The 57,671-nt window shown below is 27.2% G+C and carries 54 protein-coding genes (1 of these 54 running past the window's edge); 20 read left to right on the top strand and 34 right to left on the bottom strand.

Translation table 11 applies throughout. The features are described 5' to 3' along the window. Positions 1-129 carry the beginning of a phosphoribosylaminoimidazolesuccinocarboxamide synthase gene (gene purC / locus MBORA_RS04635; RefSeq protein ID WP_042693994.1) on the bottom strand. Its footprint begins 603 nt before the window's first position, so the window shows 129 of its 732 coding nt (coding positions 1-129); it begins with the start codon at positions 127-129; the stop codon falls past the left edge of the window. Positions 130-496: 367 nt separating this feature from the next. After that, complete coding sequence (locus tag MBORA_RS04630) at positions 497-874, bottom strand: hypothetical protein (RefSeq protein WP_052331836.1); 378 nt, start codon at positions 872-874, stop codon at positions 497-499. Between the two features lie 103 nt (positions 875-977). Between MBORA_RS04630 and MBORA_RS04625 the strand changes: the two genes are divergently transcribed. Next, positions 978-1,172, top strand: coding sequence for a hypothetical protein (locus MBORA_RS04625; RefSeq protein WP_042693996.1), 195 nt, complete (start codon positions 978-980; stop codon positions 1,170-1,172). Positions 1,173-1,406: 234 nt separating this feature from the next. Here the strand turns inward: MBORA_RS04625 and MBORA_RS04620 are convergent, their stop codons facing one another. Next, positions 1,407-2,900: a sodium-dependent transporter gene (locus MBORA_RS04620; protein WP_063720303.1), complete on the bottom strand. Its 1,494-nt coding sequence runs from the start codon at positions 2,898-2,900 to the stop codon at positions 1,407-1,409. A gap of 269 nt (positions 2,901-3,169) precedes the next feature. Here MBORA_RS04620 and MBORA_RS04615 point away from each other — a divergent pair, with 269 nt between their 5' ends. The 6 genes from MBORA_RS04615 to MBORA_RS04590 are packed head-to-tail and all read left to right on the top strand — an operon-like array spanning position 3,170 to position 8,696. Next, the gene (locus MBORA_RS04615) at positions 3,170-3,943 is read left to right on the top strand and encodes a uroporphyrinogen-III synthase (RefSeq protein ID WP_042693997.1); all 774 of its coding nucleotides are present in this window, start codon (positions 3,170-3,172) and stop codon (positions 3,941-3,943) included. Then, positions 3,933-5,036 carry a glycosyltransferase family 2 protein gene (locus MBORA_RS04610; protein ID WP_042693998.1) on the top strand — a complete coding sequence of 368 codons (1,104 nt, stop codon included), beginning with the start codon at positions 3,933-3,935 and terminating at the stop codon, positions 5,034-5,036. The genes MBORA_RS04615 and MBORA_RS04610 overlap by 11 nt, the downstream gene beginning before the upstream one ends. Before the next feature lie 4 nt (positions 5,037-5,040). After that, positions 5,041-6,132 carry a UDP-galactopyranose mutase gene (gene glf / locus MBORA_RS04605; protein ID WP_042693999.1) on the top strand — a complete coding sequence of 364 codons (1,092 nt, stop codon included), beginning with the start codon at positions 5,041-5,043 and terminating at the stop codon, positions 6,130-6,132. A 21-nt stretch (positions 6,133-6,153) separates the two neighbouring features. Then, the gene (locus MBORA_RS04600) at positions 6,154-6,423 is read left to right on the top strand and encodes a signal recognition particle subunit SRP19/SEC65 family protein (RefSeq protein ID WP_042694000.1); all 270 of its coding nucleotides are present in this window, start codon (positions 6,154-6,156) and stop codon (positions 6,421-6,423) included. A gap of 5 nt (positions 6,424-6,428) precedes the next feature. Beyond that, positions 6,429-7,832: a single-stranded-DNA-specific exonuclease RecJ gene (gene recJ, locus MBORA_RS04595; protein ID WP_231475954.1), complete on the top strand. Its 1,404-nt coding sequence runs from the start codon at positions 6,429-6,431 to the stop codon at positions 7,830-7,832. Between the two features lie 60 nt (positions 7,833-7,892). Further along, positions 7,893-8,696, top strand: a complete 804-nt coding sequence (locus MBORA_RS04590; protein ID WP_063720314.1) for a DUF7839 domain-containing protein — start codon at positions 7,893-7,895, stop codon at positions 8,694-8,696. Between the two features lie 5 nt (positions 8,697-8,701). On the opposite strand, the gene MBORA_RS04585 is transcribed toward MBORA_RS04590, so the two are convergent. Further along, positions 8,702-9,982 (bottom strand): DEAD/DEAH box helicase, encoded by a 1,281-nt coding sequence (locus MBORA_RS04585; protein WP_063720302.1) that lies wholly within the window; start codon positions 9,980-9,982, stop codon positions 8,702-8,704. Between the two features lie 27 nt (positions 9,983-10,009). Continuing rightward, positions 10,010-10,831, bottom strand: a complete 822-nt coding sequence (locus MBORA_RS04580) for an SPL family radical SAM protein (protein ID WP_248845832.1) — start codon at positions 10,829-10,831, stop codon at positions 10,010-10,012. A 126-nt stretch (positions 10,832-10,957) separates the two neighbouring features. Between MBORA_RS04580 and MBORA_RS04575 the strand changes: the two genes are divergently transcribed. Next, positions 10,958-11,650: a CRISPR-associated protein Cas4 gene (locus tag MBORA_RS04575; RefSeq protein ID WP_042694005.1), complete on the top strand. Its 693-nt coding sequence runs from the start codon at positions 10,958-10,960 to the stop codon at positions 11,648-11,650. 15 nt (positions 11,651-11,665) lie between these two features. On the opposite strand, the gene MBORA_RS04570 is transcribed toward MBORA_RS04575, so the two are convergent. From MBORA_RS04570 to MBORA_RS10555, 6 genes are all read right to left on the bottom strand, one after another. Next, a complete protein-coding gene (locus tag MBORA_RS04570) occupies positions 11,666-12,079 on the bottom strand; it encodes an RDD family protein (protein WP_042694007.1) in 414 nt (137 codons plus the stop codon). A 9-nt stretch (positions 12,080-12,088) separates the two neighbouring features. Beyond that, positions 12,089-13,108 carry a hydrogenase expression/formation protein HypE gene (gene hypE, locus MBORA_RS04565; RefSeq protein WP_042694009.1) on the bottom strand — a complete coding sequence of 340 codons (1,020 nt, stop codon included), beginning with the start codon at positions 13,106-13,108 and terminating at the stop codon, positions 12,089-12,091. A gap of 91 nt (positions 13,109-13,199) precedes the next feature. Next, positions 13,200-13,574 (bottom strand): 30S ribosomal protein S8e, encoded by a 375-nt coding sequence (locus MBORA_RS04560; RefSeq protein ID WP_042694011.1) that lies wholly within the window; start codon positions 13,572-13,574, stop codon positions 13,200-13,202. A gap of 201 nt (positions 13,575-13,775) precedes the next feature. Beyond that, on the bottom strand, positions 13,776-14,033 hold the full coding sequence (locus MBORA_RS04555; protein WP_042694013.1) for a hypothetical protein: 258 nt from the start codon (positions 14,031-14,033) through the stop codon (positions 13,776-13,778). Positions 14,034-14,044: 11 nt separating this feature from the next. Next, positions 14,045-14,485: a hypothetical protein gene (locus MBORA_RS04550; protein WP_042694015.1), complete on the bottom strand. Its 441-nt coding sequence runs from the start codon at positions 14,483-14,485 to the stop codon at positions 14,045-14,047. 70 nt (positions 14,486-14,555) lie between these two features. Next, a complete protein-coding gene (locus MBORA_RS10555; RefSeq protein WP_063720301.1) occupies positions 14,556-14,903 on the bottom strand; it encodes a hypothetical protein in 348 nt (115 codons plus the stop codon). 215 nt (positions 14,904-15,118) lie between these two features. Here MBORA_RS10555 and MBORA_RS04540 point away from each other — a divergent pair, with 215 nt between their 5' ends. Then, positions 15,119-15,802 carry a DNA polymerase domain-containing protein gene (locus MBORA_RS04540; RefSeq protein ID WP_063720313.1) on the top strand — a complete coding sequence of 228 codons (684 nt, stop codon included), beginning with the start codon at positions 15,119-15,121 and terminating at the stop codon, positions 15,800-15,802. 44 nt (positions 15,803-15,846) lie between these two features. Then, positions 15,847-16,548 (top strand): TIGR02253 family HAD-type hydrolase, encoded by a 702-nt coding sequence (locus MBORA_RS04535; RefSeq protein WP_042694019.1) that lies wholly within the window; start codon positions 15,847-15,849, stop codon positions 16,546-16,548. Between the two features lie 11 nt (positions 16,549-16,559). On the opposite strand, the gene MBORA_RS04530 is transcribed toward MBORA_RS04535, so the two are convergent. Further along, entirely contained in the window at positions 16,560-17,333 is a 774-nt protein-coding gene (locus tag MBORA_RS04530; protein ID WP_063720300.1) for an exodeoxyribonuclease III, read from the bottom strand. After that, positions 17,333-18,877 (bottom strand): phenylalanine--tRNA ligase subunit alpha, encoded by a 1,545-nt coding sequence (gene pheS / locus MBORA_RS04525; protein ID WP_063720299.1) that lies wholly within the window; start codon positions 18,875-18,877, stop codon positions 17,333-17,335. The genes MBORA_RS04530 and pheS overlap by 1 nt, the downstream gene beginning before the upstream one ends. A gap of 345 nt (positions 18,878-19,222) precedes the next feature. On the opposite strand from pheS, the gene MBORA_RS11375 reads away from it, so the two are divergent. Then, positions 19,223-19,345 carry a DUF2085 domain-containing protein gene (locus MBORA_RS11375; RefSeq protein WP_331280281.1) on the top strand — a complete coding sequence of 41 codons (123 nt, stop codon included), beginning with the start codon at positions 19,223-19,225 and terminating at the stop codon, positions 19,343-19,345. On the opposite strand, the gene MBORA_RS04520 is transcribed toward MBORA_RS11375, so the two are convergent. The 3 genes from MBORA_RS04520 to hemB are packed head-to-tail and all read right to left on the bottom strand — an operon-like array spanning position 19,322 to position 21,955. Next, positions 19,322-20,068, bottom strand: a complete 747-nt coding sequence (locus MBORA_RS04520; RefSeq protein ID WP_042694021.1) for a tetratricopeptide repeat protein — start codon at positions 20,066-20,068, stop codon at positions 19,322-19,324. The two genes, MBORA_RS11375 and MBORA_RS04520, sit on opposite strands and share 24 nt — an antisense overlap. A 10-nt stretch (positions 20,069-20,078) precedes the next feature. After that, on the bottom strand, positions 20,079-20,954 hold the full coding sequence (locus MBORA_RS04515; RefSeq protein WP_042694023.1) for a triphosphoribosyl-dephospho-CoA synthase: 876 nt from the start codon (positions 20,952-20,954) through the stop codon (positions 20,079-20,081). Continuing rightward, positions 20,951-21,955: a porphobilinogen synthase gene (gene hemB / locus MBORA_RS04510; protein ID WP_063720298.1), complete on the bottom strand. Its 1,005-nt coding sequence runs from the start codon at positions 21,953-21,955 to the stop codon at positions 20,951-20,953. Before hemB ends, MBORA_RS04515 begins: the two co-directional genes overlap by 4 nt. 148 nt (positions 21,956-22,103) lie before the next feature. Between hemB and MBORA_RS04505 the strand changes: the two genes are divergently transcribed. Both MBORA_RS04505 and aroC read left to right on the top strand, forming a co-directional pair. After that, positions 22,104-22,310, top strand: a complete 207-nt coding sequence (locus MBORA_RS04505; RefSeq protein ID WP_042694025.1) for a hypothetical protein — start codon at positions 22,104-22,106, stop codon at positions 22,308-22,310. Positions 22,311-22,364: 54 nt separating this feature from the next. Continuing rightward, entirely contained in the window at positions 22,365-23,459 is a 1,095-nt protein-coding gene (gene aroC / locus MBORA_RS04500; protein WP_042694026.1) for a chorismate synthase, read from the top strand. Between the two features lie 3 nt (positions 23,460-23,462). Here aroC and MBORA_RS04495 read toward each other — a convergent pair whose 3' ends face one another. Continuing rightward, positions 23,463-24,383, bottom strand: a complete 921-nt coding sequence (locus MBORA_RS04495; protein WP_042694029.1) for an MBL fold metallo-hydrolase — start codon at positions 24,381-24,383, stop codon at positions 23,463-23,465. A gap of 9 nt (positions 24,384-24,392) precedes the next feature. After that, complete coding sequence (locus tag MBORA_RS04490) at positions 24,393-25,313, bottom strand: MJ0548 connectase family domain-containing protein (protein WP_042694031.1); 921 nt, start codon at positions 25,311-25,313, stop codon at positions 24,393-24,395. 243 nt (positions 25,314-25,556) lie between these two features. Between MBORA_RS04490 and acs the strand changes: the two genes are divergently transcribed. From acs to MBORA_RS04475, 3 genes are read left to right on the top strand one after another with little or no spacing between them, the layout of a single operon-like run. Beyond that, complete coding sequence (gene acs, locus MBORA_RS04485; RefSeq protein WP_042694033.1) at positions 25,557-27,653, top strand: acetate--CoA ligase alpha subunit; 2,097 nt, start codon at positions 25,557-25,559, stop codon at positions 27,651-27,653. A 52-nt stretch (positions 27,654-27,705) separates the two neighbouring features. Further along, positions 27,706-28,071, top strand: a complete 366-nt coding sequence (locus tag MBORA_RS04480; protein WP_063720297.1) for a hypothetical protein — start codon at positions 27,706-27,708, stop codon at positions 28,069-28,071. Further along, entirely contained in the window at positions 28,068-28,688 is a 621-nt protein-coding gene (locus MBORA_RS04475; protein ID WP_063720296.1) for a DUF447 domain-containing protein, read from the top strand. The genes MBORA_RS04480 and MBORA_RS04475 overlap by 4 nt, the downstream gene beginning before the upstream one ends. A gap of 6 nt (positions 28,689-28,694) precedes the next feature. Here the strand turns inward: MBORA_RS04475 and MBORA_RS04470 are convergent, their stop codons facing one another. The 3 genes from MBORA_RS04470 to MBORA_RS04460 all read right to left on the bottom strand — a co-directional run bounded on the left by MBORA_RS04470 (position 28,695) and on the right by MBORA_RS04460 (position 30,670). Next, complete coding sequence (locus MBORA_RS04470; RefSeq protein WP_063720312.1) at positions 28,695-29,639, bottom strand: ABC transporter substrate-binding protein; 945 nt, start codon at positions 29,637-29,639, stop codon at positions 28,695-28,697. A gap of 146 nt (positions 29,640-29,785) precedes the next feature. After that, positions 29,786-30,259, bottom strand: a complete 474-nt coding sequence (locus tag MBORA_RS04465; protein ID WP_106787243.1) for a hypothetical protein — start codon at positions 30,257-30,259, stop codon at positions 29,786-29,788. Between the two features lie 174 nt (positions 30,260-30,433). Further along, positions 30,434-30,670 (bottom strand): hypothetical protein, encoded by a 237-nt coding sequence (locus MBORA_RS04460; RefSeq protein WP_063720294.1) that lies wholly within the window; start codon positions 30,668-30,670, stop codon positions 30,434-30,436. Between the two features lie 531 nt (positions 30,671-31,201). Here MBORA_RS04460 and MBORA_RS04455 point away from each other — a divergent pair. After that, positions 31,202-31,528 (top strand): restriction endonuclease subunit S domain-containing protein, encoded by a 327-nt coding sequence (locus tag MBORA_RS04455; RefSeq protein WP_052331839.1) that lies wholly within the window; start codon positions 31,202-31,204, stop codon positions 31,526-31,528. Further along, positions 31,515-31,685, top strand: a complete 171-nt coding sequence (locus MBORA_RS10245) for a restriction endonuclease subunit S (protein WP_081738394.1) — start codon at positions 31,515-31,517, stop codon at positions 31,683-31,685. Before MBORA_RS04455 ends, MBORA_RS10245 begins: the two co-directional genes overlap by 14 nt. Before the next feature lie 19 nt (positions 31,686-31,704). Here MBORA_RS10245 and brxL read toward each other — a convergent pair whose 3' ends face one another. From brxL to pglX (MBORA_RS04420), 7 genes are all read right to left on the bottom strand, one after another. Next, on the bottom strand, positions 31,705-33,753 hold the full coding sequence (gene brxL / locus MBORA_RS04450; protein WP_042694041.1) for a protease Lon-related BREX system protein BrxL: 2,049 nt from the start codon (positions 33,751-33,753) through the stop codon (positions 31,705-31,707). Between the two features lie 10 nt (positions 33,754-33,763). Then, the gene (gene pglZ, locus MBORA_RS04445; protein ID WP_042694042.1) at positions 33,764-36,262 is read right to left on the bottom strand and encodes a BREX-1 system phosphatase PglZ type A; all 2,499 of its coding nucleotides are present in this window, start codon (positions 36,260-36,262) and stop codon (positions 33,764-33,766) included. A 1-nt stretch (position 36,263) separates the two neighbouring features. Next, positions 36,264-36,779 carry a DUF1802 family protein gene (locus MBORA_RS04440; RefSeq protein ID WP_042694083.1) on the bottom strand — a complete coding sequence of 172 codons (516 nt, stop codon included), beginning with the start codon at positions 36,777-36,779 and terminating at the stop codon, positions 36,264-36,266. 10 nt (positions 36,780-36,789) lie between these two features. Then, entirely contained in the window at positions 36,790-40,371 is a 3,582-nt protein-coding gene (brxC, locus tag MBORA_RS04435; protein ID WP_042694044.1) for a BREX system P-loop protein BrxC, read from the bottom strand. A 12-nt stretch (positions 40,372-40,383) separates the two neighbouring features. Continuing rightward, on the bottom strand, positions 40,384-40,965 hold the full coding sequence (locus MBORA_RS04430) for a DUF1788 domain-containing protein (protein ID WP_042694046.1): 582 nt from the start codon (positions 40,963-40,965) through the stop codon (positions 40,384-40,386). Further along, positions 40,966-41,559 carry a DUF1819 family protein gene (locus tag MBORA_RS04425; RefSeq protein ID WP_042694048.1) on the bottom strand — a complete coding sequence of 198 codons (594 nt, stop codon included), beginning with the start codon at positions 41,557-41,559 and terminating at the stop codon, positions 40,966-40,968. Between the two features lie 65 nt (positions 41,560-41,624). After that, positions 41,625-43,856: a BREX-1 system adenine-specific DNA-methyltransferase PglX gene (gene pglX, locus MBORA_RS04420; protein ID WP_063720292.1), complete on the bottom strand. Its 2,232-nt coding sequence runs from the start codon at positions 43,854-43,856 to the stop codon at positions 41,625-41,627. A gap of 117 nt (positions 43,857-43,973) precedes the next feature. On the opposite strand from pglX (MBORA_RS04420), the gene pglX (MBORA_RS04415) reads away from it, so the two are divergent. After that, positions 43,974-47,507, top strand: coding sequence for a BREX-1 system adenine-specific DNA-methyltransferase PglX (gene pglX / locus MBORA_RS04415; RefSeq protein WP_042694050.1), 3,534 nt, complete (start codon positions 43,974-43,976; stop codon positions 47,505-47,507). 10 nt (positions 47,508-47,517) lie between these two features. Here pglX (MBORA_RS04415) and pglX (MBORA_RS04410) read toward each other — a convergent pair whose 3' ends face one another. Next, positions 47,518-49,179, bottom strand: a complete 1,662-nt coding sequence (gene pglX, locus MBORA_RS04410) for a BREX-1 system adenine-specific DNA-methyltransferase PglX (protein WP_269319450.1) — start codon at positions 49,177-49,179, stop codon at positions 47,518-47,520. A gap of 1,072 nt (positions 49,180-50,251) precedes the next feature. Between pglX (MBORA_RS04410) and MBORA_RS04405 the strand changes: the two genes are divergently transcribed. After that, positions 50,252-50,527: a hypothetical protein gene (locus MBORA_RS04405; RefSeq protein WP_157944458.1), complete on the top strand. Its 276-nt coding sequence runs from the start codon at positions 50,252-50,254 to the stop codon at positions 50,525-50,527. A 1,676-nt stretch (positions 50,528-52,203) separates the two neighbouring features. On the opposite strand, the gene MBORA_RS10810 is transcribed toward MBORA_RS04405, so the two are convergent. The 5 genes from MBORA_RS10810 to MBORA_RS04385 form a co-directional block, all read right to left on the bottom strand. Continuing rightward, a complete protein-coding gene (locus MBORA_RS10810; RefSeq protein ID WP_157944464.1) occupies positions 52,204-52,374 on the bottom strand; it encodes a hypothetical protein in 171 nt (56 codons plus the stop codon). A gap of 247 nt (positions 52,375-52,621) precedes the next feature. Further along, complete coding sequence (gene pglX, locus MBORA_RS04395) at positions 52,622-54,637, bottom strand: BREX-1 system adenine-specific DNA-methyltransferase PglX (RefSeq protein ID WP_063720289.1); 2,016 nt, start codon at positions 54,635-54,637, stop codon at positions 52,622-52,624. Between the two features lie 252 nt (positions 54,638-54,889). Next, positions 54,890-55,927 (bottom strand): phage integrase SAM-like domain-containing protein, encoded by a 1,038-nt coding sequence (locus MBORA_RS04390; RefSeq protein ID WP_063720288.1) that lies wholly within the window; start codon positions 55,925-55,927, stop codon positions 54,890-54,892. 204 nt (positions 55,928-56,131) lie between these two features. Continuing rightward, positions 56,132-56,335 (bottom strand): transposase, encoded by a 204-nt coding sequence (locus MBORA_RS11120; protein ID WP_394328385.1) that lies wholly within the window; start codon positions 56,333-56,335, stop codon positions 56,132-56,134. Positions 56,336-56,817: 482 nt separating this feature from the next. Next, complete coding sequence (locus MBORA_RS04385) at positions 56,818-57,315, bottom strand: helix-turn-helix domain-containing protein (RefSeq protein ID WP_063720287.1); 498 nt, start codon at positions 57,313-57,315, stop codon at positions 56,818-56,820. Between the last annotated feature and the right edge of the window lie 356 nt (positions 57,316-57,671).

Genomic DNA, 57,671 nt, shown 5'->3' with positions numbered 1-57,671 from the left:
CATTACTTCTTTTCTTTCACCATCACCTGCAGTCATATCATCCCTAAATTCAATGATTACTTCATCTTCATTATCCCTACTGTACACGCTTTTTACTTTACCACAATTAATTAACTCTTTTTTGTTCATGATATCAACAAAATACAATTTAAATTATTTATGCTATATTTTTTATTTAAAATATTATATAAAGATATTTTAAAGAAAAAAATAATTTAAAACTTAATTAATATAACCTGAAATTCATTTTGATTTACCAAACGAAGCCCATTTAAAGAAGTATTTAGAAGCTTTGAGATTATACTTACTAGAAATCCATCATCTTGATTAATGACCATGGGTATGAATTACTTCTTTTTGAGTTTTAGCAACAATTTTATATTGATTTATGATGTAGATAAATTACCTTTAAGAAAAACCTCATTAAAAGATTCTTCTAAAAGGTAATCTGGTAAAACAACTTAATATTAAAATGTTTTAAGCCTTTAAAATCATACTATTCTAAGCTTGGAAGTTTATCTTGATCGCTTTCATAAGAAGAACCAATAAGTTTACCTGTTTCAACATCATATTGGCGGAAATTACCATCACTATATTCAACTTGGCGATAATAACCCTCACCATTTTGTTCATTGAATTTAACAAATTCTTTCACGATATTAACACCTCCATCATTTGTTGAATCGTTTGTTTTAGTATTCAGTGTAGATGATACATTATTAACTTCATCTTTAACTACATCTTTGACATCATTTAAAACAGATGAAGAATCATCAACTACATCAATATTACTTAATAAAGAGTATCCAACAACTCCACCAACGATAATTAACATAGTAATAATGCCTATTACTAATAAAATAAAGCCTTTCATAATTTCACCTCACTATTTAATAGTAAAGATTATATTATTTTATCATTGATAAAAACCTTTCGATAATAAGTATATATAAAATAAAAAAATTAAATATAGAATTATGAATAACCAAAATTTAGCTATTTTCTTAATATTATTGATATGCATTACAGGAGTTTTAATAGGGATTAGTGAAAGCCAAGACGATGTTAATTCCACTCAAAAATCAGCTAATTTAAATATTTCCGAAGATAATAGTTCTAATAACAACCAATCATCAAATATTTTAATAAATGTTAGTTTAGAATGTAAATAATGCTTGTTAATACATTAAAACATGACTTGCCAAATGCGATGGGGTGTCCAATTGCTTTGGTTGATAATTTAAAAATAGAACTCCCATAAGTAAAACAGCTACAAAGCCCCTCCCTTATTTTCACATAATACATAAGGATATCCCAAATATCTCCAAGGCCAACAAAAGAACCTATCATCGCAGAAATGATAGGTTACTCCCTTGATTTTTATCTTTTATTGGTATTTTTACACATTAAATCCTATCATCAGTTTTATACCATTCATCAGACTTAGGTGGTAAAATAGTAAATATTAATGTAGTTACAAGTAAAATAGCTGCTACGACAAATGTTAAAATCAATTGATCAGCTGCACCATTATTAATAACATCAACCATTCCACCAATCCAAATTATTGATACAAAAATCGGTAAAATGTATTTAACAATAACTAACCACCATTTGTTTAGTTTTAATGATTTACTTCTATAATTCAAGAATTTAATAAGCTTTTCAGCATTAAATATCCATGCAAATACGATACATTCAGCTACAACACCTATTAAAATAGCTATTTGATTAATGAAAGTATCAACTACCCCTAGGAAGTTAGCACCAAATGCTGTTGCATAAATCATTGAAATACAAGCTCCAATAATACATAAAATTGTCATTGTTTTATGTCTAGACATTGCAAACTTATTTTGAATTGAAAAACTTAAAGGTTCAATTGTAGATAAAATACTTGTAAGACCTGCCAGGTAAACTGTAAAAAAGAACAAAGGCCCTAATATATATGCCCAATCACCTAAAACATTAAATACAGTAGGATAGGCAACAAATACTAAACCAGTTCCTTGTGTTACAAGCTCAGAAACAGCATTTCCAGATTGCAAAGACATATAACCTAAAATTGAAAACACGCCTAATGCTGCAAAATTTTCAAAAAGACAATTAGCAAATGCTATTGAAATAGTATTTGTAACTAAATCTGTGTCTTTTTTTGCATAACTTGCATATGTAAACGCGATAGACATTCCTAAACTTAAAGAGAATATAATTTGACCAAAAGCAGCCATCCATATTTTAAAATCTCCTAAAAGTGACCAATCAGGACTAAACAATTCAGCTAGTCCAATAGAAGCTCCAGGTAATGTAAGTGAAAAAACTACAATAATAATCATTATAATAAATAATAACGGAACTAATAATTTAGAAACTCTACCTAATCCAGCCTCTAAATCTTTATGAGAAATATACCATACTATTAGCCAACCTACAAGCATTGCAATAGCTATTAGTGGAATAAAAGTTAAAAATCCAGTCATAGAATCACTAGACTGCAATAATGTAGTTGAGAAATACAAATCTGGATTAGATCCCCATCCTTTAAAAAAACTTAAAATAACATAAATTCCATCCCAACCTAAAATAGTTGAGTAATAAATTAAAATCATAAATACAGCTACAGGTAGAAACCAACCTAAATACTCGCATCTTGAGTTAATTTTTGTTAATGCTTTTGCAAAAGAAGATTTGTAATTATATCCAACACCATATTCTAAAATTAAAAATGGAACACCCATAAGTAAAATAGCTACAATATAAGGAATATAAAAAGCTCCACCACCATTAGCATATAATACATAAGGATATCTCCAAATATTTCCAAGACCAACAGCAGAACCAATCATTGCTAAGAGAAATGATAAGTTACTACCCCATTCATTTTTATCTTTATTCGACATTTTTTCCATTTCCTATAATAAATATACAACCTATATATTAGATATTAAGTTAATAAAATACTTTTTAATTATAAAAAACAATGTGTAATAATTCATTTTTAAATAATAATTAATAATAAACAATATTATTAATAAAATATTTAAGAATATAACTAAAAAAATAATCAAAGTTATAACACTATAAGATTAATATTAATTTAAAAAAATATAATAAATATAAGTCTTAAAAATAGAAAATATAATATTTATAGAACTTGAAGGTAATTATAATGAAAAGACCTATTGTTGCAATTACAAGACCTCTTGATAGGGCAAGTCAAGCCTGTAAAATAGTTGAAGAATTGGGAGGTAGCTATATACAAGCACCCACTCTTGATTTAAAACCAGTTAATACAGACTCATTGAAATATTTAATAGCAAATAAGAATTCATTAGATTGGATTATTTTTACATCACCTACAACAATAGATTCCTTAAACTCATTTTATCCTGATTTTTTGGAAAATCTTGATTGCAAAGTTGCAGTTATTGGAAATAAAACTGGAAAATTAGTCGAAAAACAAGGTATAAAAATTGACTTAATGCCAAAGGATTTTACAGCAGAGGGACTTTTAGAAGAATTTGAAAAAAGAAATATTGCAAATAAAGTTATTGGGATTCCAAGAACTACTTCTGCTAGATCTACCCTTCCTAATGGACTTAAAAAGTTAGGAAATAAAATAATCTTAGCTGAAACTTATAAATCACTATTTCCAATGGATGATAAAAAAATAAAGGAATTACTTAGAAAAATTGAAAACTCAGAAATTGATGCAATTACTTTTACAAGTCCATTAACCGTTAAAAATTTCTTTAAAATAGTTAATGATAAAGAAAAAATTGCAAAATTACTTTCTGAAAATATATTAACCGTAAGTATTGGTCCAATTACTGCAAAAGTCCTTAAAAAATATAATGTAAAACATATTTATCCAGATACTTATACTGTAGAGGATATGATGAAATTATTATTTAATGTTTGGAGAGATGAAAATGGAAGATAAAATAAGTATTATTTTACCAATCTTCAATGTTGGTAGTCATCTTAGAGGAGGAATCGATTCTCTTATTAACCAAAGTATTGGAAATGAAAATTTAGAGATTATTATGGTTGATGATTGTTCTAGTGATGGCAGTAGCGAAATAATAGATGAATATAATGAAAAATATGATTGCTGTAAAGCCATACACTTAGAAGAAAATACTGGTGCAGCTAATGGTCCTCGTAACATTGGTATTGAAAATTCCACTGGAGATTATATAATGTTTTTAGATCCAGATGATAGATACACCTTAAATGCCTGTGAAAGATTATATAAATCCGTAGTTGAACATGATGCAGATATGGCATTTGGAAGATTTAGAAGAATTTTTACCTATGGTGAAAAGGTTCAAAAATCATATTCCCCCTATTTAGATGACCTAGAACATGCTTATCCTAATGAACACTTTGAAACAGCTAATTTTTTAAATGTTTCTGATTTTTTATGGGATAATGTTTTAGAGAAAGTATTATATGGCAAAGATATTGAAGTAACCTACAAAAGAGATGAAGTAATATCCGAAATATATGTTGATAATATTGAAAAAGAACCTGATTTATTAAAAATAGCTCCTTCTGTTTGGAGTAAAATCTATAAAAGAGAATTAATTATGGATAAAAATATACGATTCCAACCATATATCTCTGGAGATGATATGGCATTTACCTTAGAAACTCTCCTTAAAGCAAAGGGAATCGTATTTTTAAATAATTTCATGACTTATGATTATTATATTCGTGATTTACCTGATGATAAATCAATTACAAATAATGTAAATGTAAAACTATTAGCTGATTTAATGGATTCATACATTTACTGTAGAAAATGCACAGAAGGATTTTCAAAAGACATTAAAAATGTATCAATAAATCCACATTTATTATATTGGATGAATACCTGGAAAAATGCATCATTTACAAAAGAAGAAAACAGAATGTTACTTGAAAAAGTAAATGAACTTAAAAAAATACACAAAACAGATGTTAAAACTAAAATCTTATTGTCTTCAATGACAACTGCATTAGAATCTGTAATATACACATCAGGAGGTTAAAATAATGGATTTTGATTATGTAATTGTTGGAGCTGGACTTTCTGGCCTTACAATAGCTGAAAGAATTGCTAATGAGTTAGATGAAAAAGTACTAATTATTGAAAAACGTGACCACATTGGTGGAAATGTTTATGACTTTTATGAAAATGACCTATTAATACAAAAATACGGACCACATATATTCCACACTAAAGAAAAGAAAGTTTATGATTACCTTTCGCAATTTACAGAATGGATTGACTATGAACATGAAGTTTTAAGTTGTGTTGATGGAAAGCTTGTTCCGATGCCAATTTGTATTGATACATTAAATGCATTATATGACCTTGATTTAGATGAAAACTCAATGAAAGAATGGATTGATAAAAATAAAGAAGACATTGATGAGATAAAATCAAGCGAAGATGTTGTTTTAAAAAATGCAGGTCGAGACATTTACAATAAATTATTTAAAACCTACACTGAAAAACAATGGGGAACATCAGCAGCTGATTTAAGTCCATCAGTAATTTCAAGAATCCCATTTAGGTTCAACCATGATACAAGATATTTTGAAGATCCTTACCAAGGAATGCCAAAAGAAGGTTTTACAAAAATGTGTGAAAAAATGATTGAAAATGATAATATTAATGTAGGACTTAAATCCGATTATAAACAATACATTGACAAGATTAACTATGAAAAACTAATTTATACTGGCCCTATTGATTACTTTTACGATTATAAATACGGAGAACTATTATATAGATGTTTAAACTTCGTATATGATATTTTAGATACAGATTCCTATCAGGAAGTAGGTGTTGTTAACTATCCAAATCATCCGTACTTTACAAGGATTACTGAATTTAAAAAACTTACAGGACAAAATATAGATGGAAAAACAGCTATTATGAAAGAATATCCTGGATTTAATGGAGAATTATGTTATCCATACCCAACAGAAGAATATTTAGAAAAATTCAAATTATATGAAAATGAAATGGAAAAGGAAGAAAATGTAATCTTTGCTGGAAGATTAGCTAAGTATAAATATTATAATATGGATTTAGTTGTTAAAGATGCATTAGAAATCTTTGAAAATGAAATAAAATAAGATTTATTAGGAGATTTAATTATGATTTGTGTTTGGCCACAATATATTGATAAAAATCTAACTTTAAGCGAAGGTCGTAAAATCGCAAAAAAATATGCAGTTAAAGAACCAAGTCTCTCAGAAATTGAACATGCCCTAAAAAAACTCAAGCTTCCATATAATATTCAAAAAGAAAAATCATATCCTGGAAAATGGTACAAACATAGTGGAAGAATACTTGTCGAAAGTGACAAAACAAAACTAGATTTGTTAAAAGAAATTAGTTTAAAAGTTAAAGAAAAAAGAAAATGATTAAAATGGAAATACCACAATTAATGAGAGAACAATTCAAACAAGCAAAAGAAATTATTGATAAATCAAAAAATATTAAAGTTTATTCACATATTGATTGTGATGGTATTTGCTCAGGTGCAATATTATCCACACTCTTAGATAGGCAAAACAAAAAGCACGATATTGAATTTGTTAATTTAGATGTCTTAGATGACTTACCCCTAGATCATGAATTAACAATTTTTTCTGATTTGGGTTCTGGACAGGCCATTGATAAATATGCAAAAAAAGGTCAAAAAATTATTGTCTTAGACCACCACCCCCCTTTAAGAAATCTTGATTATAAAAATGATAAAGATTATACCTACCTTGAAATAAATCCTATGCATCATGGTATTGATGGATCATATGATGTTTGTGGAGGAGGATTATGTTATTTTTTAGCTAAAGAATATGAATATAAAGATTTAAGCTGGATTGGAGTTTTATCAGCTATTGGAGATATGCAAAATATGCAAACTGGACATTTTGAAGGTTTAAATAAAATTATCCAAAAAGATGCTATAAATGAAGGATATCTCGAATTACACGAATCAGATATTAATCTTTATGGTAGAAGCACAAGACCACTTTTTGTAGCTCTTTCTTACTTTAGTGATATAAAATTACCAATTACAAACAATAGAAATGAATCAATGGCTGTTTTAGAAGAGATAGGCATTGATGAAAAAAACAATCGAAGAACATTATCCCAATTAACACATGAAGAAAAAGGCAGATTATATGAAAAACTAGTTGAAATGCTATCTAAAGAACTTCCTGGAAAATATGTTCAATATATTCCAAGATTAATTATTGGAGATTCGTATACCTTTTTAAAAGAAGAAAAAGGAACTTTCCTACAAGACGGTTCTGAATTTTCGACAGCTATGAATGCATGTGGAAGAAACCAAAAAGAAGAGATAGCTCTAAAAGTTTTAAAAGGTAATAGAATAGATGGATTAGATGAGTTAAAATCAGTTAGTAAAAGTCATAAATATAACCTAGCAACATCAATGCAAAAAATAGTTGATGATGAAAATAATAAGATTGTCGAGTTAGAAAATCTTCAATATTTTAACGGTGGTGACATTAAATCTGAAATTATTGGAACAATCACAGGAATGATATTAGGTTATTGTAACTGGAAAAAACCAATTATAGGATTTACCTCAACTGAAAATGGTTTAAAAGTTTCACTTAGATGCTCAAAATTATTATCATACGATGGAATACATTTTGGAAATATTATTCGTGAAGTTGCTCAAGAAGTTGGAGGAGTTGGAGGAGGACATGCCATGGCATGTGGTGCATACATACCACATGACAAAAAAGATGAATTTATTGAAAAATTTAATAAAAAATTAATTGGAAAAATAGCAAACTAATTATATAATTATATACAATATAAATAATTAAATTATAATTAAAAGAGAGGAATGAATATCATGAAAGCTTTTAAAAAACGAGGAACATTGACTCACTTTCAAATTTTAAGCGAAATTTCTAAACAAGACCCTCATCTTAAACAAAAAGATTTAGCAAAAACTTTAGGAATTACAATACAGGCTGTTTCAGAAAACATAAAGACATTGACTGAAAGAGGTTACATAACCTCAAAAGATGGTAGATCTCCTTATAAAATAACTCAAAAAGGAATCGATAAAGTAAAAAAAGACGCAATTAGCTTAAGAAAATATTCTGATTCTGTTTTAGAAACAATGAATCATTATAAAACTATTTGGCCAGCTATTGCAGGTGAAGACCTTAAAAAAAATGATGTTGTTGGACTTTTTATGGATGATGGAATATTATATGCTCATAAAAAGGAAGAAAATGCTACTGGTGTCGTATTAGAAGATGCAATAAAAGATATGGATGTGTCATTAACTAATCTTACCGGAATCATCGACATGAGCGTTGGACATGTAACTGTAATAAATTTACCTCCAATTAAAAACGGTGGATCTAAAAACAGTGATTTTGAATTAATTAGAAATGTCTACGAAAATGGAGCTCGAAATGGTGAAAAAATTGATAAAGTAGCTATCGCAGGTACTGTTGCACGTGCAGTAGCTAATAAATTAGAACTACCAATAGATATTGAATTTGCAGCTCCACAATCTACAGCTAATGCAGCTCGTAAAGGTTTAAATGTTTTAGCTTTATGTGTTGGTGAAATGAGCAAATCATTTACTCGTGAACTTGAAAATGAAAAAATAAAATTTAATATTATTGATGGCGAAAAATAATTAAATTATTTTTCTCTTATCATTTTAAATAAAGCAGCAGCTATTTCTACACTATCCATACCACTAGATTCAACTACTTTTATATATTTTTTTAAATTATCATTGTAAATACTATTTTTAACATCGTCCATAAGGAAGTTATTTTTAATATTTTCTATCTCTTTAAATGAAGGAATATTTTTCTTGGTAATTTTATAATTAGTTCTTTTTTTTATATTTGAAAAATAGTGTGCTTCTTTTGGTGAAACTAAAGTAAATGCATAACCATTATTACCTGCTCTTGCTGTTCGACCAATTCTATGAATGTAATATTCCACATTTTGGGGAACATCATAATTAATAACCAAATCAATGTTCAATACATCAATCCCACGTGCAGCTACATCTGTTGCAACCAAAATATCAATATTTCCATTTCTAAATTTATTCATTACTTTGTCTCTAATTTTCTGAGTCATATCCCCATGAAGAGAGTCAACCGAATAATCCCTACGCCTCATATGTTTTACAACAAAATCTACTCTTTTTTTAGTATTACAAAAAATTAAAGAACGTTTAGGTTCATAAACATCAAGTAAACGAAGCATATCTTCTAATTTATCTCTTTCATCTGTTTTAAAAGAGAATTGTTTGATTTTTGGAATATTTTTCTTATTTTGTGATACTTTAATAAATTTAGGATTATGCTGATGCATTTTAGCTATTCTTTTTATTTCATCGGGCATTGTAGCTGAAAAAAGTAGAGTTTGTCTTTGTTTTGGAGTGTGTCTTAAAATAAGCTCAATATCTTCTCTAAACCCCATATTAAGCATTTCATCAGCTTCATCAAGAACAACACTATCAACACCAATTAAATTAAGGGAACCTCTCTCAATATGGTCAATAACACGTCCAGGAGTTCCAACTACAATATGAACCCCTTTATTTAAGACTCTAAGTTGACGTCCTATAGGTTGACCACCATAAACCGCTAAAATCTTAAGTTTATTAATATTTGCTCCAACCTTAGCAATTTCACCAGCTACTTGCATACATAACTCTCTAGTTGGACATAAAATAATAGCTTGAGGAGATTTATCTGGAATAAAAATTCTCTCTAAGATTGGAATTGAAAAAGCAACAGTTTTACCACTTCCAGTTTGGGCTTGACCTATAATATCTTTGCCTTTTAATGCTTCTGGAATAGCTAATTTTTGAATAGTTGTTGGTTTTTCAAAACCCATATTTTTAATAGCTTTTTTTATATTTTTAGATATTTTAAAATCATTAAAACTTTCATAACTCATTATAATACTATTTAAATTACAAAGTATTTAAAATAATTTAATCTGCTTAGTTTTATCCTTATTAGAAAATTTATTAACATATTCAAATATTTCCTGGGGATTATTCATTATTCCACTAATATTTGTTCTTTTAATAAATATTTCCATTAATTTTTTATTATTCGGACTTTGTATATTATAATCTAATGCATATCTTTTAGTGTATTTCTCTTTGAGGTTTGGAAAGTTTTCATCTAATTTTTTATAAAAATATTGTCTGTTTCCATCCCTTAAAGTCAAACCCATTCCAAAACATATGATGCCTTTAACATTTGACTGTGTAGCATAATCAATAATCTCGTTAATATTTTCCTCCGTATCATTAATAAATGGTAAAATTGGACACAACCAAATGATCGTAGGGATTTTTGCATTATTTAACTTTTTTAATACATGAACTCGCCTTTTTGTTGTTGCTACATTTGGTTCTAAAATTTTGCACAAATCTTCATCACTTGTTGTTAAAGTCATTTGAACTACAACTTTTGATTTTTCATTTATTTTTTTAAGCAAATCTAAGTCTCTTAAAATTAAATCAGATTTGGTAATACATGTAAAACCAAATCCATATTTATAAATTAATTCTAAAGAATTTCTAACATATTTTAACTCCTTTTCAATTGGAATATATGGATCACTCATTGAACCTATCCCAATCATGGTCTTTTTTCTTGTTTTAAGTGCTTTTTTGAGTAATTCAAGAGAATTTGCCTTAACTTCAATATCTTCAAATTTATGATTCATATTATAAACTTTACTTCTAGAATCACAATAAATGCAGCCATGACTACAACCCCTGTATAAATTCATTCCGTTTTTAGCTGACAAAATACTTTTTGAGTTAACATAGTGCATAGAAGTATTTTAAATTTTAAAATTTATAGTCCTTACTAAAATAAATAAACTATTTAATATTCAATCTCTAAAAATCAACATATGCAAAAGAAAATAATACAAGATTTAGGGAAGGAATACGACATTAAAAAGCATCCTAACATAAAAGGTGTACAAATAATTGAAGGTAAAAATAATTTCCCAATTAGTTGGCTTAATCAACAAGGATATTGTGAATACCAACTATATCTCCAATATGTAAAAGATATAAGAACCACACCAACCAAAGCTATGAAAGTTGGCACCTCCAAACATAACAAGTCAGAAAATAAATTTAAAAAAGATGCAACACCATCAACATTTAATGAATTTGTTGAAATATCAAAAAATGAGGAGGTTATTTCCCGTGAAATCCCAGTAATAGATCCTGAAAATGGAATTCGAGGATATATAGATGAAATTTGGATGATGCCTGATAAAATAGTTATAATCGATGATAAACCTGGAACAACACCATATAGTTCTACAATCAACCAAGTAAGGGCATACTGTCTAGCAATAAAAAACATGTTAAATGACTCAAGGAAAATTCAAGGGGCTCTAAGACAAAGAGGAACTAACAATATATTTTGGAGTGAAGAATTTAATCAAAAAGAAGAAAACACCATCAAATTTTTACTAAATAGAATGGATGGATTATTTAAAGGTTTAAAACCATTCATACCTACAAAAAATCCTAACAAATGCAAATCTTGCAGATATCAAAGTTACTGCGAACACTCCAAAAGTGTTTAAAAATAAAAAAAAAAGTTATAGATTATATTTACGCTCATCAACAACAATAGTTTTAGTTATTGAGTTAAATAATCTATCTTCACGAGTAAAAATAAAACCTAATACTAAATCAAAAAGTATTGGTATCCAAAACAATTTAGTTAGATTACGTACAATTGCCTGTGCCCATGAAATCTTAGCACCATTCTTTGATCTAACCTGAATATACATTAAAGCTTTACCAACAGTAGAACCTTTAAATTTTTCCAATATTACGAAATAAAAGAATACTAAAAAAGGTACTACATATATAAAGTAAGAATAAACCTTATAAGTTTCATAAGGATTTATTATTAAGTACATCAAATAAGATACAATCCACATAATTGCTGAGACTACAAAAAAATCAGCAACATATGCAATAACTCTTCTTGAAAATATATTAGCCACAATACCACCTTAACAAACACGAGGAACAGGATCAGCTATTGGAGCTTCAAGGATTCTTTCACCACCAATTGGAGTCTTAACAATAACATATTCCCCCTCAACAACTTCTCCAATAATAGCTGCATCTTCACCATATTTCTCATTTTTAATAACTTTAAGAACATCCCGAGCCTTATCAGCTTTAACTCCCATTACAACTTTTCCCTCATTTGCTACTTCAAAAGGATCGATTCCAAGCATTTCTGAAACAGCATGAACTTCTGGCCTAATTGGAATTGCATCTTGCTCTAATACAACACCTACACCAGATTTAGAAGCCATTTCATTAATAGCATTAGCAAATCCACCACGAGTAGGATCCTTCATAGCTGTAATGCCACCAATTTCCAAAGATTCCTTAATTATATTCCACATAGGAGCAACATCAGACTTTAAATCAGTTTCAAAACCAAAACCTTCTCTAAAAGACATTAAACTCATTCCATGATCTCCTAAGCTACCAGTGATGATAATTTTATCACCTACTTCTAAAGTTGAATCACAAACAATTTCACCTTTTTTAGCTATTCCAATACCCGTGGTAACCATTACAATACCTTCAAGCTTATCATTAGGCATTACCTTTGTATCACCAGTAATTACTGCAACATCTACCTCTTCACAAGCTTCATTTAAAGATCTCATAATCCTATCCAAATCATCTATTGGAAAGCCTTCCTGCATAATAATTGCATTAGAAATAGCTAGTGGGCGAGCACCCATTACAGAAACATCATTAATTGTTCCACATGCAGATATTCTACCAATATCTCCACCAGGGAAAAATAAAGGATCGATTGTATGACCATCTGTTGTAAAAACTATCTCATAATCATCAATAGGAATAGTAGCCCCATCATCTAAGGCATCTAAACTAATACCACCATTGACACTTTTTTTAGTGATATTATCTAATACTGTACTAGCGATTAAATTAGCCATTACTTCACCACCAGCACCATGATTCATACTAATTTTATCTTCTGACATTATATCTCCTAAAAATAATAATTATGGAATATATATGTAAAAACAAGTATATTAAAAATTAAAAAAAGAGAGAATTTAAAGAAAAGTATCTTTAAATAAAAATTCCGTTAATAACACCATCTTGACCAGGTCTTGATGTTACTTTAACATTACCTTCAGCAGTTTCTACAACAGCACCTTTTGTAATGATGTTTCTTCTAACATAGTTAGGATTTGCAGAGTTTTCAACTACATTATAAATATCTAATACTTTAGTATTGCCTTCATCATCAGTTACATTAACTTTATTACCAGTAGCTAATCTAAGTTTTTCGTTTCCACCACGAGTTCTAATTTTTCTTAATTTTTTTGCATCTAATCTAGTTTCTGCAGGATCCCTACCTAATTCAGATTTCCTTTTTCCACGGTTAGCAACATTTCTTGCACCAGATGGGCTCCTAGTTGATTTTCCTTGAGAAATTGCCATTATTTCACCTAATAAATATAATTAATTAATAATCGCAGTCAATAAGTCTCTTTTCGTTAAATTGTTGGACAAGAAAAATAACAATTAAACTTTTGAGAGCAAAAAAGAGTCTTAAAGAATAATGATAATAAATTATTAATTTATCATCATATATAAATGTTTTACTTTTGGCACACGAACACTAATATAAAGTAAACATCATTAATTCTTACCAGATTTATTATTTAATATGAATTCATCAACTATTTTATCAAATTCTTCTTCAGTAATGTTTTCATCACTAGATGCATCTAAAATTTTTTGAATATCAATTTCTGAAATGTTATTTCCAAGTAATTCAACTAATAACTCCCTTAAGTCATTATCATCGATATATGCTTCCTTACTTGCATCTAAAATTGATGCTAAATTATCATCATTCATAATATAGTAGGGGATATTCATTTCATGATTAATCATGTTACACCCACTTAATCTTCATCATCTCCAGCATATTCATAATAAACAATGTCATAGGGATCATCGTCATCATAATATTCAAATGGATAATTTACATCATCATCATTATCAAATTCATAATTAGAACCATCACTATCTACTTGAACTACAATTTCAATAGGTTGACCCTCATTTAGTCCGTCAACATCGATATAATCATCCAATGGAATAACAATATCTTCATCAGCATCTTCAGGTATTTCAATGACCATTTCTGCATCATCATTTTCAACATCATTCATTAAAATATCTTTAGAATCATCCATAAGTTCGATAGAATTATTAGAAGCATCACTTTTAAGTAAATAACCCTTAGCAAATAATTCTTCAGCATCTAACCCACAAAAAGGGCAAATAAAACTACCTTTTATTAATTTGCCTCCGCAAGAAGGACAATAATCAATTTTAACCATATTATATTAACTCCAATAATAAACTGATAAATACAATATATTATTATATTTTAAAAGTATTATTTAAAGATTATACTGAATTGTCAATTATAATATTGGAATTGGATATGTTGTGAGTATTTCTAGTTTTAAAAGAATGGCTTTTTAAATCATCAATAAAAAGATTGAAATGAACAAAAAGAGCATTACAATCAATTATTATTTTTATGTTTGAATATTTAAGCTCTTCTTTTGAAGTGTTTAAAACTTCAGATGCATTTTCTATAAAAATTGAAGAAGGATATTTATTTTTATCTAAATTTAAAAAAACATTATTTGAAATGGCATAACTTAACAAATACCCTTTTGTACCTTCAATTTTACCAACAAATCTATCATTTATTTCATCATAGCTAGAAACTAATTTTTTTAATTTCATAATATCAAACCTCTAATAGTATTTTAGATTGTTTAACATATATAAATCACCCAAGAGCATTAAAAAAGTAATAAAAATTATTATTAAGATAAATAAAGTCATTCTAAAGCAATAATATTAAAATAAATTAAAAAAATTGATTTTATATCCAACAACATAAACTATATTATATTAAAAGAAAATATTTTAATTAATAGATAAAAATGGTGCCTGAATTGATTGAAGAGACAAAAGAACAATTAGAACTTGAAGCTGAAATTAAAGCACAAGCTCAAAAATTTATAAAATATCTTAACTCCACACTTCCCGAAGGTATGGAATTAGAATATGAAGGTTTCTACAGACGAGGATTTTTTGTAAGTAAGAAACGATATGCTGTAATCGAAGATGGAGAAATTATAGCTAAAGGATTAGAGTTAGTAAGAAGAGATTGGGCACCTATTGTTAAAAATACTCAAGAATCTGTTTTAATGGCTATTTTAAAAGAAGGTAATTCTGATAAAGCTATTGAAGCTGTTAAAAAAGTTTTAAAAAGAATTAGGAAAGGAGAAGTTGATAAAAAAGAGCTTATTATACACACACAAATTACTAAACAACTTGACCAATACAAACAGGTTGGACCTCATGTAGTAGCTGCAAAGAGAATCGAAGAACATGGCATTAAAATATCCCGTGGAACGATTATACAATATATAATCGTTAAAGGGAAAGGTTCTATTAGTCAACGTGCAGTTCCTTATGATTATAGTGAAGGATACGAATATGACAAGGATTACTATATTCATCATCAATTAATTCCAGCTGTTGGAAGAATTATGGGACCTCTTGGATATTCTAAAAAAGATTTGGAAGACATGGCAGTTGGAGAGGTACAACAAAGTTTAGATGCTTTTTTTTAAATTTCTTAAACTATAAATAACACAAGATTTATATTCTTATAGTGATGATAACCACTAAAAAAGATAGTGATCGTGTTGTTTTCTTTGATGTAGATGATACATTGCTTGATACTTCAGCATTTGCTGAAACTGCAAGACGAGCTGCACTAGAATTAATGGTAGATAATGGATTACCCCTTGATAAAGACGAAGCATACGGTGTTTTAAAAACAATTATCAGAGAAAGAGGTTCAAATTATGGAAAACACTTTAATGTACTAACAAAAGTTGTTTTAGGTCATGAAGATCCAATGCTTATAGCATTAGGAATGATTACTTACCATAATGTTAAAATGGCATTGTTACGTCCATTTGCACAAACTATTGATACATTAATTTATCTTAAAAGTCAAGGATATCGTTTAGCTGTTATATCTAATGGAATTACAATCAAACAATGGGAAAAATTAGTTAGACTTAACATATATCAATTTTTTGACGCCGTGATAACTTCAGAAGAAGTAGGTAAGAAAAAACCAGATAAACTAATTTACGATGTAGCTCTTAGAAAAATGCAAGGAAATCCTGATAAATCCATTATGATTGGAAATAAATTTAAAGAAGATGCATTAGGAGCCGTTAATGCTGGAATGAGTGCCATTCTTGTTAATTCAGATATTATTGAAGAAGACCGAGATTACATTAAAAAAGAGCAATTAGATATTACAATAATTGAAAATATCGGTGATGTTAATAAAATATTATAATCACTAAAAATTTAAAAATCAAGTTCTAGAGTTATTGGACAGTGGTCTGAACCAAATATATCATTTAAAATTTTAGCTGATTTTACTTTGTTTTTTATTTCTTCATTGACATAAAAATAATCTAATCTCCAACCAGCGTTTCTATCTCTTGCACGGGTTCTATAACTCCACCAAGTAAAATTATTTTCACCTTCATCAAACATCCTAAAAGTATCTACAAAACCAGCTTTTTCCATCTCATCAAGCCAAGCTCGCTCCTCTGGAAGATAACCAGATTTTCCTTCACAATTTTTAGGATTATAAACATCAATTGGATGATGAGCAATATTATAGTCTCCAGTAATAACTAAGTTTTCACCTTGATTTTTTAAATCCAAAAGCAAATCAAGTAAAGTATTACAAAATTCAACTTTAAAATCTAATCTTTTTGCATTCATTCCACTATTAGGGAAATAAATATTAAAAAGAGTAAAATTAGGATATTTTAGTCTCAAAACCCTTCCTTCACTATCGAGCTTTGAATTTCCCAATCCTTTTATAACTTCAACAGGTTTCTCTTTAGAAAAGGTTCCAACTCCACTATACCCTTTCTTATCAGCTTCATTAAAATGAGAATGAAATCCATCAACATCACTTAATTTACTTGGAATATCACTACTACTAGCCCTTATCTCTTGAAAATTAATGATATCTGCATCAGTATTATAAAACCAATCCCAAAACTCATCTTTTTTACTTACAGCCCTAATTCCATTTACATTCCAAGAAACTAGCTTTACACTCATTATAACTGAACTCCTTCATTAAGTGGTAATTCACGAAGCCATTTAATATCACTTTTATAAAGCATGCGAATGTCAGAAACATCGTATCTTATCATGGCTAATCTTTCAATGCCTAAACCAAAAGCTAGTGCAGGTTGATTGATACCTAGTGGTTTTAATACTTCTGGCCTAAACATTCCAGAACCGCCAAGTTCAATCCAACTTTGCTTATCTTCTAAGTAAACCTCACACTCTGTTGATAAGTAAGTATATGGGAAATAAGCAGGTCTGAATCTAACTTCAAATCCTAGTTGTTTATAAAATTCCTTTAAAATACCTAAAAGATTCCTGTAACTAACATCTTCACCACAAACAAGACCTTCCACCTGATGAAATTCAGGCAAATGCTTATAATCAAAAGTTTCCCTTCTAAATACTCGACCAACTGAAAACATTTTCATTGGAGGTTCGTGAGTAAACAAGTGTTTAGTTGAAATTCCAGTAGTGTGAGTTCTTAAAACACTTTGACGAGCAATATTCTCATCCCAATCATACTGCCAACCAGTAGACCCTGTATCACCACCATCTTCATGAACCTGTGAAGTTAATTCAACTACCTCACTATCAGGTAAATCGCAAGTAAGTGGATTTTTAACATAAAATGTATCTTGCATTTCACGAGCCGCATGATCCTGAGGTTGGAATAGTGAATCAAAGTTCCAAAAAGCAGATTCTAAAATATCACCATTATCTTCATCAAAGCCTAAATTAAAAAAGATTTCTCTTATCTCATCAATAATTATTCTCAAAGGATGTTTTTTACCTGGAAAAACAATTGGTGCTTCAGCTGTAATATCATAAGGACGATATTGTAAATTTTTCCATTCTCCATCTTTTAATTGCTGGTGTGTTAATTGAGTAGCTTGTTTTTGAATTGTGAAACCCTCGTTTAAAATAGCTTCACCTTTTTCTAAAATTTTAAAAGAATGTGAGGTGTTCTTTTTAATATTTAAAATATTTTTTCTATCATTTAACTTTTTAAAACCATCTAATAAATCAGCACTTAATTCATCTTTAATTTGGTTTTTCTTATCTTTAAGGTGATTTAATAACTCTTCATCATCTCCCAACTTACCTGAAAAATCACGACCAAAATCAGTTATACTAACAATGCCTTTATCGATTTTAGCCCAATTTTTACGAACTAACCAACCAATAGCTATATTTGTTTCTTTTTTATCTAAATTAGCTGCATCAGCTAGTTCTTTCATGGCCAAATGCTGTTTTTCAACCAGTACACCTAAGATTTTACGCTCAGGTAGTCCTCTATCAGCATATTTAATACCATTATCTGTTAAAGAGATTATTTCATCTACATCTTTTTTAACTTCAATAATATCTTTTGAAGCAAGCGAACCAGCCGCACTCATAACTGATTTAATGTCCATGCCTGTTTTTTTAGCTATATCTTCAGGAGTGCTATTAATATTTGATTCTAATTCTTTTAATAATCGTTTTTCATAAATATGTAATTCATTAATGGTTTTTTTAACATCCTCACTCATTTAAACACCATAATTATAATTAATAACAGTACAATATTTGTTAAAAAACATTAATAAATATAATGTAAAATGGCACTTTCAAAAACTTAATGATAGATTATTTTTAGCTTTAAATTAAGCAAAATAACATCTAATATCTGAAAAAAATTTTTTATTTTATTTTAACCCCTTCATGAATTAACCTAATAAAATTAATGTAAATAAAAAATTCATCTGAAATAATAAAAATTAAACATGATGAAAGCTTTTTAAAGACTTAAAATTAAGCATATATCCATATATTTTAAAAATATAAACATACACAATCAAATCTTGAGAAAATTATTCAATTAAAAACACAACTAAGTGACGAAAAATACTCAATACAATATTCTTAGAGAAAGTAATAATGCATTAAGATTTATAACTGGCCTACTTGGAGGTATTGGGCTTGGAATGATTTTTTTAAGAAAAATTCCCATTTTCTAAAAGGCTTGGATTAATAGCTACTGCTTGATTATAACATTTATTTGCCTCTTTTTGATTACCCATTTTTTCAAAAGTTAATCCTTTATTTAAATAAGCTTTATCATTTTTAGGATCTAAATTTATGGCAATATTAAAACAGGTGATAGCTAGTTCATATTGACCTGCTTGTTTACATGCAAATCCTTTATTAACAAATAACATTGAATTTTCACCTTCGATTTCAATAGCTTTATTATGGCATTCAATAGCTTTATCGAATTCTCTTAATCCTTCATAAAGAAATCCTTTATTAGTCCAAAGTGCTGGTTGATTAGGTTTTAGTTTTAATGCATTATCTATTGATTTTAAAGCTTCATCAACTTTACCTAATTGTGAACAGACGAATCCTTTATTTGTTAATGTAACGACATCCGTAGGATTTATTTTTAAAAGTCCATCACAGGCTTCGTTAGCTGCGTTAAAATCAAATATAAATATTGATGCACTAAATTTGTTTTGAAGTGCATTTTCATTTTCAGAATTTAATTCAATAGCTTTGTCAAAGTTTTCAATAGCTTTTTTATACTCTCCTTTTTTAGCATAAACTAATCCTTTATTGTTCCAAGCAGTAATGCAATTAGGATATTTATCTAAAACTTCTTCATAATGTTTAATTGCACTTAAATAATCACCAGTGTCTAATGCTTCATCTGCTTTTTCAAGTACTTTTTCATAATCAACCATTTTTCACACCTTAAAAATTTGATTTTAAATATGTAACAAAAATTGATGCTGCTGTTAAATCGGCAGTTGTTCCTGGATTAAACTTATTTTCATATAAATAATCATCAAATTCTTTTAATTTATCTTTAAAATCATCATCATTTTGATATTTAAGTAATTGTCTAGCTTGATTTGATATTTCACTAGCTTTTTTAGCTCCATATTTTCTTGAAATTAAAGTGTCTGGAATTTCAGACAGAATTGTTAAAAATGTTAAAATGCAGGATTTATTTAGAGAATTTTCTTTTATTAAATTATAGTATGTTGGATAACCTATTTCAAATACAACTGGCATATCTGAAGTCATCTCATTAGCTAGTCTATCCCATGGTGCAGATATTTTTAAAACATCCCACATTGTTTGCTTGTTAGCTTTTAATTCTTCTTTAGCATTTGTACTTGCTACATCATATTCATCTTGGTTGCCCATTCCACCAGCATCTGCAATATTGATTGCATCATATAAGTCACATGCATCCTCAACTGATGTTGATTTCATTAATTTAACTATATTAGGACGAATTTCATTAAAATTATTACTAATAGCTGTTGCACAAGCTATTGGAATTATCATCATTACAATTCCCAGGTTAGTGTTGTTTTTAATCCAGTTATCTGTTTCTTTAACTGCATTTAAAATGTATTTTCCCAAACACGGATTTTCAATGTTAACATTTTTTGTAGCTTCTCTTATTGTATCTCCAATAACAATCCCACTTATAATAAAATCTTCAAAAACCATATCGTCATAATTACGAGTTCTATGAACATTACCTGGTTTTGGATATCCACTAACTTCAAGTGCAGATGCAATCTGAGCTATTTTAGCTATTTCTTCTGCTTTCATATTATCAAATCATTGAAAAGTACATATGCAGCAAAATTGGTAATAATTAGGTCTGCTCCAGCTCTTTTAATTGAAAGTAATGATTCTATTATTGCTTTTTCTGTCAAATAACCATTTTCAATAGCTGCCATAATCATTGAAAACTCACCACTAACATTATATGCAACTAAGGGAAGAGTAAATTCATCTTTAACCATCCTAACCACATCCAAGTAAGGTAGTGCTGGTTTAACCATTAGAAAATCGCAACCCTCGACGACATCAAGTTCACATTCACGTATTGCTTCTACTGCATTAGCCGGATCCATTTGGTAGCTTTTCCTATCTCCTTTGTGTGGTGATGAACATGCAGCTAGCCTAAATGGTTCATAAAATGCTGATGCGTATTTAGCTGAATAAGACATTACCATTACATTATAAAATCCATTTTCATCTAAAACATTTCTAATTGCTTCAACTCTACCATCCATCATATCAGAAGGTGCAACAATATCAACGCCTGCTTGAGCATGAGATAATGCAACCTTTGCAATGTATTCAAGGGATTCATCATTTAATATTTCTATTCCATCATCACTATCTCCATTTTCTTTAATTAAACCACAATGCCCATGAGAAGTGTATTGGCATAAACAAACATCACTAATAACTACAAGATTAGTTTCTTTTTTAAGTTTTCTAATTGCTTTTTGAACAATACCTGTTTTTGAATAATCAGGAGATGCAATTTCATCTTTTTCTTCTTCAGGTGGAATTCCGAACACTATTATTGATTTTAAACCTTTAGATTCTAATTTTTTTGCAAATTTAACTCCACTTTCAAGAGAGTATCTAAATTCACCTGGAAGAGAAGATATTTCCTCTTTTTCATCTCCCATAAGAGTTTCTTTAAAATAAATTGGATATATCAAATCTTCTTTTTGAAGCTTAGTTTCACGAACAATATTGCGAATTTTAGAATTTTTTCTTAGTCTTCTCATTCTTGTTTTTGGAAAATACATATTTATCACATTTAATAGATTTAACTTAAAATTATTTAAAAATACTTATATATTCATATATAAACAAAATAATGTTATTAGTTTGTATATAAAGATATTATTAAAAAATAATAAAATTTATAATAATTAATTAAAGGAGGTTAATACTATGGTTAGTCCAATTGTTGCTGCTATTATTTCCTTTTTCTTACCAGGTATTGGTCAAATAGTCCAAGGTGAAACTAAAAAAGGAGCAATAATGTTTGTAGGTGCAATTATAATATCTTGTATATTAGTGATGCTTTTAGGAACTATAGGACAGATTATATACCTAATTTATCCATTATATACTGCTTATGATGCATACAATATGTAAACAAGTAAAGACCACGCCATTAAACACCACAATTTAAATAATAGAGGATTTACTATGTCAAACCGAATTGGAGAAAAATTTTCAATAACCACTTTTGGAAGTAGTCATGGAAAAGCACTTGGAGCTGTTGTAGATGGATGTCCTGCAAATCTTGAATTAAGTGCAGATGATATTCAAAAAGAGTTAGATAGAAGAAAACCTGGAAATAGTAATGTATCCAGTCCTAGACAAGAATCTGACAAGGTAAAAGTTTTATCTGGGATTTTTAATGGAAAAACTGATGGAACTCCAATAACTGGAGTTGTTTATAATAACAATCAAAAATCTAAAGACTATTCCTCCTTTAAAAACACTCCTCGACCATCCCATGGTGATTTTGCTTGGATGAAAAAATATGGTAACTATGATTATGCCGGTGGCGGCCGTGGAAGTGGACGTGTTACAATTGGCCATGTAATTGGTGGGGCAATAGCTAAAAAGCTCTTAAAAACAAAAAATATCGAAATAATTTCTCATGTAACTCAAATCGGCAATATTAAAACAAAAGAAAGTGATCTTAACACAATTAAAGAAAATATTGAAAAAAATCCTGTTCGCTGCGGAGATGTGAAAGCTGCAAAAAAAATGGAAGAGTTAATTTTATCTAAAAAAGCTGAAGGAGATTCTGTTGGAGGAATTGTTGAGACAATAGCTATTGGTCTTCCAGTTGGACTTGGTGAACCTATTTTTGAAAGACTTGATGGGGATTTATCAAGAATTTTAATGAATATTGCCTCTGTTAAAGGTGTTGAAATTGGTCGTGGTTTTGATGTGGCTAACCATTTTGGAAGTGAAATAAACGACGAGTTTGAAATAATCAATGGTAAAGTAGTTACTAAATCTAATAATTCCGGTGGAATAATAGGTGGAATGAGTAATGGAATGCCAATAATAACTAAAATAGCTATCAAACCTACCCCATCTATTTCTAAATGCCAAAACTCTATTGATTTAAATAATATGGAAAATAAAAAAATAGAAATTAAGGGTCGTCATGACCCCTGTATCTGCCCTAGGGTGTGTATTGTAGCTGAATCTTCAACCGCAATTGTTCTTGCAGATCATATGATTCGCTCTGGTTTTATTCATCCGACAAATTTAGATGAATAATTCTTATTTTTTACCTATTTTTAACTCATCAAATTCCCTATTATCTATTACCCCTTGAAACGTGTTTTTTCTTTCGTTTTTAAATAAAGTTTTGTTACAACTATGGGCATTTGAATTAACATCTTTAAGAGAAATCATTTTAAATTTTCTTGGATTATTATAATTAATATTTAAAGACATTCCATCAAATGCAGCTACTGTTTTAACACCAGTTTCTTTATTTACTTTTTTAGCTTCGGTTAATGGGTTAGATGCTAACATTTTAAGACCTAAATGAGTCATAATAGCTACCTTAGGTTTTACCCCCTTTACCAAATCAATGAAGTTAAATGTACTCATATGTCCGTTAATGGATTTAATGCCCGGTCTTAACACACTAGCTATTAAAATATCTGAACCTTTATGATAATCCACCAGTTCATCAAAATAGGCAGTGTCAGAAGTGTAAGATATTTTAAATCCTTTATAGTCAATTTGAAAACCAACACCTGCAAGATCACCATGAAATGTTTTAGTTCCTTTAATAGTAAACCCATCCAATTCACTTACTTCACCTGCTTTTAAAACAAGTTTATCAGACATGCTTTGATGATACTTAGAAATACAAGGACCCCATTTTTGATATCCTCCAAGAACACTAGGACTTCCAATAATTGTACCATTTCTTTTTGTCATTCCTTTAGTCATGGCTTCAATGAGAATTTCTGCATCATTATAATGGTCTGTGTGTGCATGAGAGACGAATACTCCATTAATATTTCTTGGATCTAATCCAAATTGATAAGTTCTAACTAAAGCACCCGGACCTGGATCAATGTGATAATTTTTACCTGATAAATTATCAATCCTAAATCCACCTGTCATTCTACGCTGAGAGATAGCGGAAAATCTTCCACCACCACTGCCTAAAAATGTAAGTTTCATTTAAACCTCCTACAGTGAACATAAAATTATATCACAACTTAAAGGAGATTTATTCTTTTTAAGACATAAAATTTCATTATCAATTATAACTTTATCTCCAAGTTTAATATCATCACTAGTACTAAACATTAAAACTTTTTCACCAGGAGCTGCTAATTGTTTCCAGTCCCCGTTCATGGCTTGTGTTTTATCATTAAGTTCAACTTGGATCATGTTGTCTTCTATTGAAACAACTTTTCCAATTTCACCTTTATCAATAATTTTATTAGCCATTTCAATAGCTAAATTTTGTTGAATTAATTCCTCGGTTAATTTTTGTCTAAATTTAGTTAAAACTTTGATATCGTGATCAATTGTAACATCTAGATGTTTTTGAGCTTTCATTTCATCAAAGTTTGGACTTTTAACTAGAATATCAAATTGAGACCCTATTGATGGAGTTTTTTTAGAAATTTCTTCTAGAATATTTCCAAAGATTTCACCCATATATTTTAAACTTTGAGAAGATTTCCAGTATCTATTAATTAAAGTTTCAGCTTTTTGTTTTGCAAATTTATTTCCAAATATTATAATACCACTTTTACCAGCTTGGCGTGATGATACCTCGGAACCTAATAGTTCTACAATTTGGTAACCGTTAGTAGTTCCATAAATCCTTTTTCTTTTAGTTTCAAAGGTTCCTTTTGTACTAACCTCGCCTCTTATAGTATTTTCAACAATACTAATCTTATTTGCATCATCTGTAATTTTAATAGAAATACCTAATTCTTCAGCTCTTTTTAAAAATTCATCATCATCACGAATTACTGCATTATATAATTCATTTTCTAGAATTTCCAAATTCTCTTTGTTGCCAAAATAACCAATTTTTCTTTTATCACTGGCCATTACGCAACCTTTTTTACCAATGTAAGCGATAATTAAGCTCATTCTATCCCCTAAAACATTTAAAGTTTTATTAGTTTATTAATTGTTTATATTTATGAATATCATATTTTATATAGTTTAATAAAATTAGAATATTGAATTATTAAAATAAAATAACTGAAAATAGCATAAAAACCAACAATCTTTAAATATGACTAAGGTATAATACTATTATAATAATTGTTAATTATTTATCATTATAAATTATTAATGATTTAATAATATAAATGATTAGGAGAAAAACTTATGAAAGATCTTAATAAGATGTTTAAACCTGAATCTGTGGCTATTATTGGAGCTTCAAGTACCTCAGGAAAAGTAGGACATATTATAGTTGATAATCTCATAAATGATGGTTTTAAAGGCGAAATATATCCTGTAAACCCAAAAGGTGGAGAAATTCTTGGTAAAACTGCATATGCAAGTATAAAAGACATACCAAAAACTGTGGACTTAGCAATAATCACTATTCCCTCTGTCTTTGTAAACGATACTGTACGTGACTGTGGAGAAGTAGGTGTTAAAAACATAGTAGTTATTACTGCTGGTTTTAAAGAAGTTGGCGAAGAAGGTGCTAAGTTAGAAGCAGAATTAACAAAACTTGGAGAGGAATATGGTATAAACATTATTGGACCAAATAGTTTAGGAATTACCGATTCACACACACCATTAAATGGATCATTTTCACAAATGATGACTCCAAAAGGAAATATAGCATTTATCTCCCAAAGTGGAGCTATGATGGTAGCTATTATTGACTGGAGTATTACTTCTGGAATCGGATTTAGTAAAGTAATCAGTCTTGGAAACAAGGCTGGAGTAAACGAAATTGAATTATTAAAATACTTATCTGAAGACGATGAAACTGCAGTTATAATCTGTTATTTAGAATCAATTTCTGAAGATGAAGACTTTATTAGAACCATGAGAGAAGTTGCAATCAAAAAACCAATTATCATACTTAAATCAGGTTCAAGCAGTGCAGGAGCAGAGGCAGCATCCTCACATACAGGAGCGCTTGCAGGTAGTGACTTAGCATTTGACACGGCATTTAAGCAATCAGGAATTATCCGCGTAGGAACAATGGCAGAATTATTTGACTTAGGTCTTGCATTTTCAAAAGCACCACTTCCAAAAGGTGACCATGTAGCTATTATTACTAATGCCGGTGGAGGAGGAGTTTTAACAGTAGATGCAATGGAAAAAGCAGGTTTAAAGCTTGTTCAATTTGATGATGAAACTAAAGCAAAACTAAAAGAATGCATTCCTGATGAAGGAAGTGTAAATAACCCTATTGATGTACTTGGTGATGCGCCAGTAGATAGATATAAAAAATCGTTAGATATTGTACTTAAAGATGAGCAAGTTGATAGTTTAATTATTATGGTTTGTCCAACTGCATCAGCAGACCCTGATGGAATTGCAAACGTGATTCTAGAAGAAAGACATAAATTCAGCAAACCAATTATTGTTGTAAATATGGGAGGGCCATCATTTGAAGATGCTAACAATGCTCTAAGAGCTAATGATGTGCCAACATATGTATTTCCAGAAACAGCAGTAACTGCCCTTGAGGCAATGACCAGATTTGCAAGACTAGAAGATAGAAGCTATGATGATGTTATTGAAAAAGTAAGTGATGTTGATAAAAATGCTGTGCGAGCAATATTTGACAAAGTTACCTCTGCTGGAAGAGATACATTACTTGGCAGTGAAGCATATGCAGTAGCTGAAGCATACAGAATTTCAGCAGCGCCAATCAGATTATCAAAATCTGCTGAGGAAGCTGCAGAACTTGCAGAAGAAATGGAATTCCCTGTGGTGCTTAAAATCGCATCAGATAAAATTTTACACAAATCAGATATTGGCGGTGTAAAGGTAGGAATCACCAACAGCAATGAAGCTAAAAAAGCTTACAACGAAATAATAGCTAATGCTAAGAAAGCTCACCCAGACATTATCCCAGATGGAGTAGAAGTTCAAAAAATGATGGACTCTGGTGAGGAAGTAATTGTAGGTATGATTAAGGACAAGCAATTCGGACCAATGATTGCATTTGGTATGGGTGGAATCTATGTAAACCTTATTGAGGATGTGTCCTTTAATTTAGCTCGCGGCCTTAGCTCTGAAGAAATTGAAAAGCAAATTGAAAGTACCAAAGTTTCCAAATTACTTGAAGGTTACAGAGGAGAAGCCCCTTGTGATATTGATGAAGTAAAAGAAGCTATTAAAAGAGTAGCTAGATTAACCCTAGATTTCCCTGAAATCTCTGAATTAGATATTAACCCAATATTTGTTTATGAAAAAGGTTCAAGTGCTCTTGATATTAAAATTAAACTCTAATTAATTTCTCATAAGAGAAATTAACTCTTTTTTATTATTTTTAGGTGATTTCATGTATGGTGAAATTGACTTAGAACTATACACTATATCCATGATTCGTTTAAATACTGCTTTTAAAAAACTAGATGATGGTGAAGCAGATGAGAATATATTATCCATGATTAGCGATAGTTCTACTGACTTTGAAGCTTTATTAAATGACATAGTTAATGATTTAAACCAGGAAGAAATTAACTACAATGAATATGATCCATTCTTTGAAAATATCAGTCAGCTATTTCCAAGTTATATTATAAAACTAAACGAATATTTGAAAAATGATACCTTAAAAGAAAAAATAAACATACTAATCAAAATATTTAATAAAATACTTAAAACCTCAGATGAATACTTTAAAATGCGAGGACAACTACAATGAAAGAAAAATTAAAAAAAATTGGAATCGAAGAAAACCTACAATACGAATGCATAACAACAACAATAAATAATACAGAAAAAAACGCTGGTGCCTTTGCATTTACATATCTTGGAGAAGACAAAGTATTTTGCAGAATCTTTGAAGGATCAAAAACCCTAAAAAACATTCAAGAAACAAAAAAGTACGTTGTAAACGTGACACAAGACCCAATAGTTTTTACAAAATGCACCCTTGATAAATTAAGCAATGACCATTACACTAATGATGAAAATATAGCTATTTTAAAAAATACCCCCGCATACATGATCATTGAAGTCAAATCAATAGAAGAAAATACTTTAGATGACTTTCCAATAAAAAGTGATGCAAAACTATTCATGATTACAGGAAAAATCAAAGAGCTAATAATTAAAGAAAACACACAAGCATTTAACAGATCATTTGCAGCAGTAATAGAAAGCCTAACAAATTATTCAAGATATCTAATCGTGGATGCTGAAAAAAGAAAAGAATATTTAGCTAGATTAAACGAAAACCAGCGCCTAGTCAACAAAGTCGGCAGTAGCGATGCAAAAAAAGCTATGGAAATACTAAAAAAAGAATATGAAAAAGCATAGAAAAAACTATGCTTTCCAATATATTTTGTCTTGAGGAATTACCTCTTTTAAAAGACCTAACTCTACTTCAAGACCCATAAAATCATCAACATCAGATTTAAACTTATCATCAATACCAGAAATAAATGGGAAACTTTCAATAGATTCTAACTCACTGTCCTCATCAGAAACAATGTCCTCAGGCAGCAAATCAACTACTTTATCCGGATTTTTATTTATAAAATCAGTGGCTTCTTTATGAATATCAACAATAGCCTTAGCAGTATCTGGATTTTTATTTAAAAAGTCATCGGAAGCTGCAACCACACAACAAGGATGGTTCGGTAAGATATCAGTAGAATTAGCTAAAACCTTATTATTGTCATTTTTCGCAGCAATGCTTACATAAGGTTGGAAAGTGATAATAGCATCAATCTTACCAGTGTTTAAAGCATCATTCATAGAAGGAACCTTCATAGAAGACACTTTAACATCATCCAAAGATAAACCATTTTCCTTTAAATAATATGCAAGTAAAGCATGCTGAATAGAAGCCTCACCAGGAGTAGCTATTGATTTGCCAACCAAATCCTTAGCCGAAGAAATACCAGAATCCTTAGTTACAACAATACCACTACCTTCAGTCTGCACTGCAGAAATCACCTTAACAGGAACACCCTTCTCTATAGAAGATAAAACAGGAGTAATACCTACATAACCAACATCCACATCACCACTAGCCATAGCAGTCATTAAATCTCCACCATTGTTAAACTGAACAAGTTCAGTTTTAATACCCTGTTTTTCATATAAACCTTGAGCATCAGCTACAAATAAAGCAGCATCATGATCAGAAGGCAAATAGCCAATAGTTACAGTATCACTACTGCCACCAAGACCACCAGAAGCAAATACACCAATAATTACCAACAATACAATAACTACTGCTGCAATTATACCTATTTTTTTTATATCCATTACATCACCTAAATTAAATAACGGTAAAATAAATTAAAACAGCCAAAATGCTAGGATTAATTTATAAAGTTGAATCCCATGTTACTAGATATTCACACTGCTTACATATAAATATTTATGATATGATTTTAGAGGGACTGTCAATTTGTTAGGTCTTGATTTCGGTTTTCGATCCAACCATTTTTTCTTGACATAATATAAGCAAACATACCTTCAGGAATTCTATAAATTCTTTTTGTGTCTTTATCTAATGTATTGCCCAAATAATTTTCTAATTTATTATTAGTTCCTTCTAATTTTCCTTTAAAAGGATTTTCTAAGAATCTTAGAAATTTTCTATATTCTGGGAAAAAGTTTTTATTTAAATATTCAGATAAAAGTTTAGGAAACCCTTTTATTTCATTTTTTAATAAATCGATATAACGAATTGCTTTTTTGAAAGTTTGTTGGTTAAATAATTCGTAAAATAATTCAAGATATTCTTTTATTTCTTGTTCTAAGTCTTCTTTTTTGTTTTTAATTAATTTTTTAATTTTATAATCTGAGAGTTCAGGATGTTTTATTTTTAATTCTTGCTTGTAATTTTTTACGGTTTTATTAATTTTAGATTGCATGGCTTCTAAAATATTTTTTATACTATAGTGAATCACCAAAAAATATGTAATTTTTCTAATGGATTCATAAAGATGATTATTTAATGATATATAATTCATTAAAATCGTTTTTAAGATTTCTTATATGATTTCCATCCATCTTGGAGGTAATCTTTTTGCTTTATTATTTTAGTATTATTTTGAAAAATTGCAGTATTTTTTATAATACTTAGAGAATTCTGATTGACATTTTCTTTTACAATCATGGCATTCATATCTTTTTATTTTTACCTTAACAGCTAAACCAGATTCTAAGTACAAAATTCTCCAATTAAAATCTTTCTTAATAACTTTTTTAGAACCACAATGTTTACAAAAAGGATAACGCTCTTCTATTTCACCATTTTTATTAACAAAATAATTATCATCCAATATTGATTCAATAGGATAGAATTAATTGAACATAGCATTTTTCAACAAAGCTTTTTCCATCTAAAAATCCTTTTCGAATAGGATTTTTAAAATCACCGATAAATATATATTGCTCGCCATCCAACCTAAGATATGGAAGGCTTTTGATTTTTGTTTTCATATATAATTATTTGCCTTCCACCCTATATAAACTTATATATACTTTATTTTAACAAAAATAAAATATTAACATTGAAAATTTAATTTAAGTAACAATAAGCTATTTAAAGAATAATTAAAAGGAAAAAAGGGGCTTAAAATATTTGATAAAATTCAAAAAAAATAAAAATTTGAAATAAAAAACACAAATAGTATTTAAAACTTTCGTAAAAATCAAAAATGTAAAATCAAAAAGAAGACCAAATAGACAAAATTGAAAAATTAAACACTATTTATATACAAAAGACCTAACAAATTGACAGTTCCTTAATTGTTAAAATAGTATTATTTTCAGTTTAAATTTACCTGAACATGTTTTTTTGAATGCTAAATTTGAGTTTAGTTTTAAATGATGTTGCTAAGTTCATAACTTCAAAAATTGAAATATCAAAAATTAATGGATTAAATTATATTTCTACGGAAAATATGCTTCCAAATAAAGGCCGAATTACAATTGTTAGTTCATTGCCGGATACAAAATCAGTTAGAGAATACTTGCCTAATGATATATTAATTAATAACATATGTCCTTATTTTAAAAAATATGGTATTCTGAATATGAAATGTGGATGTTCTAGTGATGTTTTTGTTTTAAGATCTAAAGAAAACTATGATTCTAAGTTTCTTTATTATGTTTTAACATCAGATGATTTTTTTTAGCTATGTAATAGCAAATGCAAAAGGAACAAAGATGCCTAGAAGAGATAAAAAAGCTATTCAAAATTATGAAGTGCCAAATTTTCCAATTGATGAGCAAAATAAAATCTCTTATTTTTTAAGCCAAATTGATAGAAAAATTGAGATTAACAAAAAGTAAATAAAAAGTTAAAAAAAGGTTATTCCAAACCAAATGCTTTCATAACAGCTTCTTCAGGACTGTTATAGGGTATTGTTGTAAATTTAGAAAATAGTTCCGGAGGCACCAATCCAATATCTGCATAGGAGCTCATTGGAATCAATACTTTTTTAGCACCACTATCCCAACAAACTTGCAGAGCATCTGCTAAGTTTTGTACTTTTTCAACTGTCCCACCTAAAGAGAAATTGCCTAATATAGCTAGTGAAGGCAATACTTGTCTATTTGTTGCAACACTACATAATGCTATAAATGTTGCCAAAGTTAATTGGTTTGTCATGCCAATACCATGCAAATCTTTGACCTGCATTACATGATCTTTGTCTTTGTGTTTAATCTGTCCACTGATTGAATTTGCATTTGACTTGAAATATTGATAAGCAATTTTAACTGAATCTGTAATTGGTTTTTTAGACCCAATTCCATTTGGTGTAAACTTGCCAGTACCTTTCATCATTTCAGTTTCAAACTTGTAAACACCTAGTTTTCCGCTTTCTGCTGATGGTCCAACAGAATATAAATGTCCTGGTTTTAAGTCGCCTTCAGGAATTAATTTGCTGCTTGCCTGTTCTTCAACACCAACAGGATAATCTCTATTTTCTTCTAAATCAATGTATGAAAAGTTGACATCATAGAATTCCATTCCGCCAATCTTTTTAAGCTGTTCCTTAACTCTTCTTCTTGATTCTAATGCTAAAGTTAATATTTCACGAATGTCTTCTTTATCAAAGTCCCCATCAGGATAAACTATCTTAACAAGCCCCGACACCATACGATTAACTGCAATTGTGTCTCTTTGATTTAAATCTCGACCTAATCTGAAGTATTCTTGGTATGCATCAGAAAAAGATCGTTTACGCATTTCACGGAAGAATTCAGATAAATAGTCTGTAATGAATCCAAAATCATCTGTAAAAAATTCTGGCCTATATTTTGGTATTTCCCAACCAGGAATATAACAATGCATCCTATCAAAGAATGCAGTGTCTGTTCCAATTTCTGAAGGAAAAGGATCAAACAAACTAGAAGTTTTCAATAATGATTCAACACTTTGATTAATATTTCCTACGAATACCATTGATGCATTTGCATTTTTCTCTTCTTTTCCTCTTGAAAAGGAACCTGATGCCATAAAGTCCTTCATGATAGCTATTCCATCTTGGTCTTTGAATTTGATTCCTGCCACTTCATCAAAAGCAACACAATCCCACATACCCACAAGACCAATTTGTCTAGTATTCATATTGTAGAATAAGTTAGCTACTGTAGTTTGACCACCTGAAACCAAAATAGAATTTGGTGAAATTTCTTTATAAATATGGGATTTACCAGTTCCTCTAGGACCAAGTTCACATAAGTTAAAGTTATTTTCAACTAAAGGAATGAGTCTAGTTATTAATAACCATTTTACACGGTCATCAAACTGTGTTGGCTCCATACCACAAGACCTTAAAATAATATCAACCCATTCTTCTTTAGTGAAATTTTTTCTATTTATTAAAATTTCATCTAAATCTATATTAGGTAGTTGTATTGGTTGTAAGTTACGTATTTTAATTGGATTTCTAGTATAATCTGCTTCATCAAATTCATATTCTAAATTAACCATACACCACAAGTTGCCGCCTAAAAGTCTTTCATATCTTTGAGGAAATTCGGGAGCAATAGGAATTTCTTTAATTCCCAAATTAGAAAATGTAGCTTCATAAATATCTTTTTTATAATTTAGGCTAACACTTACAACATCAATAATAGAATAAGAACCCAATTCCTTAACTTTAGATAGTATTTTTTGAGCTTCATCTGGACGAACATAATTATTAGCTAAGATATCTTTAACCGTCTGAACACCTTTCTCTACTAAATCATCATTTTGCGAGCAATATTTGCCTAACAAATATTCTAAAACATAAACTGGTACATTTGCACCTTCTTTAACTCTTTTGGTTAAATCTTTTCGAACAATTTTACCATCAAAATAATGTTTTAATTTTGTATTTAAATCATCTTGTAAATCATATTCACTCATGAAAAATCACCTAAAAGAAATCAAATCCATCCTGAAAAGCTATATCTATTGTAAAAGGAATTCTCTCAATTTCTAACTCGTCATCTAAATCTCTTATAATTAAATAATAATTTTTAGATTTGTCATATTGTTTTTGTAAAAGTCTGAATTTTTCTTTAAATTCTCTATCTTCTGCGGAATCAGAATTTTTATCAGCAAAAATAATAGCATCACTAGAAATTTTATTATTTCCCCCATCAACAAAATAAATTGATACTTGGCGAGGTTTGATGTCTTGTGAAACGTTTTCTTTTTGGAAAAATGTTAACATAACATCATAATTTGTAATCCGATTATTTGTTGAAATTAATTGTAAATCAACTTTTGGACGTTTATTAGAATTTTTACTGGCTTTTACTTCCAATAGAGGAATAATACATTCTTCTAAACTTGCACCACCATGTACAAAGTTAAGCCCGGCACCTTTTGTTTTAAATACATCCACACCGATTGGAACATTTGCATATAAATCCATATTCAAATAATCCATAGAAATTGAAACAGCACCGTCAATAGCTAAAGGTTGTTCTGAAATAATAAATCGTTTATGACGTTTATCTGAAAAGGCATCTAAACTAACTTTATCATGTTCTTTAAGTTTATCACGTTTATAAATAAAACCATGATCAGCAGTGATATACGAATGGGCGAAATTAATATTACTTAATTTTGTTATTAAATTTTTTAAATCTTCTATTGTATCTTGAACTGCATTAAATACTTCATTTTCAGATGGGACATGATCACCAATAGCATCAATTTTATTATGATAAATATAAACTAAATTAATTCCTTTCATTCTTTCCTTAAATTGTTCTGTTGTTAATTTATCCACATTTTCATAAGATATTGCTAAAACATCATTTGAATAATTATTTAAAATAGCATTACGTTCATCAGTGGACCTGCAATTCAAACCATCAACTAATAGATTTTCTGCCTCATAAAATATTTCATTATTAGGTAAAAGAGATGCCATTCCTAAAGCAGTATATGATGGAATTGAAGAAATCATAGGCTTGATTTTTGGAGTTCTAGTAGGGTCTTTTTCAAGTTCCACGAATAATTCAACAGCACAACCATATCTGAAAGCATCAGATATAATGACTGCTGTTTTATGTTTTCTTACTGAAGATGGAATATTCTGTTTATAAAATTTCCATTGTTTTGGAACTTCAAGTTCTGAAATAGGTTTTTCAACAAGTTTTTTAGTGAATTTGGAATTAATTACACTTAAAAATTTATTTACATATAAATTTTCAATTAATTGTCTTAAATCTTCAAAATTCTCTGTTTCATCCAATTTATCATAGAAATAATAGAATTTCCTATAATATGAATCTAAATAAACCCATTTATTTGCATAAATCTTAATTAATCCATCAACATCATCTGGAAGATCAGTTCTTTTAAATTCAGTAATTAAAGAAATGAATAAATTTGCAAACCTTAAAACTTCATAGTAACTCTTATATTTACGATAAAAATGAGTTTTTTTACGCTCTTCCAAGATATTTTTAAATTCAGAACCTAAATCAACCTGATTTTCATATAACAATTCAACATAATGTTTAATTATATTTTCATCAAATTTCTTAAATGAATCACAATAAACATAAGAATCAATAGTGGTGTAACCTAAACTAGTAATTTTAAGTTTTGATTCTAATATTTCTGCTATTTCATCATAATAATTAGAATAATCTTCATTTTTCATAAATTCTCTAATGAAAATTGAAGAGTTATTTTTATCTTCAACTAGATATTCATCCCATGATTTTGGTGTTGGGCCTTGATATAAACCTGAGGTATAATTCAAAATTAATGATCTGACAAATTTAGATACTGAAGGAGTATCATCATTGTATGAGAATTTTTTTGAAATTAACTGCCAAAAATCATCTAAGATATTAAATTTTTCAAAGTTATTGATAATCTTATTTTCTTCAGAATTATTTATTATAACTTCACGAACAATATAATCAAAATTTAAAGTTTTTTGATTTGATAAAACTGCTAATATTGCTTGAATAATATTTAACTCAGTATATGAAATATTTAGATTTTCAAAAGCATTTACTCTTGATTTTGCATTCCAAAAGGCAGAATATTTTTTAAGTAAATGATTATATTCTGAGGGGATACTTAAACTTTGAGCAATCATTTCAATTTTATCCGCTGAAAATGGAACCGCATAATGAACTAAATCAGCAAGATAATTATCATTATCATTAGGTTGTGTGAATGGAGCATAAATAAGATAATTAGATTCTTTATCTTCAAATTCAATTTGGTATTTGGTTTTTATTAGATTATTCTCCTTTAAGACATATAATTTTGCATTATTTAATTGAATATTTTCAATATCTTCAATAAATTCTTGATTTTCATCATACCAGAAAATAATTTGACGATTGTAATCTTCTGAAAATATAGAATTTATTCTGTTTTCTATTTCATCAAGATTCATTTTAAATACCTTTTAAAATCTTTTCAAATTCACTTTCAGATAATACTGGTTTTAAATTGTCTAATTTAACTTCTTCAGAAACATTAGCATATTTCATTCCTCTTGTTCTTTCAAGGAATTTTGGTTCATCCAATTTATAAACTCTTAAAATCCAAATTTGAGCTTTAGAATTGCCAAGATATGATTTTACATGATTTTTTGTCCAAATATGATAATCATTTAAAGCACCTATTCTTGAAGAAGATTTTTCAACAACTTTTTCTACACGTGCAAAATATTTAACTTCAAATTTAGAATCTTTTTTATTTGGAAGAGAATTATCTTTTACAAAATCTTGATAATCTTCTCTAAAACTATTTAGATAATTTTCTTTAAATGCATAGCTTACAGTTGGATACAATAAAAATTCTTTTACATTGGTTCCATATTTTCTAACTAATATTGATTGTTTTCCTTGACCTAATGCTTCGATAGTTGCATTCCATTCATTTAAACATTTAGTAATTGATTTCGTCATAATAAAACCTCTATAACTCCAAATTAACAACATCATTGTTTTGTAATTCATGTTTAAGTTTAGCTTTAATTTTATTTAATAATTCATCAATTTCTTGTTCAGATTCTATTTTAAGTCTTGAAGATGAGGTAATCTTTTTAATATCTACTGAAACTTCTTTAATAATTGGTTTAGGTAGAGTACTGGCAGGAAGTTCACCAGGTTCAGTTGGTGGCACTACAACAGTAAAGTTATCAATATCTTTTATAAATCTATCTCTAAGATTTTTAGATTCAGTAGTAATTCCTTTAATAATAGCAATATTTTTCTGTGAGTTTAATTTATCTTTTAATCTTGAAAATTTTGAATTAACTTCATTTTTAAATTCGTTTTTAAGTTCATCATTATTTAATCTTGATAAAACATCATTTAAATCATTATTAATATCATTATCTATGATTGTTCTTTCATCTGCTAAAATTTGATCAAATCTAAAGTTGAACTCTTTATTTAATTCTGGCAATCTTCTAATATTTGAATAAGGACTAGGCATTTGAATAATCTTATTAATCTCAGATGCTTTTTTAGATAATAAAGAATCATTAATTAGATTTCTATTGCTTTCATAAACATCCCAAACAGCACACGAATCTTCAAATATTGTTTTTTGCCTTCCTTGGAAAAATGATAATATTGGTTCTAAATATTCTGAGATATCTTTGAAATCATCTTCCATTTCATAAACAAAATTAAAAAATTTTGAAGTATTTTTCTTATTATCTACATCAGTGAATAATTCTTTAGCTTCATCAAGAGTTTTTTTTCCAGGGTATTTATCAAAAATTCTAAATTCTGAAATACATTCATCGATAACATCTAATTTTAATTTATTTACTCTTTTAAATTCATCCATTATTTTTTCATCATTATCAAATGGAATATTTAAATCATAACATTCATCCAAAACATTTTTAACGGCTTTGATTTTTTTATCATCAATTGTATCTCTTGTTTCAATTAATAATTTTTCAAAGAATTCTGTTTTTGTTAAATATTCAAATATTTTTTGAGCACCAATTTCTCTTAAAAAAAGTTCATTACTATTCATTATTAAAGTAATCTTTTTTTGAGCGAATAAAGTTGCGACTAGCCATTGAATATCTAAATTATTAAATCCATGAGGTGCTTTAGAATATCTTTGAAGCAGATTTTTTAAAGTGATAGTGTTACTTATTTTTGATTGTTCTAATATGTAGTTGTCCAAATCATTTAATGCATTTATACAATCACTATCATTTGTTACAAGAACTTGTTGATAATCTTGAGTTAAAGCATATTTAATATCACTTTTATCTGGTGCAAAATCCATATAACTTAATTTATTGTAGACTTTATCCACAAGTTTGCCCATGGCTTCATCAAGTCTTGATTCAATATTTTTCTCAGCAATATCTACCTTATCGCCTTTAACATAAATTGTAGATTCTTTAATTGCAGATTCTAAGAATAATTTAATTCTTTCAATTTTATCATTATATTCTCCTTGTTTACGTGCTCTTAACTCTGCTTTTAAATCCGCACTCTTTTTGGTTAAAAATTTATGAATTTGTAAAGATTCCCTAATTTCATCAAAAACCGTCAAAGATTCATTTGAAAGGTGAATAATAACCTCATTATTCTTTTCAGATAGACTTTTCAAAATATTATGCATATTTCCTTCACCAAAAGAAGTTTGAGCTGAATCGATTAAATTAGCTTCATAACTAGGAGTTATTATTCTTATTCCAATATCAAATTCTCTATTGTTAATTTTTTTATCATCAATAGATTGGTTAAATGGGAAATTATAACTATTACTGAATTTATATTTATTTTTAGGATAAATTTCTGTGAAAATTCTATTTGCTGCATTATCTAAAATTTCACCATCATCTACAATTTGATTTTTAATTTCGCGATTTATATCTTGCTCTTCATTTGTTAAAAAGGAGTAAATCTCGCCATTTTTCTGAATTAAAGTCTGTTCTTGTAAACGTTTTAAAGATTTATCAACTTTATGATTAAGTTCAAGTCTATCCTCACCAATATTAGAAATCATTAAAGTAGTAATATTTTTAGAAGTTGCTTTAATTTCTTTAACATGCTTTATCATGAATAAAACTTTTAATATTTCAACATCAAAATCAAATAAAAAATTATTGTCTCTTGCTTTTTGAATTACCATACTATAAGTATTGTCTAAAAATTCTTCAATAGCATTGTAAAAAATACTAAAGGGGACTAATGTATCTTCTTCTTTATCTTTAACAGCAATTGCAGATTCTTTAAAAAGTGCAAGCATTGATCTTTCACCATCAGCTAAATGTTTACCTGAAGCAGAATGTTCTCTTATAGATGTTAAAACATTTTGTACTAAATTAAATTGATAAGGTACAAATGGATAAATTTCTGCAAAGTTTTTTGCACTTTCATAAGTTTTCATTTCAGCAGATTTTTCAAATGATAAAATATTCTTTAAAATTGATTCTACATTATCATATTCTGATTCTAATGTTTGTTTAGCAACATCATTTTTAGCCAGAATTCTTCTTCGAATTACTTCATCAACATTTGAAGAAGAAAGAGATAAACGTGTTTTAAATCTTCCTTGGATTTTGGAAAAATCAATTCCTCTAATATCTTTTGTTATATCATCTATATTTTGTTGGCTTGTAACAATAACCCAGGCTTTTCCTTTGCATTTCATTCCTAATTCTTCAACAATAGTTTGTAAATTTAACATTAGTTTAGTGTCATCTGCAATATATTGTCCAACTTCATCAACTAAAAAAACAACATGATGATTATTTCCTTTTTTATCACAATATTCTTTTACTTCAATGGCAAAATCTTCAATTGAATATTCAAATGTTTTTTCAGCATTATTTGCCCAATATTTAGCATCATCTTTATCCATAAATCCAATATTTATTATGCTTTGAATTATATGTTTTCGTTCAAATTTAAAACTATATTTTCCTTTTTTATCCCATGATTTGCCACTTAATTTTTCAAATTCCATTTTAAAATCATCATATTTGTTAGACTCATCTAACTCTTTTTCAAGTTCTGCTAAAAAAGGTTTATTTCCAGAGTATCCTCTCATTTCATTAAATGCATTATAAAAAACATCTAATATTGGATCTTTATTAGAATTTGATTGCGATGATGATTTGGAATCAATATTAAATAAAATAACATCTGCATTTACCTTACTTGAGTTTTCCATGTTTGCCATTACAATAGGATCTTTAATTTTTTCATCCTCAATGAAAAAATCTAAGGGTTTTCTTCCATTAATCACCAAATTTCCATCTAAGATAAAAGACAATATTTTTAAAAAATGAGACTTACCACTTCCAAAGAAACCTGAAATCCAAACACCCATATCAACAGTTGGATTCGTAATTCCTTTATTATAAACTGAAAAAAACTCTGAAAAATGTTTTAATAGTTCATTAGTCACAACATATTCCTCTAATTCTTGATAAATATTATCTTTTTCTTTATCAACTGTTATTACACCTTTGATATTTCTTTCAATATCTTTTTTAAACATGTTCTTTATCTGCATAAAAAATCCCTTTTATATTATTAATGGAAAAGCTCTGTAATAATTAGAACCCTCTAATGTATTAAATAAAACTAAGTCAGTTCCAGAATATTTTCCTGGGAAAAATAAGACGACTGGAACTTTATTTAATTTTTGATGTAAATTATTCAAAACATTGTGTGATCTGAGAATAGGATATGATTTTCCAACACCTGTTAAAAATACTACACAATTATCTGGAGTTTTATTTATTATATGGTTCACAATTAAATTATTTTCATCAGAATTCAATTGTAAAAATGTTACGATTGCATTTATAGTCTCATCAATCCCATCTTCTTCTTCAAATATAAAAATATCTTTTAAATATCCCTCATTTCGTAATAATTCAATTATAACCTCATACAAATCGAATTCGACTATAAAAAATGAATGATTTGAATCAGCAGTGTATTTATTTTTTAGTCTTGAAACTTCCTCCCTAACTTTAAGTTCATATTTAGGATTATAATCAAAGATATAATATCCAACTTCATTACTTAAACCTTTATTTTCAAGAAAAAAAGGTTCTTTAATCTTAGGTTCTATCTTACTAATTTTTTCATCAATGTTCATTTAACCTTCACCTGTAATTGCATTTAAATAAGGAGTTAAATTCTCTTTAATCATCAAATCCTTTAATCTATAATCTATGAAAGGAATAATTATTTTATATTCATTATCATCTTTTTCAATCAAGCCAGCTTCTTTTAATAGAAATCTATATTGCCTTTGAACCCGATTAACAGTTTCTTCAGTCCAATTACCAATAATCTTACTTTGATTTGATTTGTTCATGAAAAAAATGTCAAAATCAGATTGTTTAAGTGCATAATTTCCTAAAAGAATGTGTTCTCTAAATACTTCATGAACAAATTCAAAAAATAATTTATCATTTCTTAAGATAGATATAATGACAAAAAGTTTACTAGAATTCACATCACAATTAATAAAATAAGTTAAAGATTCCTCTGAAAAATCCTTTAAACGAGTGAATAATCTGTTAGGAATATCTTTAACTTTATATTGACTTTCAACTTGGTAAAGGTTTTCATTTAAAGATAAATCTAAAATTTCTTCTTTTGAAAGGCCATCAAGAATATATTCTGCAGTTAATTTGGATTCTAAAAGCCAAAACGAAATATTTTTTATTCCAGCACTATATTTCATAATATTATCACTATCATTAATATATGTAAATAATATAATAAATATTTTGAATTATTGCTTTGAAGTCATAATTTTTTAAGCAGGTTGATTTTTTTAGATTTTTTACATTCTTTGGAAACTTCTACATCTTGGAACTTTGCATAGTTTACTTTTACTCCATCATCTAAATCAATTTCGATATTTTGGTTTGCGATGTGTGCTAGTGCTTCATCATATTCTTGTGTTTCTTTTAATTGTTTTTGAAGTTTACTTTTTTCTTTGGTTGCTTTTCTAATTTCCGAGTTTGATGAAGAGTGATTGATAATATTATCACAATTTACAATTGCTTGTTCAATTGCTTTTTGTGTTTTATGTAAATAATTAGTTCTAATTCTTGCAATGAGATTTGGTTCATATCTATGCATATATACCAAACAATTAAATCCATTTTCTTTTCCACTTGAAAATTGCCAGTATATTGGGCATTTTTTGTAAGTTTTATTATGAGCATTGAAGAAGTTTTTAAGTAGATACTCTCTGATTTTTTCTCTTGATGACTTTTTATTTTTAGCTAAAGCATTTGCAATAAAATCTAAATTTTCTTCAAGGTCTTCTTTTCCAAAACATGTTTTTATAAACTCAACAAATCTTCCAACAATATCATCTTCAAAATATTCAGAATCAAGAACTGGAATTATATTGTCATCATCAGGGACAAATGTGTTGTATTTTGTTAAATCGAACTCACCACCAGCATATTGCAATCCTTCACTATCTAAACTGTAACGACCAAACATGCAACCAACGGCAAATGAAATAAATGATTGAATATCTAAATTATAATCAGAATTAGTAATTGAAACTTTTTTATCATCTATATCCCATCCAACAACATCATTAACATTAAATATCGAATTAAAAAATTTATTTAACTTTATTTCATTTGATTTCAATGAGTTAAATTGATTTTGTTTATATTCAATCCATTGATTAAAAATATCTACTAATGATGTTGAATCAAAATTTAAAAAAGGATGCTTTTTAAAATTCCAACTTAATTCATATTCATTCCAATCATTTCTTGATAGAGTTATATTATTTTTTACTAAATTAACAACATATGATTTATCATGATATTTAATAGGGATCTTTCCTACATATCCAATGTCAAAATGTATTGTAGGAATTATTAAATTTAACAAAAATTGACAGAAATTTGTATTTAAATAACCTAAAATATATAATAAATCATTTTTATCTTTAAAATAAGCTCTTTTTCCAACATTATTTGATATTAAACCGGATTCATGGAATCTTACACTAAAATTAGAACTATTAATATCACTCCAAGTGACTGATTCTTTAAACTCAAAATCTGAATCCACTGCAAATTCTTTAAGAGATACATAATCTTTATTTCCATACCATTTTCTATAAGAACCCCCTTTATTTAGAGGCACATATTGAGATTTAACTTGATTTAAATTTAATGCATCAAAAGTGATTTCATTGAAATCTACTTCAAACCAAAATTTAAATAGTCTATCATTTTCCCCATTTGTTGATCTACCACTTTTCAAAATTGAAACATCTTTCAATAAATAATTATCAGAAAATGCAGAGACAATATTATCAGTAATCCAATATGCAATTGGATTTCCTGGTATTTTATCAAAATCACCTTGATTAATCACATGTTTATTTCCATCATTAAAAAACGATGGGGCTACTATATCATTCTTAATATCACTTAATTTAATATGATAAAAAGTACTATTATAATTCATTAATGTGGTTTTTCTAAATACAGTTGCAGATGTTCCAAATGCAATTCTCATCACCATATTATCCATATGTAATAAATTAGAGATCGTAGTTGTTTCTATTAATTTTTTTCTAAATTTTTCAAAACTTGATAAAAACATCCACGATTGCATTGTAACCATACAATTAAAACCATGATTTTTAACCATATTTAATCCTTTTTCTAAAAATACTGCAAATAAATCTGTTTTTGCTAATGGAAAATTGGATTTAATATGTTCTTTTAAGTTTGGATTCATTCCATTATTTCCCATGTATGGGGGATTAGTTACTACAACATCGTATTTTTTAGATATTATTTTTGCTTGATTCGCAATAGTGGTTAATAAATTTATCTCATTTTGATATCTAAACTTAGTTAATGTATTATTTAATTTTAAATCATTGAGTAACTTAATTATTTTATTAAAATCTAGGGATTTAATTTCTAAAATACTTCCAAATTCTTTTGCATCTTTAAATGAATTATAAAGATATTTTAAATCATTTTCCATGGTTCTGTCTTGTAACTAATTCAATATTCCATTTATCCACACTATTAGTCGACAGAAAAAATAGCAACTATTTAATAACATCAAGAGATATAATTTTAATTAAATATTGGTGAAATTATGGATAAAACTGCAATTAAAACATTTGCTATTAATTCACGTAAAAAGTTAATAGAGGATGTTGAATATAAAATGAGTTTAGTTGGGATTAATAAAGATACAATTAATGAGTCTATTAGTTCAGTTGATGGAATTGAAACTTATTCTATTGGTGGATCAACTAATAGTATTTATGATGAAGATATAAAAAAAAGAGAACAATTAGTTAAGGAAGTTCAACAAAAAGGTTTTGAAAATGTTGTTGAAGAAGTGGCATATACGTGGTTTAATCGTATAATTGCTATTCGTTTTATGGAAATAAATAATTTTTTACCAACTAAAACTAGAGTTTTATCATCAGAAACTTCTGGAAAAATTGAACCCGATATCGTTACTGAAGCATTTGATATTGATTTAGATTACACTCATGAAGATAAAGAATTAATTTTTAAACTTAAAGATGAAAATAAATTAGATGAGTTATTTAGATTTTTATTCATCAAACAATGTAATAAATTAAATGAAATTCTTCCCGGTTTATTTGAAAAAACCGATGATTATTTAGAATTATTATTAAACATTTCATTTACAAATGAAGAAGGAGTTGTTAGGCAATTAATTGATAATATTCCTGAAGAAGATTTTGGAAGTCAGGTTGAAATAATTGGATGGTTATATCAATTTTATAACACTGAACTAAAAGATGAAACTTTTGCTAATCTTAAAAAGAGAATTAAAATTTCTAAAGAAAGAATCCCAGCAGCTACACAATTATTTACTCCAGATTGGATTGTAAAATACATGGTTGAAAATTCTGTTGGAAGATTATGGTTAGAAGGACATCCTAATGGCAATTTAAAATCAAAATGGAAATATTATGTTGAAGAAGCTGAACAAGAATCAGAAGTCAAACAGCAATTAATTGATCTTAAAAAAGAATCAAAAATTTTAAAACCAGAAGATATTACTGTAATTGATCCATGTATGGGTTCTGGCCATATTTTAGTATATGCATTTGAAGTTTTAATGGACATTTATGTTTCAGAAGGTTACACAGAAAAAGATGCTTGTGAATCTATTCTTAAAAATAATTTATATGGTTTGGACATTGATAAAAGAGCATATCAACTAGCATATTTTGCAGTTTTAATGAAAGCTAGAAAATACAATAGAAGAATTTTAACAAAAAATATTTCACCATTATTATGCTCAATTGAAGAAACTAATTCAATTTCTGAAGATTTTATTGAAAAATTGGTTTCACAAGACAGAACCATAGAAAATGATTTAAAATATCTTTATAATTCATTTAAAGATGCAAAAGAATATGGTAGTATTTTGGATATTAAAAATATGGATATTAATAAACTATTTGAATTAATTTATAATTTTGAATCAAATAAAAATAATTTAAATAAATTTAACTATCAAAATGAAATTCAAATTTTGAGGAATATATTAAATCAAACTAAAATAATGTCTAAAAATTATGATATTGTTATTACAAATCCCCCTTATATGGGAAATAGTGGAATGAATCCGAAATTAAAAGATTATTTGAAAAATAATTTTCCAAATTCAAAATCAGATTTATTTGCAGTATTTATTGAAAAATGTCATGAATTTGTTAAATCGAATGGATTTATAGCAATGATTACTCAACAATCATTCATGTTTTTATCAACATTTGAAAAATTAAGAGTTGAATTAATAAATAACCATACAATAATTGATATGGTGCACTTAGGAGCACATGCATTTGAAGAAATTGGTGGAGAAGTAGTGCAGGCAACAACATTTATTAATAGAAATAATTTTCTTGAAAATTACAACTCAACATTTCATAGATTAACTGAGTTTAACTCAGAAAGCAAAAAAGAAAAAGAGTTTTATAATGATAAAAGCAAGTTTGTTACAAAACAATCTAATTTTGATAAAATTCCAAGTTGTCCAATTGCATATTGGGCGGATGAAAATTTAATTAATTGTTTTAATAATACAAAATTAGAATCAATAGCATCAGTTAAACAAGGTCTTGCAACTGCCGATAATAATAGATTTTTAAGATTTTGGTACGAAGTTGATTTTAATAAAATTGGGTTTTCTTCAAAAACATGTGAAAATTCATCAACTAGTGGTTATAAATGGTTCCCTTATAATAAAGGAGGGTCATTTAGAAAATGGTATGGAAATCAAGAATATGTGATAAATTTTGAAAATAACGGTTCTGAGTTAGAAAATTTTGAAAAAGCAAATGTTTCTAATAGAGAATTTCAATTTAATGAATCAATATCTTGGTCAAGAATATCAAGTTCAAAAATAAGTTTTAGAGATTATCCTGAAGGTTTTCTTTTTGATTCAGCTTCATGTTCTATATTTTTAAATACAAATTTATCAAAAAAATACATTATAGGTTTGTTAAATACAAATATTTCTCAAAAAATCTTAAATTGTATCGCACCTACCTTAAATTATCAAGCTGGAGATATTAGTTTAATTCCAATAATATTTAATAAAAATTTAGAAAAAAGTGTTGTTAATCTTGTTAATGAAAATATATCTATTTCAAAAAGAGATTGGGATGATTATGAAATTTCTTGGAACTTTATGAAACATCCTTTCCTAAAATATGGTTCTGATTTAATTGAAACAAATTATAATATGTGGGAAAATTATAAAAATAAAGAATTAACTCTAATAAAAAATAATGAAATTAAATTAAATGAATTATTTTCTCAAATTTATAATTTACAAAATGATGAAGAGAATGAATCTCAAACACCTATAAATCTTGCCAATTTAAAGGAAGATGCCAAATCATTTATTTCTTATGCCATTGGTTGTATGTTTGGACGTTATAGTTTAGATAATGATGGATTACAGTTTGCAGGTGGAGAGTTTAACATTAACAACTATCATAAATTCATTCCTGATGATGATAATATAATTCCAGTTCTTGATTCTGAATATTTTGAAGATGATATTGTTGGAAGATTCATTGAATTTGTTAAAATATGTTTTGGAGAAGACACATTGGAAGAAAATTTAGAGTTCATAGCTGATGCATTAGCTAAAAATAAAAAATCTTCTAGAGAAAAAATCAGAGATTATTTGCTTAAAAATTTCTTCAATGACCACAAAAAAACATATAAAAAAAGACCAATATATTGGCAGTTTAATAGTGGAAAAGAAAATGGGTTTAATTGTTTAGTGTATATTCATAGATATGAACCAAATCTCATTGCAAGAATAAGGACTGATTATCTACACAAAACACAAAAAGCTATTGAACAATCCATATCTAACTGTGATAATAGAATAAAAAATAGTTCATCAAATACAGAAATTAATAAAGCCACTAAAGATAAAAATAAACTTCAAAAACAACTTAAAGAAACACAAGATTATGATGAAGTTCTAGCCCACATTGCTAATCAAAATATTAAATTAGATTTGGATAATGGAATAAAAGATAATTACACTATTTTTCAAAAAATTGAAGTAACTTACGAAGGTAAAAAATCTAAAAAAGTTAATTTACTTAAAAAAATTTAGTAAGATAAAATTAAATCTTCTTTAAAAGATTTATTTTTTTATCTTTAACTCCATCTTTATGTAAAACTATATTTTGAAATTTATTATGGTTGATTTTTATACCATCATCTAAATCTATGCATATATTTAAATTAATTATATGATTTAGAACTTCGTCAAATTCAACACTTTCTTCTAATTGTTTAATTAATTTATTCTTTTCTTTAATTACCCGAACTTTTTCAGAATTTGAATCTGTATTTTTAAAAATTTCATTACAATTTGAAATTCTCTGTTCAATAGCTTTTTGTGTTTTATGCAAATATTCTGTTCTTATTTTAGCTATTAAAGTTGAATCAAATCTATGAACATAAATTAAACAATTAAATGCATTTTCTTTTCCACTATTAAATTGCCAATAAATAGGTCTTTTTTTGTAAATTTTATTGTGATTATTGAAGAAATCTTTAATGAAATAATCTCTTAATTTATCTCTTGAAGATTTATTTGTAGTTGACAATGAATTTGAAATAAATTCAAGATTTTCTTCTAAATATTCTTTCCCATAGCATATTTTAACAAATTCAACAAATTTTCCTACAATATCATCTTCAAAATATTCCGTATCTAATATCGGAATAATATTATCATTATCAGGAATAAATTTATTATACTTTGTTAAATCAAATATTCCTCCAGCAAAAAATAGATTTTCTACATCTAAATTATAACGTCCAAACATACAACCCACAGCAAAGGAAATAAATGATTTTATATCTTCATTTAAGTTAGGTTTCTTGATAGAAATATGTTTATCTTCAATAGTGTTATCAAATGGAAGATTATAAGTTTTTGAAAATAGTTCATTTAATTTTATTTCATTTTGTTTTAGATTATTAAATTGATTATTTTTATATTCAACCCACTCATTATAATTTGATTCTAGTAAATTATTATTAAAATATAAAAGAGGATGTTTTTTAAAGTTCCAAGAAGTTTCATAATCATTCCAGTCCTCTTCACATATTGAAATATTATTTAATACTAACTTTTCAATTTTATCTTTTTTAGTTTCATCAATCTTAATAGGTAGTGAAGAAATATGACCTACTTCATAATTTAAAGTTGGTGAAATTAAATCTAAAACACTACTACAAACATTTGAATTTAAAAACCCCATAATATAATTTAAATTTTCATTTAAAAATACTGAACAACCTGCTACATCAAAAATAAATCCATTAGGATAATATCTGAATGCAATTTTTCCACTAGATATTTTTGACCAACTTAATGATTTATAGAAATAAAACTTAGAATTCCTTAAAACAGATTTTTTGAAATTTCTCAATTCATCACCATCGTTCTCCCAATTTATGATATACTCTTGGTTTCCATACCATTTTCTAAATGATCCTCCTTTATTATAAGGGAACCATTTATAACCACTAGTTGATGAATCTTCACATGTTTTTGAAGAAAACCCAATTTTATTAAAATCTACTTCAAACCAGTATCTTAAGAATCTATCGTTTTCACCAGTTTGCAGACCTACTTTAATATTCCCTATTGATTCTAATTTTGTATTATTAAAACAATTAATTAAATTTTCATCCGCCCAATATGCAATTGGACAACTTGGAATTTTAGGGACTGTCAATTTGTTAGCTCTTGTTTTCGTTTTTCGATCCAGCCATTTTTTTGGTGCATTATCTGGTTGAATGTTCCTTTTAATGTTCTAATTTTCTTTTTGTGTGTTTTGGGCATTGTATTTCCAATGTAATTTTCTATTTGATTGTTAGTACAGTCTAGTTTTCCTTTGTGTCTTTTTTTAAGGATTTGTAATGTATTTTTTGTAATTCTGGGAAGAATTTTTTCTTTAAGTATTTTGCTAGAATTGGTGGATAAGTTTATTAATTTTTCTTTTAGGAAATTGATGTATTCATATTGCTTCTTTGTAGGTTTCTTTTTTGGATAATATTGTAAAAATATGCTTATAATATTTTCGTTGATTTCATATTTTGTAGTTGTTTATCCCTGTTTTTTTGGATTGTTTTTTTTTTGATTTGTGTTTCTGAGTAGTTTAGGGTTTTGTTTTTTTTTTAGATTGCTTTCATATTCATTTTGCGCATTTGCTTTAGTTCTTCTCTATAGTTCTTCATTGATATTATAATACTTAAGTGAAATGTGCATGTGTTGGTTGTATCAAATCCGAGTTCTCTCATTATTTTATTATATTCTGGTTTTAAATCTAGTTTACTATTGCAATGGACTCTGTTGCTTTGGATGCTGTTTTTTTTATAAAATTTTTTTGTTGTTGCAGAATCATTCTTTTTTCACTATATGAGTGTTGGCAGAAATTATTAGTTTTTAATCATTGTTCATTTTTTACTAAGTTTACATTTTTTTTATTAAATTTTGTTCAATTTCATAATTTAATTTTTTTTAAAGTTATTTTTTTTGATTATTTTTTAATTTAATTACATTATTTCAATTAAAATACAATTTATCTTATGAATACTTGTTAGTTTTTAATAATAAGGTTTATAAATTTTTTATTCTAACTATAAGTTATTTAAATCTATTTATATTATAAATTACATATATATAATTAATTATAATGGATTTTATAATTATATTAATCAAATATATGGAGTTTTAATTATTATGATTTTAAATAACTATATTTTAAGAGATTTTAATAAGGAAATTGATGAAATGGAGAACGAATTTCAACTTATGTATCCTTGCATCAACAATCGTTGATGGAACTTTTAATTGACTTTAAAATTAAACGTAACACTTCAAATGTGGGAAAACCACCATTTAATCTAAAAGATATGGATAAAACTAATTTTTTTTATGGATATATTAATAAAATAACAAGCACAGTGGAATTATCTTATAATGCTAAACACAATAATTTATACAATATTATATCTCACGGCATAGAACCAAGTGACAGGACAATAAGAGATTATTGTAAAGTATTTTCAACCAATTTACCAGTTAATAATGAATTTTATACTAATTGTAGCTAATAAAATTGGTTTAACTGATTATGAACATATTGCAATTGATGGAACAATTAAAAAAGCTTATAAACTCTCCTTTCAATATAATTAAAGAAAAAGACCTTAGTTTATTAATAAGACATTATATGGTGCAAAAATTAAATAAAAGATGAAATTAAGAAGCTTAGAAAAACAGCAAGGAAATTTTTAAATGATAAAATCTAAAATACGGATGAATGAAAAAGTCAATATTCTTTTTCATTGGTGGCATTTTGCTTGATTGGTCTGGTCAAATATCGTTGGCTTTGAATGATCATGAATGCTAGATTAATGAAAACAAAGGATAAAAGTCAAAAATATATCCTAAATTTTCATTAAACATTTCAATTGGGGGAACAGATACGAAATCTAAATTGATTTGTGGTGTGAATGCTGTTCAAAATCCCAACATGATCATTTATCAAATTCCAGCCTTAATGAATCAAATCCTCTACTAATTTAAATTCCAAACCAAGCAAAATTAGTGCAGATACGATTTATTTAACTATTAGCAAATTTGAATTATTTTAGATAATCTTGGCATATCTGCTTTAATTCCTACATCACAGCAAAATCGAGAATAATTCTGATAATTTACCAGAAAACCAATTTGCTTATAGATTATTTTTGATTTTGATGAATATAAAAAATGTTGTTATTTGTCCAGAAAAACATGAATTAACACTCGATGGTGAATATGATGCTCCACCTGAAAAAATGTGGAGGCAATAAAAACTCATAATTACTCTATTCTAAACTATTTTGCTTGCAGAAATTGCAAATTTGCAGGAATTTGCTTTTACAAAAAAATCATAGAACAATAACTCGATATGTTCATGAAGTTGCATACAAAAATGAGGAGATTAATGGCTACTGAAGAAGGAATAAAAGAATATATAATTACGTTCTAAAACTGTAGAAGCACATAATGGAACTTTCAAAAGAATTTATCATTTATGACGACATTCCAATAACTGGATTAAAAAGAGTTCAGAACTTAATGTTCACCATTGTAGCATCCTACAATTTAATATAGATTGTTTAGTCTAATTAAAGAAAATAATATTGATTTATTTACAGTTATTAATTCTATAAAATTCATATCATTAAATTAAAAAAAGTTTTCATAAAAAAAGGAGAAATGAAAAATGTTCAAAATCAAATAATTTCTGCCAACACTCTATATTAACTCTGCAATAGGCATTCGATTAATTAAATCAATATAATATATGTCTATAATACCATTTTCGCTCAATTCATAATCCATTGTACAGTCATAAGCAGCATAGAGGTGAAAATTTCATATCGGTGTTAACATAATAACAATCTATTGAAAGTTAAAAGCGATTTTCTATATCGTTTCATATGACATATTAATGCTATTAAAAACATTAAATGTCCAAGAAAGATTTCTTAATGAATTCCAACCATCTTTTTCGCAACTCAATTGCCTTGTTTTTCATTTTAGTTGAAAAATTACAGAAATCTTCATAAAATTCCTATTAAGCCTAATACTTGACTATATTTTCTACATTTCTTACAAAGTATATCGCTTGACTTTAATAATAAACACTAATTCCGTTTTCTAAATAGATTTTACGCTTATTATAAGATTTTTTAATAACATCATGAGAAAAACAATGATTTACAATGAGGATCATGGATTACTCAATAACCCCATCTTTGTTAATAAACGCAATCTTCATCATAGAATGCCATCGATATACAAAAAAAATTGAACAGTATTCATCACCAAAACTACATTGCACTCTTTCATCATCATTTTTTCTAACAAGATCAACACTCGAAATAGTTAAATATATATTGGTTGCCATCCAAAAATAAGATATGGAAGGCATTTGTTTTTTTGTTTCATGTATAAATATTTGTCTTCCAACCTATATAAAACTTATTATTGCTCAAATTAAGAATATAATTACAAAAATATGGTAAAAATAATTTAAGAAAAAAATCAACCAGTTAATCAAAAATTAGAAAGATTTAAAAAGAAATAAAAAACGCAAAAAACTAGAATTAAAACCCATTACAACAAAAAAAACAACAACCAATATTTAAATCTTTTCACAAACACAACATAAAACAAAAAAAAATCAAAGAAAAAGAAAAAAAACTAAAAAAATATGACAAAGAGTTAACAAATTGACAGTGCTGAATTTTATCAAAATTAGATTGTTTTGTAACAAACTTGCTTTTATCATTAAGAACTTCGTCACCAGATATTATATCCAAAACTTTTTCTTTTTGAATATCCATACCACCAGTAAATTCTGAAAGTTTTAGATATACTCCATCATACTCGCCCTCAAAATTTGATAAAATAAATGTGCAAATCGGAACAGTAGCTTCTGAAAATGCAGAATATTCTAATTGAATTAAAGATGAAATTGATTTATTTTTTATAATATATTTTCTTAAATTTTCATGATTTTTTATAAACATCCAAACAAATGGTGTCATTAATCCAGAATAACCATTTTCTTCACAAAAATCAAAATTTCTATATATAAACATTGAAAATAAATCCTTAGAATAATCTTTATAGTGCTTTTTAGCAAAATCTTTCATAGTTTTTTCAAATTTATTCAAATATGGAGGATTTGTCACAACAGCATGATATTTATTAGCTAATAACTCTGCTTGGTTAATTAAATCCATAATATCATTATTAATTTTGTTACTAATATTTATCTCAGATAATGTTGATTTCGAATTATTTAATAATTTCGCCATTGATTCTTTCATATAATCAAAATTCATACTCTTCACATGGATAAGAGAACCAGATTCTTTTCCAGATTTAAATAAGTCTTTTAAATAAATGATATCATCAACTAATTTAGAATCATGTTTTTTAATAAATTCAATAACATCATCATTAATTTCTGTTGATTCTTGAATAGAAAAAACATTTGGAGAAATACCTTTTTTTAAAATTACCTTATTATATTTTCTTGCTTTCATTAAAATGGTAAAATAGGATAGTTGACATGCTCTATCATCAATATCTAAACCAAATATATTATTTTTAAGTATTGATTCAGTAGCATCTTTTTCTGTGTATCCCAATTCTTTATAAATTTCTAAAAAAACATCAAAAGCATAAACTAAAATATGTCCAGATCCCATACAAGGATCAAAAAATTTTAATTCCTCAACATTTATATTTTCACTCCTAATTTTATTAAGTTTTATTTGAGTTTTATCATTTTGTTCTGCTTCATCTAAATAGTATGCTAATTTATTTTTTAAAATAGAATTTTTGTTTCTCTCAATCCAATACCTGCCCAATGAATTATCAACCATATACTTAACAACCCAATCAGTTGTGAATAATTGAGTTGCAGCAGGAATATCCTCTTTTTTAACATTACTTTTATTAATATTTATCACATAATCTTTTTTTTCAGATATATAATATTGATATAACCAACCTATTATTTCAACTTGATTTTTAAAGTCATCTTCAGGAATATTAATAATTAATTGCCGTATAATATCTTCGTTGTTTGTGAATGAAATGTTTAATAATAATTCTAAATAATCATTTGTTTCTTTGAATAAATTTGGTAGAATTTCATTTAATTTATTACATTGTTTGATAAATAGAAATTGGAACAAATCATCAAGTTTATTATCGTTTTTTAATTTAAATATTAATTTTTTATCATCAACCGTATAGTTCAAATCTATATTTAAAGCATTAGAAATCACATCTGGTTCATTTTTACCTTTTGTTTCACTGGATAAAACCCGAGTTTTTGTTGGTAAATAATTATTTACTTCCATATATCTAATTGCAATTATGCGGTTAAACCAAGTATATGCTACTTCCTCAACAAAGTTATTAAAACCTTTATTTTCTATCTCTTTAAGTATTAATTCACGTTTTGGAATATCATCATCATAAATAGTATAATTCATGGACCCCCCAATATTATAAGTTTCCATTCCATCTGCAGTTTTGGGTTTCTGAATATATTCCTCAGTAATTCCAATTAAACTCAATCTATAAATTGTATCATCAATAAGTTTTCTCCTAGATTTAATGGCAAAATTTTTTAAAGCAGTTTTATCCATAATAACACCTTTAATACATATATTCAAATCATGTTTTCACATTTTAAAACACATGAAAAAATAAATAATTATAAATTAAACATGAAGTCTTTTAATGGTTTATTATGAAATTTGTTCTTTTTATATTTAATTGGTTTTTTGTGAAGAAATATAATTCATACTTTAAAATTTCAAAATATTAATTTTCATAAAAACCCTACTAAAATTAAAAAAAGAAGGTGGAAATATAATAAATAAGCCTTTATAAAAAATTTATATAATATTATACTCTTTTCCAGATAGAAAAACATTAATTACAATATTAAATTCTTGTTTTTCTATTTTTCTTTCCGAATTTTCATAAATCATTACATTTTTCATTGCAGATTGGTATATTTCTTTTAATTTTTTTGGATTTGTTTTAATGTAAGTTTCATGAACTTCATTTTTGCTACGCCCCTGAAGTGAATCAACATATTCTGCAGATAATCCAATATTGGATGCATGAAATTTACGCAATGTGTGGGATCTGAAAAATCTGTATTTTCCTTTAAATCCCCAATCCATTTTATCATTTATCTCTTGAAATCTAGTTAAAAGCAAAGATGATGTAAAATCAAATAATTTATCTTCTAATTTTAAGTTTTGCCTTGTTTTTAAATATTTAACAATATGTGAACTTGCTTCAGGAGAGCAAAATGTATAATAATATTTATCTGTTTTTATGCGCTTCAAATAAAAAGTTGGTACAATATTATTCTTTTTATCCAATGTTTCTAAGATAAATTCTATTGAACCTCCATAATGATATTCCTGAGTAGCTTTAATAAAATGCCCAACTGTTAATGATAATGTTTCTGCTTTTGCAGTTCCAGAACTGCTCATAAATAATATCACTGCTTTTAAATCAATTGGTGAAATTAGTAGTGTTTCATGTATATGTTCACGGGTTGGTAAGTCCGAGTAATTAGTTTCATAAATTTTATCGTATTTAGCTTGCGGTAAATGAGGTATTTCAAATTCAAAATGCAAATATAATGTCTTTATTTTTGAGAAATATGTCTTTGAAGTATTAGGAGATAATTTACTATTTAATAAATAGCTTCTAAAATCCAATAAACGTTTTTTAATTTTACGATCTTTCAATGGAATTCCTTCATTCTCATCATTATGTGCTTCGGCAAATAGACTTTCGATTGTTTCGCCATTGAAATTCTCATATAATCTTAAAGAGGATTCATAACCTTTTTTAGTACTTGATTTAATATTTCTATCTCTACAAAATTTTTGAAATATACTATTGGAATACATGAAGTTATTTTTAGCTATTTTTAGAGAAAAAATTTATAAGTTTTTGATGACACTTCAAATAAATCTCAAACCTATTATAGTTTTTCTCTAAAAATTTTTACCATATAACTTTAACCAGTTTTCATAAAATGATTTGAAGTCGATAATTCATAAAATTTATCTTTAAATAAGTTAATTAACTAATTTTTGGTTGTATAACATGTTTTATATATTATTTTTTTTAATTACTCGCCATACGTCTTCTATTGGATTTAAATCTGGACAATAGGGTCTTAAATAAATTAAATTAATATTTAATATTTCTGCTGCTTTTTGGACCATTTTTGCCGTATGAATTCTTATATTGTCTAATACTATATTAATTTTCTTTTCTGTACTTATTACCTCTTTTTTTAATGGATTTTCAATATTTTGTTTAATATTTTTTTCTTTTTCTGTTATCTATTTTTGTTTTGTTGTTGGGATCTTCTTTATTGCAAATTCTTTTAATTGATTTTAATGATTTTTCCTTTGATTTATCATCATACAATTTATTATTGATTTTATTTATTAATTCGTATTCTGAAGATAGTTCTTTTTTAATGTTTTTTTAATAAATTTGGAATGATTTATAGCTTTGTATAATAATTTACGTCCTTGTTCATTTTTTATATTTAAAATACAGAATTTACATAATGATATTAAAAAGGTAAATGCATTTGATTTTTTTGTTTTTTCAACATAATGGTTTGCAATTTTATTGATTAATAACCTATCATGTTGATTTTTATTCTGTTAGGAATTTTTGGAATTATATTTTTGTTTCCATATTCATAAAGAGTTCTTGAAGTATTTTGGAGTATTTTGGCAGGCCGTTTCATCCAAAATAACTAAAAATTCATTTTCCAAATCTATGTTTTATAAGTTTTTTTTAGATGTTTTTTTGCATCTTCTGGACGTGAAGAATACTTAATGAAGGGTTTTCCATAATTTAAGCCTAATTTTTTACGTATAATAGTCCAAACAGTTTTATAATCATGATTTATACCATATAACTCTTTGATAAGTTTTTGAACATCATCAATAGTATATGATTCCTCGCTAGAGGTAATAATTTCTTTTAATTCGACTAATTGTTCATTAGTTAGTTTTGGTTTACGCCCACAATTATGGTAATTAGAATACAAACCTTCTAAACCATTTTCATTATAATTTTTCACCCAACGTTCCCCAGATTTTCTACTTGCGTGAACATAATTAGAAGCTTGAGAAATCGTTTCACCCTGATACACCATACTTATAACAAGTAACTTTCTATACATGTCATAAGAATTCTTATATTCTTTCATAATATCCTTAATTTCATCCAATTCAAGATGCCCTTCAATTTTTTTGCTACGTTTTACCATGAATATTAATTTGTCATTTATATGGTATAAACTTTTTAAGAAAAACTATATAATAAATTATAGACCCAATACGAAAAAAACCTATTAACAGCATCTATATCTAAAATAGTCAAGTTAAATCAATAATCATAATGATTAAAAACATATAAATATATCTTAAATAATATAATATTAACATATATTCAATATAATTTGAATATAATTTGTTTAATTAATTAAAAAGGTGGATAATATTTTGAAAATTAATAGGATAATGTTAATTAGTATTGTTTTATTAGCTTTCTTATCATTAGGGGCTGTTAGTGCATTTGATAATTCAAATGATACTATTGGTAATAATATTGCTTTAGATGGTT

The sequence above is a fragment of the Methanobrevibacter oralis genome, assembly GCF_001639275.1.
Taxonomy (GTDB): Archaea; Methanobacteriota; Methanobacteria; order Methanobacteriales; family Methanobacteriaceae; genus Methanocatella; species Methanocatella oralis.
Note: the sequence above shows the minus strand (reverse complement) of the source record. Positions and strands in the feature narration are given on the sequence as shown.

What these genes read in the sequence shown, in the direction of transcription:
- MBORA_RS04515 (WP_042694023.1), bottom strand. Translation starts at nt 20,954, where the DNA reads ATGAAAGCAGAAGAAATAGCTAAAATAGCTCAGATTGCATCTGCACTT.
- MBORA_RS04465 (WP_106787243.1), bottom strand. Translation starts at nt 30,259, where the DNA reads ATGCAATCTAAAATTAATAAAACCGTAAAAAATTACAAGCAAGAATTA.
- MBORA_RS04590 (WP_063720314.1), top strand. Translation starts at nt 7,893, where the DNA reads ATGAAAGCTTTTAAAAAACGAGGAACATTGACTCACTTTCAAATTTTA.
- MBORA_RS10245 (WP_081738394.1), top strand. Translation starts at nt 31,515, where the DNA reads ATGATTTTTTTTAGCTATGTAATAGCAAATGCAAAAGGAACAAAGATG.
- recJ (WP_231475954.1), top strand. Translation starts at nt 6,429, where the DNA reads ATGGAAATACCACAATTAATGAGAGAACAATTCAAACAAGCAAAAGAA.
- MBORA_RS04600 (WP_042694000.1), top strand. Translation starts at nt 6,154, where the DNA reads ATGATTTGTGTTTGGCCACAATATATTGATAAAAATCTAACTTTAAGC.
- pheS (WP_063720299.1), bottom strand. Translation starts at nt 18,877, where the DNA reads ATGAGTGAGGATGTTAAAAAAACCATTAATGAATTACATATTTATGAA.
- MBORA_RS04550 (WP_042694015.1), bottom strand. Translation starts at nt 14,485, where the DNA reads ATGGTTAAAATTGATTATTGTCCTTCTTGCGGAGGCAAATTAATAAAA.
- MBORA_RS04440 (WP_042694083.1), bottom strand. Translation starts at nt 36,779, where the DNA reads ATGACGAAATCAATTACTAAATGTTTAAATGAATGGAATGCAACTATC.
- MBORA_RS04610 (WP_042693998.1), top strand. Translation starts at nt 3,933, where the DNA reads ATGGAAGATAAAATAAGTATTATTTTACCAATCTTCAATGTTGGTAGT.
- glf (WP_042693999.1), top strand. Translation starts at nt 5,041, where the DNA reads ATGGATTTTGATTATGTAATTGTTGGAGCTGGACTTTCTGGCCTTACA.
- MBORA_RS04535 (WP_042694019.1), top strand. Translation starts at nt 15,847, where the DNA reads ATGATAACCACTAAAAAAGATAGTGATCGTGTTGTTTTCTTTGATGTA.
- MBORA_RS04560 (WP_042694011.1), bottom strand. Translation starts at nt 13,574, where the DNA reads ATGGCAATTTCTCAAGGAAAATCAACTAGGAGCCCATCTGGTGCAAGA.
- pglX (WP_063720292.1), bottom strand. Translation starts at nt 43,856, where the DNA reads ATGGAAAATGATTTAAAATATCTTTATAATTCATTTAAAGATGCAAAA.
- MBORA_RS04555 (WP_042694013.1), bottom strand. Translation starts at nt 14,033, where the DNA reads ATGATTAATCATGAAATGAATATCCCCTACTATATTATGAATGATGAT.
- MBORA_RS04615 (WP_042693997.1), top strand. Translation starts at nt 3,170, where the DNA reads ATGAAAAGACCTATTGTTGCAATTACAAGACCTCTTGATAGGGCAAGT.
- pglZ (WP_042694042.1), bottom strand. Translation starts at nt 36,262, where the DNA reads ATGAATCTTGATGAAATAGAAAACAGAATAAATTCTATATTTTCAGAA.
- aroC (WP_042694026.1), top strand. Translation starts at nt 22,365, where the DNA reads ATGTCAAACCGAATTGGAGAAAAATTTTCAATAACCACTTTTGGAAGT.
- MBORA_RS10555 (WP_063720301.1), bottom strand. Translation starts at nt 14,903, where the DNA reads ATGAAATTAAAAAAATTAGTTTCTAGCTATGATGAAATAAATGATAGA.
- MBORA_RS04520 (WP_042694021.1), bottom strand. Translation starts at nt 20,068, where the DNA reads ATGGTTGATTATGAAAAAGTACTTGAAAAAGCAGATGAAGCATTAGAC.
- pglX (WP_063720289.1), bottom strand. Translation starts at nt 54,637, where the DNA reads ATGGATAAAACTGCTTTAAAAAATTTTGCCATTAAATCTAGGAGAAAA.
- MBORA_RS04625 (WP_042693996.1), top strand. Translation starts at nt 978, where the DNA reads ATGAATAACCAAAATTTAGCTATTTTCTTAATATTATTGATATGCATT.
- pglX (WP_042694050.1), top strand. Translation starts at nt 43,974, where the DNA reads ATGGATAAAACTGCAATTAAAACATTTGCTATTAATTCACGTAAAAAG.
- brxC (WP_042694044.1), bottom strand. Translation starts at nt 40,371, where the DNA reads ATGCAGATAAAGAACATGTTTAAAAAAGATATTGAAAGAAATATCAAA.
- MBORA_RS04580 (WP_248845832.1), bottom strand. Translation starts at nt 10,831, where the DNA reads ATGAATTTATACAGGGGTTGTAGTCATGGCTGCATTTATTGTGATTCT.
- MBORA_RS04385 (WP_063720287.1), bottom strand. Translation starts at nt 57,315, where the DNA reads ATGGTAAAACGTAGCAAAAAAATTGAAGGGCATCTTGAATTGGATGAA.
- MBORA_RS04425 (WP_042694048.1), bottom strand. Translation starts at nt 41,559, where the DNA reads ATGAAATATAGTGCTGGAATAAAAAATATTTCGTTTTGGCTTTTAGAA.
- MBORA_RS04475 (WP_063720296.1), top strand. Translation starts at nt 28,068, where the DNA reads ATGAAAGAAAAATTAAAAAAAATTGGAATCGAAGAAAACCTACAATAC.
- MBORA_RS04575 (WP_042694005.1), top strand. Translation starts at nt 10,958, where the DNA reads ATGCAAAAGAAAATAATACAAGATTTAGGGAAGGAATACGACATTAAA.
- MBORA_RS04620 (WP_063720303.1), bottom strand. Translation starts at nt 2,900, where the DNA reads ATGTCGAATAAAGATAAAAATGAATGGGGTAGTAACTTATCATTTCTC.
- MBORA_RS04405 (WP_157944458.1), top strand. Translation starts at nt 50,252, where the DNA reads ATGGAACTTTTAATTGACTTTAAAATTAAACGTAACACTTCAAATGTG.
- MBORA_RS04480 (WP_063720297.1), top strand. Translation starts at nt 27,706, where the DNA reads ATGTATGGTGAAATTGACTTAGAACTATACACTATATCCATGATTCGT.
- acs (WP_042694033.1), top strand. Translation starts at nt 25,557, where the DNA reads ATGAAAGATCTTAATAAGATGTTTAAACCTGAATCTGTGGCTATTATT.
- MBORA_RS04585 (WP_063720302.1), bottom strand. Translation starts at nt 9,982, where the DNA reads ATGAGTTATGAAAGTTTTAATGATTTTAAAATATCTAAAAATATAAAA.
- MBORA_RS04430 (WP_042694046.1), bottom strand. Translation starts at nt 40,965, where the DNA reads ATGAACATTGATGAAAAAATTAGTAAGATAGAACCTAAGATTAAAGAA.
- MBORA_RS04630 (WP_052331836.1), bottom strand. Translation starts at nt 874, where the DNA reads ATGAAAGGCTTTATTTTATTAGTAATAGGCATTATTACTATGTTAATT.
- MBORA_RS04530 (WP_063720300.1), bottom strand. Translation starts at nt 17,333, where the DNA reads ATGAGTGTAAAGCTAGTTTCTTGGAATGTAAATGGAATTAGGGCTGTA.
- MBORA_RS04390 (WP_063720288.1), bottom strand. Translation starts at nt 55,927, where the DNA reads ATGTATTCCAATAGTATATTTCAAAAATTTTGTAGAGATAGAAATATT.
- MBORA_RS04490 (WP_042694031.1), bottom strand. Translation starts at nt 25,313, where the DNA reads ATGAGCTTAATTATCGCTTACATTGGTAAAAAAGGTTGCGTAATGGCC.
- brxL (WP_042694041.1), bottom strand. Translation starts at nt 33,753, where the DNA reads ATGAGTGAATATGATTTACAAGATGATTTAAATACAAAATTAAAACAT.
- MBORA_RS04495 (WP_042694029.1), bottom strand. Translation starts at nt 24,383, where the DNA reads ATGAAACTTACATTTTTAGGCAGTGGTGGTGGAAGATTTTCCGCTATC.
- hypE (WP_042694009.1), bottom strand. Translation starts at nt 13,108, where the DNA reads ATGTCAGAAGATAAAATTAGTATGAATCATGGTGCTGGTGGTGAAGTA.
- MBORA_RS10810 (WP_157944464.1), bottom strand. Translation starts at nt 52,374, where the DNA reads ATGGCAACCAATATATATTTAACTATTTCGAGTGTTGATCTTGTTAGA.
- MBORA_RS04505 (WP_042694025.1), top strand. Translation starts at nt 22,104, where the DNA reads ATGGTTAGTCCAATTGTTGCTGCTATTATTTCCTTTTTCTTACCAGGT.
- hemB (WP_063720298.1), bottom strand. Translation starts at nt 21,955, where the DNA reads ATGTATTTTCCAAAAACAAGAATGAGAAGACTAAGAAAAAATTCTAAA.